51 protein-coding genes, 2 tRNA genes and 3 pseudogenes (2 of these 56 cut by a window edge) are annotated in these 57,671 nt (G+C 56.5%); 23 read left to right on the top strand and 33 right to left on the bottom strand.

Features of this window, described 5'->3' with window-relative positions; genetic code table 11:
- Positions 1–496: the final stretch of a YihY/virulence factor BrkB family protein gene (locus tag O146_RS12225; RefSeq protein WP_051619352.1), read on the top strand. The gene continues 599 nt to the left of window position 1, outside the view; the window shows 496 of its 1,095 coding nt (coding positions 600–1,095); its start codon lies beyond the left edge, outside the window; its stop codon occupies positions 494–496.
- Positions 497–578: 82 nt separating this feature from the next.
- Here the strand turns inward: O146_RS12225 and metE are convergent, their stop codons facing one another.
- Both metE and O146_RS0108220 read right to left on the bottom strand, forming a co-directional pair.
- Positions 579–2,876, bottom strand: coding sequence for a 5-methyltetrahydropteroyltriglutamate--homocysteine S-methyltransferase (metE, locus tag O146_RS0108230; RefSeq protein WP_027018166.1), 2,298 nt, complete (start codon positions 2,874–2,876; stop codon positions 579–581).
- Between the two features lie 127 nt (positions 2,877–3,003).
- Positions 3,004–3,972: a methylenetetrahydrofolate reductase gene (locus tag O146_RS0108220; RefSeq protein ID WP_027018165.1), complete on the bottom strand. Its 969-nt coding sequence runs from the start codon at positions 3,970–3,972 to the stop codon at positions 3,004–3,006.
- A gap of 332 nt (positions 3,973–4,304) precedes the next feature.
- On the opposite strand from O146_RS0108220, the gene O146_RS0108215 reads away from it, so the two are divergent.
- The 4 genes and pseudogenes from O146_RS0108215 to O146_RS12470 form a co-directional block, all read left to right on the top strand.
- Positions 4,305–5,270, top strand: coding sequence for a hypothetical protein (locus O146_RS0108215; RefSeq protein WP_027018164.1), 966 nt, complete (start codon positions 4,305–4,307; stop codon positions 5,268–5,270).
- Positions 5,271–5,524: 254 nt separating this feature from the next.
- Positions 5,525–5,761 carry a hypothetical protein gene (locus tag O146_RS0108210; protein WP_021352486.1) on the top strand — a complete coding sequence of 79 codons (237 nt, stop codon included), beginning with the start codon at positions 5,525–5,527 and terminating at the stop codon, positions 5,759–5,761.
- Positions 5,762–5,770: 9 nt separating this feature from the next.
- Positions 5,771–6,913 (top strand): glycosyltransferase family 4 protein, encoded by a 1,143-nt coding sequence (locus O146_RS0108205; RefSeq protein WP_027018162.1) that lies wholly within the window; start codon positions 5,771–5,773, stop codon positions 6,911–6,913.
- A gap of 475 nt (positions 6,914–7,388) precedes the next feature.
- Positions 7,389–7,692 (top strand): annotated as a pseudogene (locus tag O146_RS12470) (transposase); the annotation flags it as partial.
- A 22-nt stretch (positions 7,693–7,714) separates the two neighbouring features.
- On the opposite strand, the gene O146_RS12735 reads toward O146_RS12470, so the two are convergent.
- The 7 genes from O146_RS12735 to O146_RS0108170 all read right to left on the bottom strand — a co-directional run bounded on the left by O146_RS12735 (position 7,715) and on the right by O146_RS0108170 (position 14,044).
- Complete coding sequence (locus O146_RS12735; protein WP_021352488.1) at positions 7,715–8,020, bottom strand: hypothetical protein; 306 nt, start codon at positions 8,018–8,020, stop codon at positions 7,715–7,717.
- Complete coding sequence (locus tag O146_RS12655) at positions 8,021–8,788, bottom strand: hypothetical protein (protein WP_155896253.1); 768 nt, start codon at positions 8,786–8,788, stop codon at positions 8,021–8,023. It abuts the gene before it with no gap.
- 52 nt (positions 8,789–8,840) lie between these two features.
- Complete coding sequence (locus O146_RS0108190) at positions 8,841–9,527, bottom strand: DUF305 domain-containing protein (protein WP_027018160.1); 687 nt, start codon at positions 9,525–9,527, stop codon at positions 8,841–8,843.
- Between the two features lie 48 nt (positions 9,528–9,575).
- Positions 9,576–11,705 (bottom strand): copper-translocating P-type ATPase, encoded by a 2,130-nt coding sequence (locus O146_RS0108185; protein ID WP_021352493.1) that lies wholly within the window; start codon positions 11,703–11,705, stop codon positions 9,576–9,578.
- Between the two features lie 51 nt (positions 11,706–11,756).
- Positions 11,757–12,083 carry a heavy-metal-associated domain-containing protein gene (locus tag O146_RS0108180; protein ID WP_027018159.1) on the bottom strand — a complete coding sequence of 109 codons (327 nt, stop codon included), beginning with the start codon at positions 12,081–12,083 and terminating at the stop codon, positions 11,757–11,759.
- A gap of 114 nt (positions 12,084–12,197) precedes the next feature.
- Complete coding sequence (locus O146_RS0108175; protein WP_027018158.1) at positions 12,198–13,325, bottom strand: sensor histidine kinase; 1,128 nt, start codon at positions 13,323–13,325, stop codon at positions 12,198–12,200.
- Complete coding sequence (locus O146_RS0108170; RefSeq protein ID WP_021352496.1) at positions 13,322–14,044, bottom strand: response regulator transcription factor; 723 nt, start codon at positions 14,042–14,044, stop codon at positions 13,322–13,324. The genes O146_RS0108175 and O146_RS0108170 overlap by 4 nt, the downstream gene beginning before the upstream one ends.
- Before the next feature lie 403 nt (positions 14,045–14,447).
- Between O146_RS0108170 and O146_RS0108165 the strand changes: the two genes are divergently transcribed.
- From O146_RS0108165 to O146_RS0108145, 7 genes and pseudogenes are all read left to right on the top strand, one after another.
- Positions 14,448–15,023 (top strand): CueP family metal-binding protein, encoded by a 576-nt coding sequence (locus O146_RS0108165; protein WP_027018157.1) that lies wholly within the window; start codon positions 14,448–14,450, stop codon positions 15,021–15,023.
- Positions 15,024–15,094: 71 nt separating this feature from the next.
- Positions 15,095–16,576 (top strand): multicopper oxidase family protein, encoded by a 1,482-nt coding sequence (locus tag O146_RS0108160; protein WP_027018156.1) that lies wholly within the window; start codon positions 15,095–15,097, stop codon positions 16,574–16,576.
- A gap of 43 nt (positions 16,577–16,619) precedes the next feature.
- Positions 16,620–16,806 (top strand): annotated as a pseudogene (locus O146_RS13165) (hypothetical protein); the annotation flags it as partial.
- Between the two features lie 101 nt (positions 16,807–16,907).
- Entirely contained in the window at positions 16,908–17,195 is a 288-nt protein-coding gene (locus O146_RS13240; RefSeq protein WP_208853950.1) for a DDE-type integrase/transposase/recombinase, read from the top strand.
- 76 nt (positions 17,196–17,271) lie between these two features.
- On the top strand, positions 17,272–17,457 hold the full coding sequence (locus tag O146_RS13235; protein ID WP_202974802.1) for an integrase core domain-containing protein: 186 nt from the start codon (positions 17,272–17,274) through the stop codon (positions 17,455–17,457).
- A gap of 163 nt (positions 17,458–17,620) precedes the next feature.
- Positions 17,621–17,980 (top strand): Cd(II)/Pb(II)-sensing metalloregulatory transcriptional regulator CmtR, encoded by a 360-nt coding sequence (cmtR, locus tag O146_RS0108150; protein WP_021352515.1) that lies wholly within the window; start codon positions 17,621–17,623, stop codon positions 17,978–17,980.
- Positions 17,981–18,577, top strand: coding sequence for a cadmium resistance transporter (locus O146_RS0108145; protein ID WP_021352516.1), 597 nt, complete (start codon positions 17,981–17,983; stop codon positions 18,575–18,577).
- Positions 18,578–19,167: 590 nt separating this feature from the next.
- Here O146_RS0108145 and O146_RS12850 read toward each other — a convergent pair.
- The 5 genes from O146_RS12850 to gyrA all read right to left on the bottom strand — a co-directional run bounded on the left by O146_RS12850 (position 19,168) and on the right by gyrA (position 22,897).
- Entirely contained in the window at positions 19,168–19,359 is a 192-nt protein-coding gene (locus O146_RS12850) for a hypothetical protein (protein ID WP_232218002.1), read from the bottom strand.
- Positions 19,360–19,702: 343 nt separating this feature from the next.
- A tRNA-Ala gene (locus O146_RS0108135) sits at positions 19,703–19,775 on the bottom strand.
- A gap of 13 nt (positions 19,776–19,788) precedes the next feature.
- Positions 19,789–19,862: transfer RNA gene (locus O146_RS0108130), tRNA-Ile, on the bottom strand.
- A 79-nt stretch (positions 19,863–19,941) separates the two neighbouring features.
- Positions 19,942–20,292 carry a DUF3566 domain-containing protein gene (locus O146_RS0108125; protein WP_021353187.1) on the bottom strand — a complete coding sequence of 117 codons (351 nt, stop codon included), beginning with the start codon at positions 20,290–20,292 and terminating at the stop codon, positions 19,942–19,944.
- Between the two features lie 4 nt (positions 20,293–20,296).
- Positions 20,297–22,897, bottom strand: coding sequence for a DNA gyrase subunit A (gene gyrA / locus O146_RS0108120; protein WP_021353186.1), 2,601 nt, complete (start codon positions 22,895–22,897; stop codon positions 20,297–20,299).
- A 367-nt stretch (positions 22,898–23,264) separates the two neighbouring features.
- On the opposite strand from gyrA, the gene O146_RS11590 reads away from it, so the two are divergent.
- Positions 23,265–24,914, top strand: a complete 1,650-nt coding sequence (locus tag O146_RS11590) for an ATP-binding protein (protein ID WP_051619351.1) — start codon at positions 23,265–23,267, stop codon at positions 24,912–24,914.
- A 19-nt stretch (positions 24,915–24,933) separates the two neighbouring features.
- Here the strand turns inward: O146_RS11590 and pdxS are convergent, their stop codons facing one another.
- The 6 genes from pdxS to dnaA all read right to left on the bottom strand — a co-directional run bounded on the left by pdxS (position 24,934) and on the right by dnaA (position 33,582).
- The gene (gene pdxS / locus O146_RS0108110; RefSeq protein ID WP_023018651.1) at positions 24,934–25,824 is read right to left on the bottom strand and encodes a pyridoxal 5'-phosphate synthase lyase subunit PdxS; all 891 of its coding nucleotides are present in this window, start codon (positions 25,822–25,824) and stop codon (positions 24,934–24,936) included.
- Between the two features lie 90 nt (positions 25,825–25,914).
- Entirely contained in the window at positions 25,915–27,942 is a 2,028-nt protein-coding gene (gyrB, locus tag O146_RS0108105; protein ID WP_021353182.1) for a DNA topoisomerase (ATP-hydrolyzing) subunit B, read from the bottom strand.
- Between the two features lie 133 nt (positions 27,943–28,075).
- The gene (locus O146_RS0108100) at positions 28,076–28,753 is read right to left on the bottom strand and encodes a DciA family protein (protein WP_023018653.1); all 678 of its coding nucleotides are present in this window, start codon (positions 28,751–28,753) and stop codon (positions 28,076–28,078) included.
- Entirely contained in the window at positions 28,750–30,084 is a 1,335-nt protein-coding gene (gene recF / locus O146_RS11585) for a DNA replication/repair protein RecF (RefSeq protein ID WP_023018654.1), read from the bottom strand. Before recF ends, O146_RS0108100 begins: the two co-directional genes overlap by 4 nt.
- Entirely contained in the window at positions 30,084–31,271 is a 1,188-nt protein-coding gene (dnaN, locus tag O146_RS0108090; RefSeq protein WP_021353388.1) for a DNA polymerase III subunit beta, read from the bottom strand. Before dnaN ends, recF begins: the two co-directional genes overlap by 1 nt.
- Positions 31,272–31,977: 706 nt before the next feature.
- Complete coding sequence (gene dnaA / locus O146_RS0108085; protein ID WP_411797559.1) at positions 31,978–33,582, bottom strand: chromosomal replication initiator protein DnaA; 1,605 nt, start codon at positions 33,580–33,582, stop codon at positions 31,978–31,980.
- 995 nt (positions 33,583–34,577) lie between these two features.
- Between dnaA and rpmH the strand changes: the two genes are divergently transcribed.
- The 7 genes from rpmH to O146_RS0108055 are packed head-to-tail and all read left to right on the top strand — an operon-like array spanning position 34,578 to position 39,270.
- A complete protein-coding gene (gene rpmH, locus O146_RS0108080; protein WP_021353386.1) occupies positions 34,578–34,721 on the top strand; it encodes a 50S ribosomal protein L34 in 144 nt (47 codons plus the stop codon).
- 3 nt (positions 34,722–34,724) lie between these two features.
- Positions 34,725–35,147: a ribonuclease P protein component gene (gene rnpA, locus O146_RS11580; RefSeq protein WP_024272831.1), complete on the top strand. Its 423-nt coding sequence runs from the start codon at positions 34,725–34,727 to the stop codon at positions 35,145–35,147.
- The gene (gene yidD, locus O146_RS12460; RefSeq protein WP_081703808.1) at positions 35,144–35,449 is read left to right on the top strand and encodes a membrane protein insertion efficiency factor YidD; all 306 of its coding nucleotides are present in this window, start codon (positions 35,144–35,146) and stop codon (positions 35,447–35,449) included. Before rnpA ends, yidD begins: the two co-directional genes overlap by 4 nt.
- A 19-nt stretch (positions 35,450–35,468) precedes the next feature.
- The gene (gene yidC / locus O146_RS11575; RefSeq protein ID WP_035000679.1) at positions 35,469–36,476 is read left to right on the top strand and encodes a membrane protein insertase YidC; all 1,008 of its coding nucleotides are present in this window, start codon (positions 35,469–35,471) and stop codon (positions 36,474–36,476) included.
- A complete protein-coding gene (gene rsmG, locus O146_RS0108065; RefSeq protein ID WP_027018154.1) occupies positions 36,476–37,078 on the top strand; it encodes a 16S rRNA (guanine(527)-N(7))-methyltransferase RsmG in 603 nt (200 codons plus the stop codon). Before yidC ends, rsmG begins: the two co-directional genes overlap by 1 nt.
- Before the next feature lie 10 nt (positions 37,079–37,088).
- Entirely contained in the window at positions 37,089–38,027 is a 939-nt protein-coding gene (locus O146_RS0108060) for a ParA family protein (RefSeq protein ID WP_023018657.1), read from the top strand.
- Between the two features lie 16 nt (positions 38,028–38,043).
- The gene (locus O146_RS0108055) at positions 38,044–39,270 is read left to right on the top strand and encodes a ParB/RepB/Spo0J family partition protein (RefSeq protein ID WP_027018153.1); all 1,227 of its coding nucleotides are present in this window, start codon (positions 38,044–38,046) and stop codon (positions 39,268–39,270) included.
- 220 nt (positions 39,271–39,490) lie between these two features.
- Here O146_RS0108055 and O146_RS0108050 read toward each other — a convergent pair whose 3' ends face one another.
- The 7 genes from O146_RS0108050 to O146_RS0108020 all read right to left on the bottom strand — a co-directional run bounded on the left by O146_RS0108050 (position 39,491) and on the right by O146_RS0108020 (position 49,922).
- Positions 39,491–40,675 (bottom strand): N-acetylmuramoyl-L-alanine amidase, encoded by a 1,185-nt coding sequence (locus O146_RS0108050; RefSeq protein WP_023018659.1) that lies wholly within the window; start codon positions 40,673–40,675, stop codon positions 39,491–39,493.
- Between the two features lie 149 nt (positions 40,676–40,824).
- Positions 40,825–41,148 (bottom strand): thioredoxin, encoded by a 324-nt coding sequence (gene trxA, locus O146_RS0108045; protein WP_021353377.1) that lies wholly within the window; start codon positions 41,146–41,148, stop codon positions 40,825–40,827.
- A gap of 185 nt (positions 41,149–41,333) precedes the next feature.
- Positions 41,334–42,263, bottom strand: a complete 930-nt coding sequence (gene trxB / locus O146_RS0108040) for a thioredoxin-disulfide reductase (protein ID WP_021353376.1) — start codon at positions 42,261–42,263, stop codon at positions 41,334–41,336.
- A gap of 127 nt (positions 42,264–42,390) precedes the next feature.
- Entirely contained in the window at positions 42,391–42,954 is a 564-nt protein-coding gene (locus tag O146_RS0108035; protein WP_021353375.1) for an RNA polymerase sigma factor, read from the bottom strand.
- A gap of 138 nt (positions 42,955–43,092) precedes the next feature.
- On the bottom strand, positions 43,093–46,758 hold the full coding sequence (locus tag O146_RS0108030) for a murein biosynthesis integral membrane protein MurJ (RefSeq protein ID WP_027018152.1): 3,666 nt from the start codon (positions 46,756–46,758) through the stop codon (positions 43,093–43,095).
- Positions 46,759–46,773: 15 nt separating this feature from the next.
- Positions 46,774–49,125: a hypothetical protein gene (locus tag O146_RS11570; RefSeq protein WP_051619350.1), complete on the bottom strand. Its 2,352-nt coding sequence runs from the start codon at positions 49,123–49,125 to the stop codon at positions 46,774–46,776.
- A complete protein-coding gene (locus tag O146_RS0108020) occupies positions 49,122–49,922 on the bottom strand; it encodes an NUDIX hydrolase (protein WP_027018151.1) in 801 nt (266 codons plus the stop codon). The genes O146_RS11570 and O146_RS0108020 overlap by 4 nt, the downstream gene beginning before the upstream one ends.
- Between O146_RS0108020 and O146_RS0108015 the strand changes: the two genes are divergently transcribed.
- Positions 49,831–51,411, top strand: coding sequence for a CCA tRNA nucleotidyltransferase (locus tag O146_RS0108015; protein ID WP_425265834.1), 1,581 nt, complete (start codon positions 49,831–49,833; stop codon positions 51,409–51,411). The two genes, O146_RS0108020 and O146_RS0108015, sit on opposite strands and share 92 nt — an antisense overlap.
- Before the next feature lie 58 nt (positions 51,412–51,469).
- Positions 51,470–51,700 (top strand): annotated as a pseudogene (locus O146_RS0108010) (AzlC family ABC transporter permease); the annotation flags it as partial.
- 53 nt (positions 51,701–51,753) lie between these two features.
- Here the strand turns inward: O146_RS0108010 and O146_RS0108005 are convergent.
- The 3 genes from O146_RS0108005 to O146_RS0107995 form a co-directional block, all read right to left on the bottom strand.
- Positions 51,754–52,089: a hypothetical protein gene (locus O146_RS0108005; RefSeq protein WP_023018664.1), complete on the bottom strand. Its 336-nt coding sequence runs from the start codon at positions 52,087–52,089 to the stop codon at positions 51,754–51,756.
- A gap of 45 nt (positions 52,090–52,134) precedes the next feature.
- Positions 52,135–52,506 (bottom strand): Rieske (2Fe-2S) protein, encoded by a 372-nt coding sequence (locus O146_RS0108000; protein WP_021353365.1) that lies wholly within the window; start codon positions 52,504–52,506, stop codon positions 52,135–52,137.
- A gap of 109 nt (positions 52,507–52,615) precedes the next feature.
- Positions 52,616–53,086, bottom strand: a complete 471-nt coding sequence (locus O146_RS0107995) for an SdpI family protein (RefSeq protein WP_023018665.1) — start codon at positions 53,084–53,086, stop codon at positions 52,616–52,618.
- A 93-nt stretch (positions 53,087–53,179) separates the two neighbouring features.
- On the opposite strand from O146_RS0107995, the gene O146_RS0107990 reads away from it, so the two are divergent.
- On the top strand, positions 53,180–54,460 hold the full coding sequence (locus O146_RS0107990; RefSeq protein ID WP_027018147.1) for a dicarboxylate/amino acid:cation symporter: 1,281 nt from the start codon (positions 53,180–53,182) through the stop codon (positions 54,458–54,460).
- A gap of 131 nt (positions 54,461–54,591) precedes the next feature.
- Here O146_RS0107990 and trpA read toward each other — a convergent pair whose 3' ends face one another.
- The 3 genes in view from trpA to trpCF are tightly spaced (at most 8 nt apart) and all read right to left on the bottom strand, a layout consistent with a single transcriptional unit that may run on beyond the window.
- On the bottom strand, positions 54,592–55,422 hold the full coding sequence (gene trpA, locus O146_RS0107985; protein WP_021353362.1) for a tryptophan synthase subunit alpha: 831 nt from the start codon (positions 55,420–55,422) through the stop codon (positions 54,592–54,594).
- Between the two features lie 2 nt (positions 55,423–55,424).
- Positions 55,425–56,693 (bottom strand): tryptophan synthase subunit beta, encoded by a 1,269-nt coding sequence (gene trpB, locus O146_RS11565; protein ID WP_021353361.1) that lies wholly within the window; start codon positions 56,691–56,693, stop codon positions 55,425–55,427.
- 8 nt (positions 56,694–56,701) lie between these two features.
- Positions 56,702–57,671: the 3' portion of a bifunctional indole-3-glycerol-phosphate synthase TrpC/phosphoribosylanthranilate isomerase TrpF gene (gene trpCF / locus O146_RS11560; RefSeq protein ID WP_035000678.1), read on the bottom strand. The gene runs 548 nt beyond the window's last position; the window shows 970 of its 1,518 coding nt (coding positions 549–1,518); its start codon lies beyond the right edge, outside the window — the gene reads right to left on this strand; it ends in the stop codon at positions 56,702–56,704.

Genomic DNA, 57,671 nt, shown 5'->3' with positions numbered 1-57,671 from the left:
CACCACCGCCATTCTGCCCATTTGGGCGTGGGTGCGCTGGCCAGTCATCGTGATCATGGCCGCGGGCCTTATTTCCGTGCTGTATTACTATGCACCGAACGTGCGCCCGTACCGGTCCAAGTGGCGGATCTTCACGCTTGGGGCATTCGTCGCCCTGGTGTTGATCTTCCTCACCGGCGGTGGGCTCTACGTGTATTTCGTGCACCTATCGTCGTTGAATTCCTATGGTGCACTGGGCTCAATCGTGACGTTTTTCTTCGGCTGCTGGATCGCCAATACCAGCCTGGTCTTCGGTGTCGTCATTGATGCAGAGGTCGAACGCACCCGCCAAATCCGTGAAGGCATCTTGGATAATGATCCCACCGATAACACTCGGTTAGCGGAACAAGCACCACACCTCGAGCACCGGTCGACAAAACAGCAAGAAAAAATGGAGCGCGTCCTCAGCTCGCTGGAACATGATGCCCAGCAGCTCAAGGACGCGCCCCAAAATTAAGCGGCTTAGCGCCTAGCGCCTCAGGCCAGCTGTCAGCGCCGCCCAATTATGCTTGGCGACGCCGACGCTAGCCATCTCACTGTTAGTTCAGCGATTCCACCACGTTGTTACGGGCGGTTACCATGTTGCGCAGCGACTCCTCGGTCTCTTCGTAACCGCGGGTCTTCAAACCACAGTCCGGGTTGATCCACAGGCGCTTCTCGTCGACGTTCTTCAGCGCCGCACGGATCAACTCTTCCATCTCCTCCACCGATGGGATGCGTGGCGAGTGAATGTCGTAGATGCCTGGTCCGATTTCGCTGGTGAAGGAATCGTTGAGATCTTCGAGCAACTCCATGCGGGAACGAGCGGCCTCGATGGAGGTCACGTCAGCATCCAGTGCGGCAACCGCGTCGATGATCTGGCCAAACTCGGAGTAGCACAAGTGGGTGTGGATCTGCGTCTTTGGCTTCGCCTCCAGGGAGACCAAACGGAAAGCACGTACGGCCCAATCCAGGTAGGAAGCGCGGTCGGATTCGCGCAGTGGCAGCAGCTCGCGCAGGGCTGGTTCGTCGATCTGGATGATGTCGATGCCAGCTTCTTCCAGGTCAGCGACCTCGTCGGCAAGCGCGACACCGATCTGGTCGGCGGAGACGGACTGGTGGACGTCGTCACGAATGAACGACCAGGCCAGGATGGTCACCGGGCCAGTCAGCATGCCCTTGACGTGCTTGTCGGACAACGACTGCGCGTACTTCGCCCACTCGGTGGTCATGGCCTCTGGGCGGGAGACATCGCCGACGACGATTGGTGGACGGGTGCAACGGGAACCGTAGGACTGTACCCAGCCGTTTTCGGTGACGACGAAGCCGTCGAGAAGCTCCGCGAAGTACTGCACCATGTCGTTACGCTCTGGCTCGCCGTGTACCAGCACGTCGATGCCCAGGTCTTCCTGCAGCTTGATCACGGAAGCGATCTCGCCGCGCAGCTCTTCGACGTACTGCTCGTCGGTGAGCTTGCCGGCGCGGTGATCAGCGCGGGCACCACGGATCTGCTTGGTCTGTGGGAAGGAACCAATGGTGGTGGTAGGCAGCTTCGGCAGGCCCAGTTCCTCTTGGATTTCGGTACGCTCGGCGAACTTCGGCTCACGAGCAACCTGGCCTTCTGGCAGCTTGGCGACGCGCTGGGCGACGGCCTCGTTGTGCGTACGCTCGGATTCTTTACGGGTGCGCAGGGCGCGCTCAGAGCGGGCGAAGGTCTGCTCTACCTCGTCGCGCTTGCCGTCCAGGGCAGCAGCGATGGCAACGACCTCGGAGATCTTCTCGTCTGCGAAGGAGAACCAACCGGCGACGTCGACAGGCAAGTTCTTTTCTGCCTCAACGGTGTGTGGCACGTGCTGCAGCGACACGGAAGTGGTGACGTGCTTGGTGCCAAGTTCTTCGGCGGTTGCTACCAGCGCGTTTAGGTCGCCAGCCCATACGTTGCGGCCATCGACCACACCGGCCACCAGGGTGGTCTGTGATGACTTGGCGACGGCTTCTTTAACGCGGTCCAGGTAGTTCGAATCCAGCGCCTGGGTTGGGCGAGAAACATCCACCTGGAAAGCCTCCGGGGCGGCAGCCAGCAACTTATCCAGGCCAGCCTGCAGCGAACCATATGGGGTGGTCAGGTACACCTGCGGGCGGTTGTCGTTACCCAGCAGTTCCGTCCAGATGGCACCGGCGCGATCGGCGAGTTCGGCATCGGAAAGGCCAGTGTGATCGGCAACCAGGGCTGGTTCTGCAACCTGTACCCATTCCACGCCGGCTTCCTTCAGTGCCGCGAACACCTTTGCGTAGGATTTCGCGAGGTCATCCAGGCGATCCAACGGGTTGGTGGTGCCGTCGGCGGCCTTGGATAGAGCCAACACGGTGACTGGTCCCACCAGGTATGGGCGGATGGTGTGTCCGGCTTCGCGGGCTTCGTCGACCAGCTTCAGCAGGCGCTGCGGGCGAGCGGTGAAGGCCTGCTCAGCGCTGATTTCTGGGACGATGTAGTGGTAGTTGGTATCGAACCACTTGGTCATTTCCAACGGGGCGGTATCAGCGTTACCGCGAGCCAGGGTGAATTCCTCGTCCAGGCTCACTTCTTCGGCGTCGCCGCCCAGAGCACCCACGGTCAGTGCAGTTTCCAGCACCTGGTCGTAATACGCGACGTCGGCTGGGATGGCGTAGTCGTCGGCAAGACCCAGATCCTTCAGGCGGGCATAAGTGTCTACGCGCAGCGAGTGTGCAGCGGATTCGAAGGTTGGGCGGTCGATGCGGCCGGCCCAGTAAGACTCAAGAGCGCGCTTGAGCTCGCGGTTAGCGCCAACGCGAGGATAGCCCTCGATGGTTTTTGTTGGGAATGGTGTCTGCGACATGGGAGTGTCGGGTCCTTCCTGGAGACAAGAAAAACAGTGTGATTTCTGTTTATGCGGTTTTGTTGCTTATGAATTCTGGTTATGAAGTTATGGGTTCTGTAGAAGTGTGGCGGGCCTAGCCAGAGAATCAGCCGGGCGCGGTTGGCGGGCGAATCCCGACCGCGTCCAGGAGCTCTTGGGTGACCTCCACGTTGTTGTGGGTGTAGATGTGCAGGCTGCCGACATCGTTGTCCACCATCGCTTGCACGAGTTCGGCGGTAATCGCGATGCCCTCGGCGCGCTCGTCCCGGGCGTTTTCTAGCCGACGCACCAGGTGCTCCGGTACCGGCAGGCTGGAAAATTCCGCCATCCGGCGCAGGCGGCGCACGCTGGTAATCGGCATGATGCCCGGAATCTGCGGGATGCGAATGCCCGCCAGCTCTGCACGACGACGGAACTGCAAGAAATCTTCGGCCTCGAAAAACAGCTGGCTGATGGCCAGGTCTGCGCCACTGCGTTGTTTGGATAGCAGCACGTCGAAGTTTTCGTCGTCGGTGCGTGCCTGGTAGTGGCCGTTCGGGTAGCTAGCCACGGCGACGGCTAAGCGTCCGGCGGCGAAGCGGGCGGCCTGCTGGCCTTCGACTTCGCGGATTAGGCGCACGAGTTCGTCGGCATACTGCAGGTGATCCTCTGGTAGTTTGACCTCGCCTTCTGGCAGGTCGCCGCGTAGAGCTAATAAACCACGCACACCGGAATCGATGAGACGGTTGATCCACGCGACCATCTCTTGCTTCGTGCCTGCAGTACACGCGAGGTGCGCCAGGGTGCGCATGTTGGTTTCGCGGTCGATGCGGGAGATGAACTTCGCGGTGCCGTCCAACCAGCCGGAACGGCACGAGCTGGTAACTGAGATGTAGTCCGGCCGATAGGATTCCAGCGTTTCCAACAAGTGAGAGATTTTCTTCTCGTCGGCATCGTGGCGAGGTGGAATAACTTCGAATGACAGTGCGGTGCGTTCGGATCTGGTACGCGGTTCCGTGTTTTCTGCGTTATCCGGGTTATCCGGGTTATCGCTGGAATCATCCAACGGCGCAGAGGCAGATACTCGTGGGGCCATTGCTGGTCACCTCCTTCCGGCTGATTGCGTCTTGATTGTGAACCAAGCTGTCTAGTGTTGGCATCAATCTAATGCTTATGCAGCTAACAAGGAAGATTCCGTAAAGGTAACACCTTTGCTCGGGCCGTTCATGCTGGAAAAACAGTCCAAGAAGCAACTGAATATAATTCGTCGCCGAGCAGAAAAAATGAACCAAGCTGTCTATGGTATTACCATTGGCCTGTGCTGAGAAGAAGATTTTTCCGTCGTTATCTCCCACATCACCTTCCACAGCAACTATCCTGGAACTATCTAGCTAGTGACAACCATGTAATTAACGAGGTGAACGAACCATGGGTTCTGCAAACGTCAACCTGCGCATCGCGCGCAACCTCAGCTCAACCGGCTGGGAAAAATTCAAGGATTACCGCGACAAGAAGTCCCAAGAAGCATTCGACTTCCTGGAAAGCGCGGCAAAAACCGTGGATAAGAGTGCAGAAAAACACTTCCCGGAAGCACGCAAAGAAGCTGGCAAGCTGACCAAAGCTGCCCACGCCCGCTTGGATAAAAGCCTGGAAAGCCTCCAAGGCACCGGCCGTGAACTTGCCGAAGGCAACGTATCCGAAACCGTAGAAAATGTCCGCGAGGCCGCCAGCGAAAACTTCTCCAAGGCCACGAAAAAGGCCCAGAAGCAAGCCAAGAAATTGCGCAAGAAAGCTAATAAAAAGCTGGACCGGAAAAACCGGAAGCGCCTATCCCGCGTAGAGAAAAAAGCCAACGCTGCTGCGCAGAAGGTCAAAGACAAAGCAGCCAAGAAACTAGATAAAAAGACCAAGTCTCAATCCCGCGGCTTTGGTTTCTACGCCTTGTGGGCCGCTGTTCTCGCCGCGGTCGTTGGTGTTATCGCCTATGTGCTGAACAAGCGCAACTCCGGCGCGCAAGAACAGCCACCAAAGGCTAGCGATTACAGTTCGAATACCACCAGCACGCTGGTGTACTCCTCGACCAGCGAAGATGACCTGGAAGCACCAAATGCAGATGCTTCCGAGGAAAACAAGAAGGCAGAAAAGAAAGCCGGCGAGTTGGCCGAGGATCCAGCCGACCGTGACGAGGAACTGCTGGCAGACATCGACGAACAGCTGGCCAAGAATCTCTCCCAGGGTGCTGCAGAAAACCTGGCTGCTTCCGAAGCCACCCGCGCTGTGGCTCACGACGATGCCGACGCTGCCGAAAAAGCAGCGCAGATCGACGAACAGCTGAAAGACAAGTTGGATTCCGAGTCTGGACCTGAATCCGGCTCTGAATCCGGCAACAAATAATCGTCGGCAAGCTGGGTGCCCCAAGCCCGGCGTCGGCAAGATATTCTGGCCAGTTCAGCGCAGCGATTCACCGGCGGGGCGTCGGCAAGCGGCGTCGTAAAGAGACATATGCCATAAAGTCGTTACGTGAGCTAAGCCATCTGCTTCGATAGGGTTTGTGGTGCAAGGGAATTATCAACACCATAGGCCCTATTTCTATGGCCACATTTTGTTTGGCCACGGCCCATCGTCGGCCGGTTATAGGACAGAGCGGTGTGAAAGACGAGGAGGAAATTGCTTTGGGCGTGCAAGAACTGTCAGTGAAACTCGACAACGGCGCAACCTACTATTTCCCCGCCGGAATTGCCCCAGGTGAGCAAGGCAACCGCATCGAGATGCTGCGCGAGGCCATCGAAAACGATTCCGTGTTTCAGAGCGTCGATATTAACGGCAACGAGCGCACCATTTATGGCAGCGAAGTGAAAAACTATCACTTGAGCGACGCGCTATAACCACCGACTATGCCGAAAACACTGCTGGTCACCAACGATTTCCCTCCGGTAATCGGGGGGATTGAATCATATCTACGGGATTTTGTTTCCCTGCTGGACCCCAACGAGATCATCGTTTTTGCGCCCACACGGGATAAAGCTGCCTGCGAGAGCTACGATGCGCAGCTAGATTATCCCGTGATTCGCTGGCCACACCGCCTGTTACTGCCGACGCCGCGTTCGGCAAAGAAACTCCGCGAAATCATCCGCACCCACGACATCGACACCGTGTGGTTTGGTGCGGCCGCTCCCCTGGCCTTGTTGGCAAAGACCGCGAAGCAGGCTGGCGCCAAGAAGGTCATTTCCACCACGCACGGCCATGAGGTCGGCTGGTCCATGATCCCGGGAGCACGCCAGGCGCTGCGCGTGATCGGCAACAACTCTGACGTGCTGACGTATATCTCGTCCTACACGCGCCGTCGGCTGGAAAAACCCTTCGGTAACCGCCCGCGGTGGGTGCATCTGCCTTCCGGGGTCAACGCGGATAATTTCGGGGTGGCGAGCCCACAGCGGCAAGTGGAGGCGAAGCAAGCCTTTGGCATTGCCGCGTCCGCGCCGACGATCGTGTGCATTTCGCGTTTCGTCCCACGCAAGGGCCAGGACAAGCTATTGCGGGCGTTTCCGGTGTTGCGTCGGCAGTTCCCGGATGTGCAGCTGATTTTGGTGGGCCGTGGGCGTTCGTATCGGCGCCTGGAAAGGCTGCGAAAGAAATACGCTCCCGATGCTCTGTTGCTGAACAACACGGATTATCAGCAGAACCAGGTGCGTGTCGACGATGCGTTGGCTGCCGCGGATGTGTTCGCCATGCCTGCCCGCACGCGCGCGGGAGGACTGTCCGTGGAGGGGCTCGGCATCGTCTATTTGGAAGCGCAGGCGTGTGGCATCCCGGTGGTCGCGGGCAGCTCCGGCGGGGCGCCGGAAACCATCACCGACGAGACCGGCGTGGTAGTCAACGGGCACCGGGTGAGCAGCATTGTGCGTGGCCTACAAGGCTTACTTGCCGACGCCCAGTTGCGCTCTGAGATGGGTGCTGCGGGCAGGGCGCACGTCGTCAAGAATTGGAACTGGGATTTGCTGGGTGCGCGGCTGAAACAGGAACTGCGAGAAGTGTAAAGCGGCGTTTCCCACTGAACGGCTGAGCAGCCACTTAGCGGCCACTTAGCGGCCAAGTGCACCAATGGCGATGACGTTCACCCCATTGAGGCGCCGATAAGACATCCCAACGCCGGTGATCGTGCCTACGGTAATCAGGTTTCTGGTGATCAGGTTTCTGGTGATCAGGTTTCTGGTGATCAGGTTTCTGGTGCGTTTTTACAAATAGGCTCGCTGAAAACGACCTTTTTTAGTCCCTATTTGCAAAAGTGCACCATCTGTCAATACGGGGCACCGAAAAACGGCGAAAAGAGGCTTCCCCGGGGTAAGGAAGACGGTTAAGGAGGCGTAGCGAGGGTCAACGGACCAACAAAGCTGGGGTAATAGACAAAAAGTGTGTCCCCATTTTCAGCATACGAGCCGGTTAAACCATCTAAATCGAGGGTGTCAGGAATTTTGTGTGTGAGGCTCTGATCTAGAAGGAGTTTCACCGATAATGACTACTGTGTCACCGAAGAAAAGCCATGCCCCGGCAAGGGTCACCGAAATCAGCGAGAAGCTGATGGAAAAACCTTGAGCTCGCCCGCTTGATCGGCGAGCTATCAACGTCCACAGATGACGCCAGCGAACTGGTCAAAGGTCTGTTGCAGGCTTCGATTAACGCTGGTCTGCAGGCAGAGATGGATGAGCATTTGGGCTATGGTCATTCCGACCGTAAGGCGAAAGTCCAGGTCGAGACCGCTCACGGAAGCAATCACCGCAACGGGGCGTATACCAAGACCGTCAATTCTGGGTATGGCACAACCGCCAACTCGATGAAGATCATGAGTCTTCTTCATCCTGAAACAACAAGAACGTTAGCTTCATGAATACCACATGACTAATCGCTAATGGCGTAGCTACCCTGGTGGCGATCCACATCTCAGCTACACGGAAATCAGCACCGACCATCACGATACTGAAATAAGCCAAAAAAGCAATCACAAAAACACAGAAATATTTTCTTGTTCGAAAAGTTATATTATATTTACTGTAGTAATTTACATAAATAACCACCAGAGCAGAGGGAACCCCAAACAAGATCCCCATAACAGTGGCAAATAAAAGCAATCCAGGCAGGGTCACCATCTAATTGTTCTCTTCGAGCTCATTTGCGGCTTCACTAGGAATTTCTGATAATAGTTTTTCAATAACACTATCAGGAATCTCCTCCATCGTGGTTGGATCCTCCAGATTAACGAAAGGAATTTCTTCAGGGTTCCATTCGTTCAGCACTTCATCAGGATCAACATAAATAGTATCAGGAGAAGGCTCATAGGTCGCTTCATCAGCCCTCTCAGGTGAACGATTTTGAGCCGACCCCACTGCTTTATCCGCAGTTATATAATCAGTCTCAGCATCATTAAGCTTTCCTTGCAGATTTTTAGTAAAAATTGACCAAGAAATCCGAGCAACGCTTAAAGAATTAAGAGGTCCGAGTTGCGAAGCTTTTGACATTGGCCCCCATGCCTTAACCCCAAGAAAGATCCGATTTGAACCAGCAGCTCCCCAACTGGGAGCATGATAGAATTTAAAGGAAATAATTCTATCCGCACCTTCAACATGACCTGGTAGAGATTTTAATACGAATCCATCTTTAGAAACCGAAATTACTTCTACTGGCTGACCTCCAGCAGGTGTTTCTAGTTCGCATCGATCACCCACTGATATTTCTTGCCCGCAACCAGTAAAAGTAAAATAAGCACTCAGGTTTTGAGTAACCTCAGCAGCAACAGATTGCGCTGTCCAGCGCTTACCCGGAGGGAAAATATTAAAAGCTAAGCTATACCCTCCCCACCCAGAAGTATCACCTTCAGGTAGGCTAGCTTTTTTCGGTGCAACGCACTGTATATTCAAATTCTGGAATTTCAGATTCCTGTCCTCGGGATCAGAAAAAGACGGGGACCTGTCATAGGTCAGTGAGCATCTGCTGCATCTGGGCGATCTCGGCCTCCTGGTCGTTGATAATTTGTTCGGCCAGGGTGATCGCATGGGGATTCTGGCCGTCAGCAACCTCGTCACGGGCCATGTCGACCGCACCTTCGTGGTGGGCGGTCATCTGCTCCAGGTAGAGGCTGGCAGCCTCAGTGCCCTGGGCTTCCTCAAGGGCTGTCATGTCCTCCTGGCTCATCATCCCGCTCATGCCACCCATCTCTCCGTGATCCATTCCACTCATCTCGTCCATGGTCCCCATGCCCCCAGAGTCGGTGACCGGCTGCTGGCCCCAAGCCTCGAGCATGGCGTTCATCCGGTCAATCTCCGGTCCCTGGGCGTCAATAACCCCCTGGGCAAACTCCACGACCTGGGCGGGGATACCCTCCTTAGCCAGGAGCATCTCACTCATCTCCACGGCCTGCTGATGATGGGGGATCATCATCTGGGCAAACATGATATCCGCGTCGTTGTGATCGGCGGAGATCTCCCCGTCCGTCTCAGTCGTCGCCGTGGTGGTCTCGGTCATCTCAGCGGTAGTCGTCGCAGTTCTGGTGGCCGAGGTGGTGGCGTCGGTGTTGCCTGACTCGGTGGCCTCACCGCAGGCGGCCAGCGCCAGGGTGGAGGCCACGGCGAGAGCGGAAAGAACAAGGGTGCGCTTCATGGTGGAGCCTTTCAAAGTCATATGGGGGCAGTGGAGAGAAGTGGTGGATCAGTGGATGGCGGTGGATGCTGGAGTAGGCGTGGTGTGTTCCTCCTTCGACTCGGTCGGAGCCAGGTGAGCCGGCTCCAGATCAATGCGGCGCAACAGCTGGGCGTTCAGGGCCACCACGATGGTCGAGGCAGACATCAAGATCGCGCCCACGGCCGGGGACAGCACGAACCCGATCGAGGCGAGCACTCCGGCGGCCAACGGCACGGCGAGGATGTTGTAGCCAGAGGCCCAGATCAGGTTCTGGATCATCTTGCGGTAGCTGGCCTGGGACAGCTCAATCATCGACAGCACTGCCCGCGGGTCATCACTGGCTAGGACCACCCCGGCAGATTCCATGGCCACATCCGTGCCGGCACCGATGGCGATACCGACGTCCGCGCGGGTCAGAGCGGGGGCGTCATTGACACCGTCACCGACCATGGCCACGCTCAAACCCCGGTCCTGCAGCTGCGTGACCTTGGTGTCTTTGTCCTGGGGCAGGACCTCGGCGAAGACCTCATCAATGCCTAAGTCCTGACCGACGGCGTGGGCCACCTGCTGGGCGTCGCCGGTGATCATCGCTACCTTCACCCCGCGGTCCTGCAGGGCTTTCACGGCGGCACGGGATTCGGGGCGGATCTTGTCCTCGACGGCCACCGCACCGATGATCTGACCGTCGCGGAGAATATGAAGCACACCGGCCCCACGCCCGGTCCAGGCGCTGGTGGTGTCGGTGAGCTCGGCCGGGGTGGTGAGGTTGAACTCGCGCAGCATGTTCGGCCCGCCCACGAGGATCTCAGCGCCATCGACAGTGGCCCGGACCCCCCGGCCAGAGGCGGCGCTAAAACCAGTTGCACGGATTTGCCGACGGGAAGCCTCGGGATGGGCGGCCGCGGCCGCCACGATGGCGCGGGCCACGGGGTGCTCGCTGTCGGCCTCCGCGGCGGCGGCCAGGGCCAGCAGCTCGCCCTCGGTGACGCCGACAGCTGCCGCGACACCGGTGACCGCGTGCGCACCCTCGGTCAGGGTGCCGGTTTTGTCGAAGAGCACCACGTCGATGGTGCGCATCCGCTCGAGCGCCATCCGGTCCTTGATGAGCACCCCGGATTTCGCGGCCCGCTCGCTGGAGATCGCAATGACCAGCGGAATCGCCAGGCCCAGGGCGTGCGGACAGGCGATGACCAGCACCGTGACCGTGCGCACCACGGCATCGTCCGGGCTGCCGATGATGGCCCACACCACCGCGGTGATCAGAGCGGAGATCAGCGCGAACCAGAACAACAACGCCGCTGCCCGATCCGCCAGGGCCTGGGCCCGGGAGGAGGACTCCTGGGCGTCGGCAACCATGCGTTGGATCCCGGCCAGGGCGGTGTCCCCACCAGTAGCCTCCACCCGGATGCGGACGGTGTTGTCGGTGGCCACGGTACCGGCGACCACCTTGTCACCGGTGTCGCGGAAGACGGGACGGGATTCGCCGGTGATCATCGCCTCATCGAATTCGGCGGCTCCGTCGAGGATGGTTCCGTCGGCCGGCACCCGGGCACCGGCCCTCACCAGCACGACGTCGTCGACGACCAGCTCGGAGATGGCCACGGTGCGGGTGGTCCCGTCGATGACTTTCTCGGCCTCATCCGGCAGCAGGGCAGCCAGCGCGTCGAGCGCGGAGGACGCGGCCCCGAGAGCGCGCATCTCCAGCCAGTGGCCCAGCAGCATGATGGTCACCAGCAGGGCCAGCTCCCACCAGAAGTCCAGGTCAAAACCGCCCAGCCCCAGAGTGGTGACCCAGGAGGCGACAAACGCCACGGTGATGGCCATGGCGATCAGGAGCATCATCCCGGGTTGGCGGGATTTCAGTTCTTTCCATCCGCCCTTGAGGAAAGGCGTTCCGCCGTAGACGAAGATGATCGTGCCCAGCACCGGGGGGATCCAGGTGGATCCGGGGAATGCCGGGAGGTGGTAGCCGAGCAGGTGGGCGACCATGGGGCTGAAAATAACGACGGGAATGGACAGAATCAGCGACCACCAGAAGCGGTCCCGAAACATTGCGGTGCTGTGTCCGGCGTGTTCGCCGTGACCATGAACGTGGTGGTCTGTTTCCGGAGCGGGGTGATCACCATGGTGATCGCCGGAATGGTGGGGAGTGCTCATGACGTTCCTTTCGCTCAACCCGGTCGGGGTCGAGATGATGGGTAAAACTGATCAGGATAAAACGGTGTAGCCGGCCTCCTCGATGGCCCGGCGAACCATCTCCGGAGGTACGACACCGGTGACCGTGACGGTGAAAACACCATCAGCAGCGAGATCAATCTGGACGTCGTCGACCTGAGGGAGGACCTGAAAGGCCTGGGTCACGCTTTTCGCGCAGTGCCCGCAGGTCAGGCCGGTGACCTGGTAGCTAGGGGAGGACCCTCTTGCTGACGAGTCGCTGGCGGCAGGGATGGAGGCGGTGTCGGCACGTGAGGCAGGTCCGCAACAGCTGCAGCCGTGGGAGGCCATCGGCAAGAGGCTGGGCGGGGAGGTGATCATGGGAAAGCTCCTCCGGGTCGGTGGGATGCGGCGATGCTATTCCCTAGCGTATACCCCCCTGGGGTATATTTTCAATGGGTGGAGGGCACGGCCCTCACGCGGGGCAGGGTGTGGTCACCGAGCAGCCTCCTCACTGTCGGGAGGGGACAGCGGGAGGCGGAGGGCAAACACCGCTCCACGACCGGGTCCGGGGGAGGTGGCGGTGAGAGTGCCGCCGTGGGCCTCGATCAATGCCTTGGAGATGGTCAGACCGATACCGGCCCCGCCGTTGTCCCGGCTGCGGGCGGCATCCCCCCGGTAGAAGCGTTCGAAGATGTGTCCGAGCTGGTCAGGTGGGATGCCCTCGCCGTCATCGGCGATGTGGATGAGCGCGGTGGACGCCCCCTGCCGGTGGACGCTGATCCGGACCTGCCCGCCGGCCGGGGTGTGCCGTAGCGCGTTCGACAGGAGATTGCTCATCACCTGGCCGAAGCGTTGCCGGTCCACGAGCACCCGGGCGGTGTCTGTAATGGTCCCGACCTGTAAATCGACGCCTTTGTCAGCATAAGCTTCCCCCGCGGCAGCAGCGGCGGTATGGAGCAGATCCCCGAGCCCTTCCTCCACCAGGTCCAAATCGATCCGGTGTTCCTGGGCCCGGGAGACATCGTCGATGTCTTCCATCAACCGGGTCAGGCGGGTGAGTTGGTCAGCCATGATCGTGTGGGTGGCATTATTCCAGTCCACGACCCCGTCCTGGAGGCCATCGAGGTAGACCGTGAGCACCGATAAGGGGGTGCCCATTTCGTGGGCCAGATCAGAGAGCATCTGGCGGCGGACCTGTTCGGTGCGTTCCAGCCGGTCGGCCATGGTGTTGAAGGCATGCGCCAGGGTGGTGACCTCGGGGCCTGCTTTTCCGGCGGGCACGCGGATACGGGAGTTGCCGGCCGTCAGGCTGGTAGCGGCGCGGGTGAGATCCTGCAGGGGGGTGCGCAGACGACGCGATAACCACAGGCTGGCCAGCAGGGCGCTGGTCAAGGCGGTGGGCAGGGCGACGGCCAGGGTGATCAGGTTGGCGCCCCGGTAGGCCTGCTCAGCATGGAACAGCTCCAGCGAGGGGTCCTCCCGGCCGGTCATCAACATATGATCATGGAACAGGGTCGGGCCCACCATCGTGGCCACGGCCGCGGCCACCAGCAGGCTAATCACCACGACCAACACCTGGGCGGCCAGGAAGCGGAAGGTCAGGCCGGGTCCGTGATTCATGGCTGCTCCACCCGGTAACCCACGCCACGCACGGTGTCGATAAACCCCCGGCCCTGGGTGTCGGTGCCGAGCTTGCGACGCAAGTTGCCGATGTGGACATCGACGATGCGTTCATCACCGACCCAGGTGGTGTCCCAGACCTCGGTGACCAGGTCGTGGCGGGTCAGCACCTGGCCGGGGCGCAGGGCCAGGGCAACCAGCAGCTCGAACTCCGTGCGGGTGAGCTCCACGGTCGTCTCCCCCACCCGCACCTGATGGGCGACGGGGTCAAGGATGAGGTCACCAACGATCAAGGGGGTGGTCACCTGCGGTGGGGTGGTGCTGGTGCGCGGGCGGCGCAGCACCGCATGCACCCGGGTCACCAGTTCCCGGATGCTAAAAGGTTTGGTGATGTAGTCATCCGCCCCCAGGGTCAAACCGCTGATCTTGTCGTCCTCGCTACCACGCGCGGTGAGCATGAGGATGTAGCAGTCCGAGAAGGCGCGGATCCGTCGGCACACCTCCAGGCCGTCGAGTTCGGGCAGCCCCAGATCCAGCACCACAACATCGGGGGAAAAGCGACGGGCCTCGTCCACGGCCTGGGTGCCGGTGTGCGCCTGGCGGGTATCGAAGCCGGCCCGGATGAGGTAGGAGGCCACCATCTGAGCCAGGGGTTGTTCATCATCGACGACCAGCACCCGCCCCGGGGGCGTGGCGGTGGTCGGTGTGCGGTCAGCCATAGACCCCAGTATCGCTCCGGCCAGGGGGGAATACCACCCTCGCTCAGTGCCCGGCGGGGAATCTTCATCAAATCTTCAAACATCACCCTTCGACCGCCGTCACCCCTGTGCCCCACCCCGGGCCGGCGGCATTGCCTCCCCTGGTCGGTTCAGCAGGCACCACCAGGGATTTCACTGCCTGCACCGCATACCCGGGGCGGGTAGAAGAACATCGCCCACGGCTGTGGGGTGGTGTCCCGGTGGTGACCCAGCCCACCGAATTCACCCCATTTTCGCCCTGTTGTAAGGCTGTGAGCAGGGTTTTTGATTGCTAGTCCGTCAGGCACCCGTGCTAGATAAAGGTATGGCACCGACCTTGAGGCGGTGTCTTCTCACGGTATTACCACGATCCAAGGAGATTGACGTGAAACGAGCAGCGATCGCAGCCGCCGCCCTTGCCCTCGCCCTCACGGGGTGTTCGGCCGCCGACCCGGAATCCACCGCCGACGGGACGGTGTCCCAGGATACATTCCTGACTACCCATGGCCTGGCCGCCATGGACGCGGTGGAGATCATTGATCACCTCGACCGGCAGAAGGTCACTGAGCGTCCCACGGATCTGATCGCCTCAGTGCGTGCCGATGAACTGCTGCTCTCGAGCGATGACCAGGAAGTCGTGGTCGATCTTCCCGACAATCAGACGTATGTCTCGATCGCACCCTATCTCACCTCCACCCACGACTGCTTCTACCACAGCCTCACGACCTGCCTGGGGGAACTCGACAATGAGGATATCCAGGTCACGATCACCGATGAGGCGACCGGTGAGGTGCTGGTGGACGAGGCGACAACCACCTTCGACAACGGGTTTATTGGCTTCTGGCTTCCCGATGATGTCACCGGCCTGATTGAGGTCAGCTACCAGGGGCGTACCGGCACCACGGAGTTTTCCACCACCGACGACGGTGCAACCTGCGTCACAGACCTGCGCCTAACGTGATGGCTCAGCAGGGTCCTCACCTGCGCCTGTCTCCCGTGTCACTGAAATCTTGCACCAAGGAAGGTTAAATCATGACGAACGCGTTTTCCCGACGACAGTTTCTGCTCGGCGGGCTTGTCCTCGCCGGCACCGGGGCCGTGGCCGCCTGCACCAGCGACCCTGGACCCGCTGCCTCGGCACCAGGTCCCTCCCTTCGCCCCACTCCCACCCCCACTGCGCTCGGTGAGCCGACGGTGCGCCGGACACTGACCGCCCGGCCCCTCTCTCTGGATATCGGCGGCATCGAAGCCAAGACGTGGGGATACGTCTCTGACACCGGGGATGCGGCCATTGAGGCCACCGCCGGCGACGTACTCCAGGTCGATATCACCAATGAACTGCCTGAGAGCACCTCCATCCACTGGCATGGCATCGCACTCCACAACGCAGCCGACGGTGTGCCCGGTATGACCCAGGACCCCATTGAACCTGGCGAGTCTTTCTCCTATGCTTTTGAAGTCCCCCACGGTGGCACCTACTTCTACCATTCCCACACCGGCCTGCAGCTTGATCGCGGCCTCCACGCCCCACTGATCATCCGTGACCCGCAAGACGCTGAGGATCAGGACGTCGAGTGGACCATCGTGCTCGACGACTGGGTCGATGGCATTCAGGGCACTCCCGACGATGAGCTCGACAAGCTCACCCGAATGGGTTCGGGCGACCATAACGGGAGGATGGGAATGGGAGGTCACGGCCAGATGATGCACGGCACCCCGGACCGGGTACTGGGCGGGGATGTCGGCGATGTGATGTATCCGCACTACCTCATCAACGGACGTATCCCCCGTGCTCACCGGACCTTCGAGGCTCGCCCGGGCGACAAGGCCCGCCTGCGGTTTATCAACTCCGGCGGTGACACCATCTTCAAGGTGGCCCTCGGTGGTCACCGCATGACCGTCACCCACACCGACGGCTTCCCTGTCCAGCCCTGGGAGACCGAATCAATCTACTTGTCGATGGGCGAGCGTGTCGACGTCGAGGTCATCCTCGGCGACGGCATCTTCCCGCTCACGGCTTTGGCGGTGGGTAAGGACGACCGCGCCTTCGCCGTCATCCGCACCGCCGGCGGCCAGGCCCCCCACCCCGATGTCGACTTCCCCGAATTGTCGTCCACCGGACTGCTTCTGTCCTCCCTGAAGCCAGCAGACCGTGCACTCCTGCCCGAGGGCACACCAGACCGAGAAGTCAGTATCGACCTGGGCGGGCAGATGATGCCGTATGAATGGAGCATTCTCACCGACGGCCAATCCTCCTCCGCGACCGTGCAGGAGGGCCAGCGCCTGCGGATGGTCATGCGCAACAGGACCATGATGCCCCATCCCATGCACATCCACGGCCACACGTGGGCGCTACCCGGCAGCGGCGGGCTACGCAAGGACACCGTTCTTCTCCGCCACGGTGAAACCATGATCGCCGACCTGATCGCTGACAACCCCGGTGAGTGGGCATTTCACTGCCATAACGCCTATCACATGGAAACTGGGATGGTCAGCTCGCTTCGCTACGAGTAACCCCCACAGCAGGGTTGAGTGCCGAGGTGGGCGGGGGTGTGAAGTGTCCCAGGTTTTGTTCCGTTTGAGTAGATGGGAAAATCTGGAAGATGCCGAGAAAATTTGGCAAGGATGCCCAGGATCGTGTGGTCCGTCTCGTGGAAGACCGCATCTTGGCAGAAAACATGTCGATGCAGGAAGCGTGTAAGATCGCGGCACCAAAACTAGGTGTCTCATGGCATACTGCCCGTTTAATGCGCTTGGCCGGTGTTTCAGGCAAAGGCAAAGGCCGATCACCAATCACAACGCGCACACCTCAACGTGCCGGATCTGCGCCCAGACTTGGTCGAGCGTGAATTCAAAACCCAGGGCCGAAAATAAGCTGTGGGTGGCTGACATTACGTATGTGCGCACGAAGAAAGGCTTTGTGTATGCCGCATTTGTCACCGACGTTTACTCCAGGCGGATCGTTGGGTGGGCGCTACCGGACTCGATGCGCACCAAGGCTTTGCCGCTGCAAGCACTCAATCAAGCGATTGTGAGTGCGAGGGAAACAACAGGTCTCATTCACCATTCGGATCACGGCTCACAGTACGTCAGCGTTGTCTACAACGAGAAACTTGCTGAATTCCGGATTTAATCTTCCACTGGAACGGATGGCGATTCCTATGACAATGCTTTGGCTGAAAACGTAAACGGCCCCTCACAAGAACGAGCTGATCCATACTCGCAGGTGGGATGATGTTATCGAGGTAGAAATCGCGACATTCGAGTGGGTGTCATGGTGGAACGAGACAAAATTGCATCAAAGTTTGGGATACCGCACCCCGGTCGAGGTTGAAGACGCGTTGTGGGAACAAGATGAGTCCCGGGAAACAATAGAAAATAGGGTAAATGCCTAGGAACAAAACCTAGGACACTTCACAGGCACAGATTCAACAACCGCACAAATACGAAAAGGGAAGACACTAAAGCCACGCGGAAACAGGCTCAGAAACACATCACCGTCGGGCCGACGTTCGACCCTCGTGGCAACAGTTCAGCATCTGCTGTATAGTCCAGTGCATGCTGACTATTGCTTCGCGCTTGGACGTGATGAACCGATTGGGTCGGGCGATGGCCGATCCCACCCGATCCCGTATTCTCCTGACCCTGCTGGGCGGCCCGGCCTATCCGGCCGCTCTCGCCCGGGAGCTGGAACTGACGCGGTCAAATGTGTCGAACCACCTCACTTGCCTACGGGACTGCGGAATTGTGGTCGCCGAACCGCAGGGGAGGAAGACCCGCTACGAGATCGTCGACGCCCATCTTGTCCAGGCGTTGAACTCACTGCTAGATACCACTCTGGCTGCCGACGAGAATGCCCCGTGTATTGACTCGGCATGTGACGTGCCCGGGTGCACCACCGGAGAGGGGAACAGGTAAGTGGTAACTGGTCTCCTGGGGGCGGTTGGTCTGTTTATCGCCACCAATATCGACGACATCATCGTGCTCTCGCTGTTCTTCGCCCGTGGGGCCGGCCAAGCAGGGACCACACTTCGGATCCTGGCCGGGCAGTATCTTGGTTTCGCGGGCATCCTCGCAGCCACGATTCTGGTCACCCTAGGGGCGGATGCCTTCCTGCCCACCGAGGCGATCCCCTACTTCGGGCTGATCCCCCTGGCCCTGGGGCTGCGGGCGGCCTGGCAAGCCTGGCAGGGAAACGATGATGACGACGATGACGCGAAAGTCAGCGGAAAGAACGTAAGCGCCTTGATCGTCGCCGGGGTGACCTTTGCCAACGGTGGCGACAATATCGGCGTCTATGTCCCGGTTTTTCTCAACGTGGATACCGCCACCGTTATCATCTACTGCGTCGTCTTTCTGATCCTGGTGGCGGGCCTGGTCCTGTTGGCGAAGTTCGTGGCCACCCGTCCACCGATCGCGGAGGTTCTCGAACGCTGGGAGCATGTGCTGTTCCCGATCGTTTTGATTGGCCTGGGTATCTTCATCCTCGTCAGCGGCGGTGCCTTCGGCCTTTAATAAGCTCATCCCCCATGCCCCCCCCAGGGCCTCTCTAGGTTTCCTCACCGGCGTCAACTGAACCGCCCATGAAGTTGTGAAAAACCGTTGCCTCAGGGGCTCGACCACGCTAGGGCGACAGAAATTCCAGTGGGATGCTGAGATGGGCGAACGGATTGCGGACATCCTGGGGGATACGTCATTAAGTCGAGCACGCATTGAGGCGGTCGCCGGGTCGTATCGTGCCTTGTCGATCATGGCGTCGAGGCTGTCATATGCTTTTACATTAATTCGGTGGCCGAAGGCTTCTGCTTCACCGGGGCCATCTGTGCCAACGCCTTCTGACTCTGACAGTAATTTTAAACCTGCCCTATTGGGGTGTACCTCGTCGAGGATCGCACGGGTTGTCGGAACGGAAGGCCTGCACGCGGTTCCTGACGCCAAGGCCAGGTGTAACGAAGTCTCGTACTACTAGGCCCGGATCGAGAACACAACGTCGATAAGGGCTGTACTGATCTCTTGAGGGCAGCCGCCGCGGTAGGCGGTGAAGTTTGCTTCAGGGATGTGGCGGGTTGCGGCAATGACAGCGTCAAACTGAGCCGAGGTCGTTGTCATGCCGGCGTTATCCCCGTATCAGTGGTATTTGGTACACCACAGGGTTTGGCCAGCGCGAGGCCTGCCAGGTGTTTCTGCAAGCGCTTGGCCATGGGCGGGAAGGTCGCGAACGTCAGTCCTCCCGAGATGACTGCACCGACTACAGGAATGGTTTTTGCTGCTCCCTTAGCGAAGCTCTGTTTCGTCATGCGGAAGCCGAGGTTGGCGGCAACCTTTTTAGGGTTAAACGCCAAAAAGTGTGTGCCAAACCCCGTATATCTACACCTCTAGCAGCACAAACCCCGAAATAATAAGCCCAGCAGGCATATTCCACACCAAAAACCAGAAAATACCCACACCAACCAGCTACCTGGTCAGCCAGCCCTCTACGACCAGGGTATCGATGTTGAATACACGCACTCAATCGGTATCCGGAAAGGCCAGATCTAGGGAATTGGCGACACGCCGATCAGACACACTTTTTGCTACTTAACCCGCCTTGAACGCAAAACATCCCCCGATCCGATGGACCGGGGGATGCAGGCTATGCTGTGGAGCATAGGAGAATCGAACTCCTGACCTTCTGCTTGCAAAGCAGATGCTCTACCAATTGAGCTAATGCCCCATGTTTCCGCCTGTGGGTCTAGCAGGAATCGAACCTGCGACCTCATCGTTATCAGCGATGCGCTCTAACCGACTGAGCTATAGACCCTGTGTGCGGAACGATTATGTACTTTAATACGTATCTTAGATACACACAAATCGCCAGGTCAAGCGGCATTTTTTGTAGCTTATTCGTCGACTTCCACGATCTGTTGTAGATCCACTTGGATACCACCAAACAACGCCGCTACAGCGTTGTAGATGAGCGCAAACAGCGGAGCCAGGATCGTCGCCAAGATAGCCGCCACAGCACCCACCAGAGCCGACAGAGACAGCACCAAGCCGTAGTCGATGAGCATGCCAGCCCCCAGACCGTCCATGAAGCCGTTGATGTACTCCCAGACGCCAAACGTGGCCATCACGAAGTACACCACCGTCACAGCGATCAGCCAGGCCACCAGGCCCACCAGAGACACCGCCAGGCCCACCCGAAAGGCAGATAGCGGCGAGATTCGAGTAATCGCGATGTTTCTTCCCATAGTGCTACTCCTCTTCGACCTTTGCGTCGCCGTCAGCTTCAGCCTCAGTCTTAGCCTCAGCCTTCGACTGGCCTTCCTGAACTTGCGCTTCCTGCACTTCGTCGATGGTCTTTTCGCCCTTAGCCACAGCTTGGGCTTCTTCCACGCCTTCGCTCTCGACGTTCTTGTCGATAGCCAACAGCTCGACGTCGTCGGCAAGATTCACCAGCCGCACACCCATCGTGGCACGCGAGGACGGACGGATCTGCCCGGCCTCAGTACGCACGACGCCACCGGCAGAGGTGATAGCGAAGATTTCATCGTCCTCGTTCACCGCAATCGCGCCAATCAGCTTGCCGCGCTTCGGGGTGTACTTGAACGTCATTACGCCCATGCCACCACGGCCCTGGGTGCTGTATTCCTCAATCGCGGTGCGCTTGCCGTAACCGCCGCTGGTAGCCACCAACAGGTACTCGCCATCGTGCACCACGGACATCGCCAGCAGCTGGTCATCACCCTTAAAGCGCATGCCCTTCACGCCGGCGGTCGCGCGACCCATCGGCCGCAACTGATCATCGTCGGCAGTAAAGCGGATGGACTGGCCTTGCTCGGAGGTCAGCAACAGATCATCCTCGTCGCCCGCCAGGCAAGCACCAATCAGCGCATCCCCCTCATTGAGATTGATCGCGATCAGGCCAGCTGAACGCGCCGACTCATAATCCGTCAGATGTGACTTCTTCACTCGGCCCTGCTTGGTAGCTAGCACCAGGTACGGCGCATCGGTGTAGGACTGCAGCTGAATAACCTGAGCAATGCGCTCTTCCGGCTGGAACTCCAACAGGTTCGCCACGTGCTGGCCCCGCGCGGTACGGCCGGCCTCCGGCAGCTCGTAGGCCTTGAGGCGGTAAACGCGACCAAAGTTGGTGAAGAACAAAATCCAGTCGTGCGTCGAACACACAAAGAAGTTCTTGACGACGTCATCCTGCTTCAACTCCGCACCACGCACACCCTTGCCGCCGCGCTTTTGCGACTTGTAGGTGTCGACCTTCGTGCGCTTGGCATAACCAGTGGCGGTGATGGTCACGACCACGTTTTCACGGACGATCAGATCCTCATCAGAAACCTCACCGTGCGCGGCCACGATCTCGGTGCGACGCTCGTCGCCATGCTTGTCGACGATTTCCTTCAGCTCAGTCGCCACGATCTCGCGCTGGCGCTCCTCGCGATCCAGGATGTCTTTTAGGTCATCGATAACAGTCTGGATTTCTTCCAATTCGTCGATGATCTTCTGGCGTTCCAAGGCAGCCAGGCGGCGCAGCTGCATCGCCAGAATGGCCTCGGCCTGCTCGTCGTCGACGCCCAGCAGATCCTTCAAGCCCTCACGAGAGGCTTCTACCGAACGGCTGCGGCGGATCAACGCAATGACCTCATCGAGCATGTTCAGGGCCTTGACCAGGCCACGCAAAATGTGCGCACGTTTTTCGGCTTCCGCCAGGCGGTATTGCGTACGCCGAACAATAACCTCAATCTGGTGGGTGACGTAATAACGCAGCATCTGATCCAGACGCAGCGTACGCGGCACACCATCGACGATGGACAGCATGTTAGCGCCGAAAGAAGTCTGCAACTGCGAGTGCTTGTACAAGTTGTTCAGCACCACGCGGGCGACGGCATCACGCTTTAGAGTGACCACGATGCGCATGCCGACGCGGTCAGAAGACTCATCGTCAATATTCGAAATGCCAGCCAGCTTACCGTTTGCAACCTGCTCGGCGATATTAGCCACCATGGTGTCCGGGTTGACCTGATACGGCAACTCGGTAATCACGATGGTCTGCCGGCTGCCGTTTTCCTCGATGCTGGACACGCCACGCATACGGATGGAACCACGGCCGGTGGTATAAGCATCCTTGATGCCATTAGTGCCGACAATCATGCCACCGGTCGGGAAATCCGGCCCAGACACCCGCTCCATGCAGGCTTCCAGGGTTTCTTCCTCGCCCGCATCCGGGTTCTCCAGCAACCAGTAAATGGCCTCCGCCAGCTCATTCAGGTTGTGTGGCGGAATATTAGTAGCCATACCGACGGCAATACCACCGGAACCATTCATCAACAGGTTCGGCACCCGCGACGGCAGCACCGTCGGCTCCGTCGTCTTGCCGTCATAGTTCGGCTGATAATCGACGGTGTTTTCCCGAATATCCCGGGTCATCTCCATAGCCAAAGGCATCAGCTTCGACTCGGTATAACGCATCGCCGCCGGGCCATCATTACCCGGCGAACCGAAGTTACCCTGGCCGTCGACAAGCGGATAACGCATCGACCACGGCTGGGCCATACGCACCAGCGTGTCATAAATAGCGCTGTCACCGTGCGGGTGATAATCACCCATCGTGTCCGAGACCGGCTTCGAGGATTTCACATAACTGCGCTCCGGCCGGTAACCGTTGTCATACATCGCGTACAACACACGCCGGTGCACAGGCTTCAGCCCGTCACGCACATCTGGCAACGCACGGCCCACGATCACGGACATGGCGTAGTCGATATAACTCGACTCCATCTCCGCGGAGATATCTATCGGCTCAATGCGATCTAACAAACCGCCTTGGTTATCGTCACTCATAACCTCCCAGTCTAGCGCCTAACGCGCCCAGAACGACGGTGCGCAACCCCTCAGCGGCAGGTGCGAAGTACAGACTGCACAGTCAAAGGGCATGGAAGGTGCAGCTGGAGAAAATGCCTCAAAGTCGTTCAGCATTTTTGGCATCGTTGTTCACTACTATTTCCGGGCCATAGGGAAAGTTCTAGTCAGACTTGCAATCAGACTGGAATTTTTCACAGTCTAATAGTCTCAGTGCCAGAGTTAGTATTAGTTTGAGTGCAACTCTGCGATAAAATTTTCACAGTCTGCGGTAAAAATTTGAGAGTGATAGTTGGAAAAGTGTTAGTCTAAGAATCAAAATCTTCACAATTACCCAAGAAAAAACGCCATGAACACTAATTTTCCCACACCCGAAGAATTACAAGTCTGGTTAGATACTTTTCGCACTTACGGCGGCGACACTACAAATGTAAAAGTCAAAGCTGCTCAAAGCGGGCTTCCCGAAAACCTAGCCGAAACCACGGCCGCCTTTGCCAACATGCCGGAAGGCGGGCTGATCATCTTAGGTGTTGCCGAAAACCAGAATTTTTCCGTAGTCGGTGTGGACAAACCAGCGGAGTTAGAACAAGCGCTCGTCAGCCAAGCACACAACTCGATTACCCCGCCACCGTTTATCAAAACCACTGTTGTAACCCTGCATGGCAAAAACCTCGTTTTAGCGCGCGTGCATAGCCTCAATATTCTAGATCGCCCAGCTATGTATCAAGGCAAAGCCTATTTACGGCAAGCAGATGGTGAATACGAAATTCCGGCTTCCGAATTACGCATGATCGAGGTTGCGAAGCTGCATGCCGAGCAAGAAGAACTCTATGACCGTCGGCCTGTTCCAGATACCACCATTGAAGATCTTGACAACGACCTACACCAACAATTACTCCGCACAGCCCGGGCAAGCATCACGCAGTTGCGCAAAACGCCTGAACCCACGCTCCTTCGTAACCTCGTGGTCACTAACGGTGACGTTTTATCAATCGCTGGTTTTTACGCACTCGGACATTTCCCACAAGGCCCTTTACCATCGTTAGCGGTTACCGTCGCGGTTCGGTTGCCCGAAACCGAACGCCCACGACGCACCCGCAACCTAGCCACGTTCTATGGCCCGGTTCCAGCACTGCTGAACCAAACCATGGACTGGGTCGAAGCCAATATTCCGCAAACACAGACCTATCAGGAATCCGGGCACATGCGGAGTGTTCCCGTCATCCCGCTGGCAGCAATCCGGGAAGCTGTCGCCAACGCACTGATTCACCGTGACCTCGGTCCAAATACAGTCGAAGCTGGCAAAGCCATTGACGTGCGTATTACCCCGGATCGCTTAATTATCACTAGCCCAGGTGGGTTGAAGAACCTGACAGTCGCGCAACTATACAGTGCGGATTTTCGGCGCATCGAAGTCAATCAGCACCTGTACCGCCTAGCAAAATTACTCACCGACACAGATGGAAATCGGATTATCGAAGGTGAAGGTGGTGGCGTTAACGCCATGTTTGAACTCTGCGAATCGGCGGGCTTGCCACAGCCAAAGATCATCAACACCGGAGTCAAAGTTACTGTCATTTTCTTCTTCCCCAAGCAGAGTCACACTTCAGGCGATGCTCCAATGGAGGCTCCAGCCCCCAAAACTGCTCCAAATAACGGCGCAGAGCTAGAAGACAACGCCTCGTTAGCTTCGTTAGGCAACGGTATTCAAGTATCTGATGACCAATACCTGCGGAGCCTCGGAAAAAACGTCCCTCGCATCCTGAGTGCCGCACGCAATCTCGCAGTACCCCCAGCACCAGTAACACCACAAACAGCGTCAGCACCAATGCCGAACCACACTGCCGAATTCAGTTTTCACCAATTAGTAGCAGAATCTGGGCTGAGTAATTCCCAAGTTCGCTATGGGCTAAGCCCGCTGCTCGAACACAAAATTATTGTGCGCAAGGGCGGGCAAGGGAAAAAAGCCACCACGTACCAACTCGGCAAGCGTGGCTAGCCTCCCCCCCTAGCCGGGTTTACCAGCCGCGCTCTGCCAAACGGTGAGATACTGGCAACTCATCGACGTTGATGCCAACCATGGCCTCACCCAAACCACGCGAAACCTCAGCGATAACCTTGGCGTCGTCGTAGTTCTTGACCGCACGCACAATAGCCTTCGCACGAGCCTCCGGGTTACCGGACTTGAAAATGCCTGATCCGACGAACACGCCATCGGCACCAAGCTGCATCATCATCGCAGCATCAGCTGGGGTAGAAACGCCACCGGCAACCAACAAACCAACCGGCAAACTACCAGTCTCTGCAACCTCAAGCACCAACTCATACGGTGCCTGCAGCTCCTTGGCAGCAACGAACAACTCGTCTTTCGACATGGAAGACAAACGGTTGATCTCCGCGCGGATGCTCCGGATGTGGGTCACGGCGTTAGACACATCACCAGTGCCGGCTTCCCCCTTAGAACGCACCATGGCAGCGCCCTCGTTGATACGACGCAACGCCTCACCCAAGTTGGTAGCACCGCAGACGAATGGCACATCGAAAGCGAATTTGTCGATGTGGTGAGCGTAGTCAGCTGGGGTCAATACCTCAGACTCATCGACGTAATCAATACCCAGAGACTGCAGCACCTGCGCCTCAACGAAGTGGCCGATGCGAGCCTTGGCCATAACTGGGATGTCGACGGCTTCGATGATTTCGGTGATCATATCCGGATCCGACATGCGGGCAACACCACCCTGGGCGCGGATATCAGCAGGCACCCGCTCCAAAGCCATCACGGCTGAAGCACCAGCAGCCTCGGCGATGCGAGCTTGTTCCGGGGTAACGACGTCCATGATGACGCCACCAAAAAACTGCTCAGACAAACCGCGCTTCACGCGGGCTGCGGAACCATTGGCATTACTCAAAACGAGTTTTCCTTTCGGTCAGGCTAAGAATATGACTTATAACGCACAAAATATTGGGCGCGTCCAATCCTAGCCCCCAACAGCACAGGATTAGACGTCGAGGAAGCGGACATCCTTAGCACGGCGGGTAATGAAGCTACGACGTGCAGAAACATCATCGCCCATAAGAATAGAAAACAGCTCGTCGGCCTTTTGTGCATCCTCCAGGTCCACGCGGCGCAGGATACGAGTGGTTGGGTCCAGCGTAGTTTCCCACAGCTCTTTCGCGTTCATCTCGCCCAGACCCTTGTACCGCTGGATACCGTCGTCCATGTTGATCTTGCGGTTCTGCGCAAAGCCTTCTTTCAGCTGGGCATCGCGTTCACGGTCGCTAAAGGCGTAGCCAGGCTCACCCTTCGACCACTTCAGCTTGTACAACGGCGGGTTCGCCAAATACACATGCCCATTTTCGACGAGCTCCGGCATGAAACGGAACAGCAGCGTCAGCAGCAGCGTGGCGATGTGCTGGCCATCGACGTCGGCGTCGGCCATCAACACGATCTTGTCGTAGCGCAGCTTCTTGATATCGAATTCTTCGTGGATACCGGTACCCAACGCGGTGATAATCGCCTGCACCTCGTTGTTTTTCAGCACCTTATCCATGCGAGACTTCTCGACGTTCAAAATCTTGCCGCGCAACGGCAAAATCGCCTGGTACAGCGACTCGCGCCCAGCTTTCGCGGAGCCACCCGCGGAGTCACCCTCCACGATGAACAGCTCGGAAACCTTCGGATCCTTGGAACGGCAATCTGCCAACTTACCTGGCAAACCACCCAGGTCAGTAGCGGATTTACGGCGCACCAACTCACGAGCGCGACGAGCCGCCACGCGTGCCTGCGCAGAAGCCACCGCCTTGTTCATAATCGCTTTAGCCTCTGCCGGGTTCGCATCAAACCAATCCGCCAGGTGCTCATTGACAGAACGCTGCACGAAAGAGCGAATTTCCGTGTTACCCAGCTTGGTCTTCGTCTGGCCTTCGAACTGGGGGTCGCCGACCTTCGCGGAAATAATGGCCGACAAGCCCTCGCGGCAGTCATCGCCAGTAAGCTTGCCGTCTTTTTCCTTCATCAACTTATGCGTTTTCGCATAGTTGTTCATCTGCGTGGTTAACGCAGCGCGGAAGCCTTCTTCGTGCGTACCACCCTCGTGCGTATTAATCGTGTTGGCAAAAGTATGCACGGACTGGTTATAACCACTGTTCCACTGCAGCGCGATTTCTACCTCGTGGTCCTCGCCCTTGGCTTCAAAACTAATGATCGTCGGGTGGATCGAGGTTTTCGTGCGGTTCAGATAATCAACGTAATCGACCAGGCCATTCGGGTAGCAGAATTCAATCTTCTTGACGGCTTCTTTATCGCTGAGCGCAGCTTTGTCTTCCGGGTCCGGATCATCGAAAGAGCTGGCAGTCTCGCCTTCTTCCGCGAGAGCCTCCAACTTGAGATCCTCGGCAGTCACGCGCTCGTCGACAAGCGTGATGGACAAACCCTTGTTCAAGAAAGCCATTTCCTGCAGGCGGCGCTTGATGGTATCAAAATCAAATTTAACGGTCTCGAAAATCTCCGGATCCGGCCAAAAACGCACCGTCGTACCAGTGCCGCGGGCATTTCCGCCTTCGACGAGTTCTTCCGGCACCGCGCGCTCAAAATTCTGGTACCAGTGCTTGCCATCGCGCTTAATCGCGGCTTCCACGCGCGTCGACAAAGCATTGACGACGGAAATACCCACGCCGTGCAGACCACCCGAAACCGCATAAGAATCCGAGTCGAACTTACCGCCGGCATGCAGCTGCGTCATCACAACCTGCACCGTTGGTGCCCCCGAGGCGTGCATCGAGACCGGGATACCACGGCCGTCGTCAGTAACCTGCACGCCGCCGTCGGCAAGCAAACGCACCTCCACCTTGGAGGCATAGCCAGCCATGGCCTCATCGACCGAGTTATCAACAACCTCCCAAATTAGGTGGTGCAAGCCACGCACGCCGGTAGAACCGATATACATACCGGGGCGCTTACGGACGGCTTCCAAGCCCTCCAGGATGGTAATTGATGAAGCGTCATAATTCGGTTGCGCGTTAGCCACGTGAAACTAGCACTCCTTAAAGAGGAAATCTTCGACATTCCAATCTTACACCCCAGACACCCCGCCCGGGTGGAGCTAAGCCGCAGGCACACCGCACGGTCGCATGTCAGAACCGCAGCTGCTTATCAGTGGTTTATCCGTACGTATCGCGCGGACCGCGACCTTTCACATGTAGCTTGCCCTTACGCCAATTCGGTGCCTGCGGGCCAAAGATCTTCAACTCAGTGATCACGTCCGGTCCAGCTTTCTCGCGGATCGAGCGCAGAATCTCCCGCTGCATATACCGCAAATTCGTCGCCCACGCGGTGGAGTCACAACTGATAAATAGCGCCGTATCTTTCACCATCTCTACCTTGGTGTGCTGCGCGATCTTCTCACCCACCAGCTGCGCCCAGTGCCCAGTCACCCACCCAGAGGCCAGGTTTTTCTCCCAACCGCGGGAGGTAATTTCTTTGTTCAGTACCGCACCCGCCGACGGCAAATTCAATTGCCTGCGCGGACGCCTGCCATCAGGCCCGGATTGCCGGTATTTCTGCCAATTCAGCGCACCGAGGGCGCCAGGAGTGTTCTGGGCATTACGTTCCTGGTGCGCCCGTGCTTGCCGACGGCGGCGCAGATAACTTTGTGCACCCGTCTGCGAAGTGCCCAGTGGTGGTGCGAATCCACGTTGTGCAGCAGCTTCCCGGACGGCGGCAAAGGTGGCGTCGACAAGATCACGAGGCTGGCTTGGTATCTGTGGCTGGTTAGGGGGCAGTTTTTGTGACTGATTCTGTGACTGGTTGCCTGCTGAATTATCGGCAGAAGCACTCATCGTGATCCACCGTCGCCAGGCTGGGGTGTGTCTTCGGCACCAGCACGTCGCTCGTTCTGGCTGGTGTCGATAAAGGACACACGTGAATACTCACCGCTGGCGCTCATAGAATCGTGGACGCCGATGCGAACTACAGAATTCGGTTCTAGTTCCTCGGGAATATCTTCTTCCACCGCAGCGGTAATCAGCACCTGTTCCACAGAGCTCGCAAGCTTGACCAGGTGCCGCCGACGCTTCACATCCAGTTCCGCAAACACATCATCCAGAATCAGAATCGGATCCGTGCCCGATTGCCGCAAAATCTCGAATTCTGCCCAGCGCAACGCAATGGCATAAGACCAGGTCTCACCATGCGAAGCAAAACCTTTCGCCGGATTAGCACCAAGTAGTGCTTCCATGTCATCACGGTGCGGGCCGACGAGGCTAACGCCGCGCTCAATCTCTTTGTTCCGTGCATTGCCTAATGCTCCCAGCATGGCAGCCTCGATGAGTTCGACTTGCACGTGACCGTGCTCATCCCGGTAATACTCGTCGGTGATGCGCCGAGACGGCATCGCTGTCGAATTCCCAGAACCAGCAGCCACCCCAGAATTACCGTTTTCTACCACGGTATCCAGGGTGGAATTATAAGAGACATCTGCTGGGCGAGATTCTGGAGCGATAGCCGCATAGGCCTTACGAACCTGAATTTTTAGCTCATCAACCAACTCGATACGCGCAGCAATTAGCTGTGCACCCAATCCAGCTAAACGATTGTCCCAGGCATCCAAGGTTGCTAAGGCAGATGCGGAATCATCGTCTCGATACCCACGCTTCAATGCCGCACTAGCTGACTTCAGCAGTGCATTTCGCTGACGCAAGACTTTGTCGTAATCAGCCTTCACGCCGGCAATTCGTGGGGTTCTACTAGCCAGCATCCTATCGAGATAGCGGCGGCGCTCCCCTGGCTCGCCACGTAATAGAGCCAAATCTTCCGGAGAAAACAGCACGGTCTTTGCTACCCCAAGCAGTTCCCGGGGTGTTTTCAACCGAGTTCGGTTTATCTGTGCACTATTGCTACCACTAGATTTGACCAATAGGTGCGCAGTGAGCTCGCGACCTTGATTAATAATGCTGGCGGATATCCGTGCATTATCTTGGCCAATGCGGATCAGCGGCGCATCGGTTGCTACCCGGTGTGAGCCGAGGTGCGCAAGATAGCCAATGGCTTCGACAATATTGGTTTTACCGTAGCCATTGCGGCCGACGAACACGCTGATTCCCGGCGCAAACCGCAGGGAGAATTCCGGCCAAGAGCGGAAATCACGGAGCTGCAGGTTTTGGAGATACATTACCCAGGCAAACGAACCGGCATCAGAAGGTAAGTGAAATCAGACTGTGGGCTCGGGAATTGGCCGTCTTCGTTGGCTTCCGGCATGTGCTCCGGCTGCGGCAGCAAGATGGCAGGACGAGATGATTCAGTAAATCCGAAGAAGACCTTCTCGGTGCGTACAACGGACAAACCATCTTTCAGGTATCCCGGATTGAACGCAATGATTAACTCATCACGACCGGAGAATTCGCACGGTACTGCTTCTTCTGCATGGCCAGATTCTGCACCACCCGCAGACAAAATAACCTGGTCCTCAGAAAATTCCATGCGTACCTGAGCGTTTCGTTCGGTTAACAACGAGACGCGACGAATCGCTTCTTGTAGTGGGGCAATGTCGACGCTAGCAACGCAGCTATGGGTTTTTGGCAATAGTGGCTCAATATTCGGAAATTCTGCATCTAGCATGCGAGTGGTGGTTTCGCGATTGTGCGAGTGCAAGCCAAATAGGCCTTCAGCACCGACATTATCGCCAGCTCCCACTGCGATTTGTACGGGCTGATCCAAACTAGTGTCTAGGCTTCGCGCATTTTCTTGCAAAGTTTTTGCTGGTACCAGCAATTTAGCCGAGACGCCTTCGCTAACCGGATCCCAATTCAGTTGGCGAATAGCCAAACGGAAACGGTCTGTAGCAGCAAGTTTAATATCTGAGCCGTTAATGGCGAAGTGCACGCCAGTGAGCATCGGCAAAGTGTCATCACGGCCGGCTGCAGAAGCAACTTGCGTAACGGCATCGGTAAATAGCGATGGGTTCAGGCTGCCGGTAACTTGTGGTAGTTCCGGCAGTTGTGGGTAATCATCCAGCGGAATCAGAGGTAGCTCGAAACGGGAAGAACCGCAACGCACCAACGCAGTGGAATCATTGACTTTCAGTTCGACTGGCTTGTTGGCCAAGCTAGCGACGATATCTGCTAGCAATTTACCCGCAACTGCAATAGTGCCTTCGGTCTCTACTTCTGCGGGGAGCTTAATCTTGGTGGAAACTTCGTAGTCAAAGCCAGAGAGCTCCAGGCCGGATTCATCAGCAGTAATCAGCATCGCGCGCAAGACAGGCTGAGTCGCTTTGGAAGGCAGATTCTTAGCTACCCAAGCGACGGCGTCTGCCAAGTCTTCCTTGGCAACACGGAACGATACTGCGGAGGAATCCATGTTGGTATCAAGCTCTCTTTAGAAGTTGTAATTCGCGAATTCGGGTTACGGGAATTCTGGTTGCAGAAATATCTGAAGTTACCCGAAATCCTAACACTTTTCCAGTAGCAGAAGACGGCTTTTTAGGGGAATTCTCGTCATTTAGGGTTAGCTAATTTAGCTATCTGAATTACATTATTCGTATTCAAGAGCACATCCAGGATGCTGAGGTTACATCGTTGTAATTACCTCCTACAGGCGAGCTGGTCTTTGTTTATTTTTTGGTGTAAAACAAAAATTCTTCCGTTCCTTCACACCCTCTTTCTCTTAATAGATTTCCAAGTTAAAAAGATAGTAGTAGCAATAAGCCTTGTTATATCTGTGAATAATGGGTCATCGGCAAAGCTCAAAGCCATTTTTTAGATTGTGTTTATGCGTGTGTAGTTCTTGTGGATAAAACGGTGCAATTGTGGATAACTCCCGTGTAATTCTGCTTCTCCACAAGATGGACCGATTTTTCCACAATTCTTCCACCGGTAGATTCACACAGCTCAGAATTCTTTCACAGCCAGTATTTATGGTCTGGGTTACAAAAAATATAAATTACAAACGTGTAATTACACAGGTGTGGAGAACCTTGTGGATAAAGAAAACCAGGCCCTGGACAATCCAAGGACCTGGTGGGGTATTGAGCTGGGATGGCTGCAGTGTCAGCCGAACACGAAGCTTAAGAAACGCGACCTCGCGTCTTAATAATTTGCGTCAGCTGTTGAATTTCATCGTAGGTATTCCGATTTTCTGTCATTTCTTTCCGGATCTTCCGATCCGCATACATCACAGTGGTGTGATCTTTACCGCCGAAGGCTTCGCCAATCTTGGGCAAAGAGTTATCGGTTAATTCGCGGCACAAATACATCGCGAGCTGACGGGCATGTGCAATCGCCCGAGTTTTGCCGGCACCAGTCAGTGCCTTGAACTCGATATTGAAATACTCTGCAGTCACTTCCATGATCGTGGACATAGTAATTTCCAGGTTCGCTGTATCTGGAAGGATGTCGTGCAGCGCGATTTCTGCAAGCTTCATATCGATCGGCTCGTTGATTAGTGAAGAATATGCAGAAACGCGAATCAGTGCGCCTTCTAATTCGCGAATAGAAGACTCGAATTGAGAAGCAATAAATTCCAGTACCTCCCTGTCGACGCGGGTGCCGTCGGCGGAAGCTTTCTTCATCAAAATCGCGATGCGTGTTTCCAGATCAGGTGGCTGCACATCAGTAATTAATCCGCCTTCGAAGCGGGTACGCAAGCGATCTTCCAGGGTGGTTAGCTGCTTCGGCGGGCGGTCGGAGGACAAAATGATTTGCTTATCAGCTTGGTGCAGCGCATTGAAAGTATGGAAAAACTCTTCTTGCGTAGACTCTTTGCCTTCTAAGAATTGGATATCGTCAACCATCAAGATATCTAAGTTGCGATAGCGGCGTTTGAAAGATTCCTGCCGGTCATCGCGCAAAGAATTGATGTAGTCGTTGGTGAATTCCTCCGAAGACACATACTTTACTCTCAGTTTTGGTTGTAGCACTTGGGCGTAATTACCTGCTGCATGCAAGAGGTGTGTTTTGCCCAAACCGGATCCGCCCCAAATGAACAGCGGGTTATAGGCACGTGCTGGATTTTCCGCCACCGCGACGGCGGCACCGTTGGCGAAGCGATTCGACGAACCGATAACGAAATTTTCGAATGTGTATTTGGGGTTGAGCGATTGTTCCTGGTTGGGATCATGTGCAGGAGCTTCGCGGTGTAGACGGCGGGCAGAATCGGGCTGCCCGGTGTCTGTGGCGCCAGCTTTCTGTGCCTGTTGTTGCTGGTATGCCTGTGCTAGTTCATCGAGACTGGCTGCTGCCCGGGGCGGATTGGCTTCTCGAGGGGCAGCGCTAGGCTGGTGGTCGCTAAAGCCGATTTCGATTTGCGAATCGTGATGATTACGCGGTGTTCGTCGCGGAGCACTCGGCCGTGAAGTGGAAGAAGATTGCTTTCCCGATTGGCTGGCTGCGGGGCTGGATGCCCCAGGTTCATTGCGTTCTGGGGATACTGGTGACTCTTCTCGCGGGCTGTAGCGAGAGGTGTATCGCGGTTCGTAATCCCGGCTGGCCTGAGCTGGAGAATGCGAGGACTGCCATTCGTCGTCTTGTGGCGCGGCGATGGACACAGCCAATGAACAAGATTTACCTAGGTAATGATTCAGGATACGCACGATGTGTGGGCCTAAATCATTTTCAATCGTCGCCTTGACATTTTCGTTCGGAACGGTCAGTAGCGCGTAGCTATTGACCATGGTGATTGGTCGGGCGCGCTGCAGATGGGCACGCTGTTGGTGAGTGAAAGACGGTACGTCAGAATCCGGTTGGTCAGAGATATAGAGAAGGTCATCGACCATCTTCTGCCAATTTTCTGCGAGCGTGGACGCATCGTCTGCCACAGTGCCTCGATTCTGTCTAGTTCGGTCGTCGTTTCGTGTTTGCTGCTGTTTTAGCCTTGGGTTCTCGGAGAGTCTTTCGGCGATTTTTGTTATCTAGTTAGTTATTTCTGGTCAGCAAATTCCAGAGCAAACCTCAGTGCAAATTCTGGGGCAAATTCCAGAGCAAGCTCCAAATGAAATTCCCCAGGAGGATTCCACAGGGTGGCTGCTGCCAGAAATATAGCTTGACCAGTATTCCACAGAGTTATCCACAACTGTGAATAGACTCGCGGGAAATGTTATTCACATTATTGTGGATAACTTGTTGTTGGTAATTATGGCCTTCTACCTGCATTTTTATCCTAACTATAAACTTCCTGTTGAGAGTTATCCACAGTTGAGGTTGTGGATTCTTGTGAGTAGAAGCTCCTCTTCATTACTACCCGCTGGTGTGGAAAACTGTCTAGCAAGCGGTTTTTCTTCGATAGCCTGCTTGAATCACATAGTTGTTATTTACGGATCCTGTATTCGATGCTTTGTGGAGAACGTGCAGCACTGCTCCGGGTTGTATTTCACAGGGGTTGATTCATTCCTGGGGATAACATTCTTGTGATTCCGGGGGTACCCGCATGGCTGGCGGTTGGCGAGAGCAAAATCGCCAGGCTGTTACGGCGTGTTGATTTGTTTTTCCTGCTCGCTGTGACGTAGTCTGGCTAAGTCTTTTCACAGTCTCGGACTGTGTACTGAAGAACCGAATGGCACTCGTGCGTTGCAGCGCTTTCCCAAGCTCGCTGGCGCGGAGTGTTGGTTCTCGAACTGCATCTGACGCGCCACTATGGCAGCGTCGCACCGCTTAGTGAAGGAGATCTACCGTGGCAAAGGGTAAACGCACATTCCAACCAAACAACCGTCGTCGCGCACGCGTTCACGGATTCCGTACCCGCATGCGTACGCGCGCTGGCCGTGCCATCGTGGCAGCCCGTCGCAAAAAGGGTCGTTCGAAGCTGACTGCTTAAGTTATGCTTCCCCGCCAACATAAACTGACTTCGCCGCAACAATTTCGGCGGGTCACGAAAAAGGGACGGCGGGCAGGATCACGCAGCGTGATAGCGCACTGCTATCAGCAACAGGGATCAGAAACACTTGCTGTTTCTGGTCCCCGTTTTGGTCTTATCGTCTCTAAAAGCATTGGCAATGCCGTCGTCCGGCACCGCACCGCCCGCCAGTTGCGTCATATCTGCCGCGAGCTATGTGTAGAACTTGACCCTGCGGTCGACGTCGTCGTGCGTGCTCTACCTGCGCTTGTCGACGCTGAGCCGCAACAGCTGCGCAAAGACGTGCGTAGTGCAGTGTTCCGTGCGCTGAAAAAGCTCGAGAAAACTTCTGCGCATATCGCGCCAAATGCTTCTACTGCAAAGAATGCGGAAGCGGCTACACAGTGACGTATTACAACACGGATGGGGAAGCTATCCCCGCAGCGCGTGGTCCTTCCCGGTTGCTGGTGGCAATGGTGAGGTTTTACCAGAAAAACTTGTCTTCCCAGAAACCGATGTCGACTTGCCGTTTCGAGCCCACATGCAGTGCCTATAGCCTGGAGGTTTTCGCGCGTCACGGGGCTTTTAAAGGCCTGGTCTGTGCTATCGTGAGAATTTCTAAATGTGGCCCTTGGCACCCGGGTGGCTACGATCCGGCAAGTCCGTTTGCACACTTGCCGGAAGCTCCTCGTCAGAACGAATCAGAATAAGTCAGAATAAGGATTATTTGTGCTTAATTTCATCTATTATCCGATTTCGTGGATCTTAGGTTTTTGGCGTGATGTCTTAAGCCTGGTGATGGATCCGCACTCCGGATATACCTGGGTTTTGTCCATCATCTTGCTGACCATGACCATTAAAGCTTTGTTGGTCAAGCCCATGATCACGCAGTTGCGCTCCTCCCGGAAAATGCAAGAGCTGCAACCAAAGATGAAAGAAATCCGGGATAAGTACAAAAATGATAAAACGAAGCAGAGCCAAGAGCTGCAGAAGTTTTATAAAGAATCCGGGATGAACCCACTGGCGGGATGTCTGCCGATGCTCGCGCAGATCCCAGTCTTCATTGGTCTGTTCCACGTGCTGCGTATGTTCAACCGGACGGAGGAGCGTTTTGGTTCCCCTGGTTTGACGGTAGAAGAAAACCGCAATATTCCGAACTATTCATTCTCCGTCGAAGATGTCCAGTCCTTCTTGGACGCTGACGTATTTGGCGTGCCTCTTTCTGCGTTTATCTCCATGTCGGAAGACGCTATGCAGACTTTTGGGGCAGACTTCACCCGTCTTAACATCATTGCTGTTGCGGTGCCGTTGGTGCTGACCATTGCGACGCTGACTCACTTGAATGCTCGTTTTACCGTCGGCCGCCAGGAAGCTCGCCGCGCAGCGGGCAAGACCCCGCAGCCCACTGGGGATAACGCCGAAATGATGCAGATGCAGATGGGCATGATGAACAAGATGATGCTGTGGGTCATGCCAGCAATCACCTTGGCCACCGGCTTCATTTGGACTATCGGTCTGCTGTTCTACATGCTGACCAACACCGTGTGGACCTTCATCCAAACCCGTATCATCTACGGCAAAATGGACCGCGAAGAAGAAGCAGAAGAAGAGGCAAAGCGCGAAGCTAAGCGCTCTTCCGCACCAGCTCCGGCGGCACGCAAGCTAAATAAGCAGACGAAGAAGCAGCGCAAGAACCAAACCCACAACCAGCAACAAAACCAGGGCAAGAAGAAATAATGCTGGCTCGTATTTTCGGCGACCGGCAGGATCTAGCGCTGGCCTATCACGAATCCTTGGCGACGGATGCCACCACCCGTGGGTTTATTGGTCCGCGGGAGGCCCCACGACTGTGGGATAGGCACATTTACAACTGTGCGGTTATCGGCGAGGCAATTCCAGAAGGCTCACGCACTATTGACATTGGTTCCGGAGCTGGCCTGCCTGGTATCCCTTTGGCTATTGCCCGCCCAGACCTACACGTAACGTTGTTGGAACCTTTGCTGAAACGTTCCAATTATCTGAGCGAAGTCAGTGAGAAACTCGGACTCGACAACGTCACCGTCATCCGCGAGCGCGCCGAAAACCTTGACAAAGACACGAAATTTGACGTGGTGACCTCCCGCGCGGTGGCTCCGCTGGCTAAGCTGGCACGGTGGTCGCTGCCCCTGTGTCGTCCTGGCGGAATAATGCTGGCGATGAAAGGTTCGTCGGCAAGCGAAGAAATCGAGCGTGATCAAGCCGCGATTAAACGCGCTAAAGGCGAACGCGCCGAAATTATTACTGTGGGGTCTGAGCTGGACGAACCCACCACCCTGATACGTGTTCACCGCGTAAAGTAAGCTCATTGGCATGACACAGCAGCCCCGCTTGATCACGATCGCCAATCAAAAAGGCGGCGTTGGGAAAACCACCAGCGCCGTGAACCTAGCCGCTGCCCTCGCCCACCAAGGCCATACGGTGTTGGTCATAGACCTCGACCCGCAGGGCAACGCTTCTACGGCGCTGGGCGTCGAGCACCGCACAGGCACGAAATCTAGCTACGAGGTCTTACTCGGCAACGCCACGGCGAAACAAGCCGTGCAACAGTCTCCAAACCGTGACAATCTCTGGTGCATCCCTGCCACGATTGATCTGGCTGGTGCAGAGATTGAGTTGGTGAGTTTGGTGCGCCGCGAATACCGGCTTTCCGACGCTTTGAAGAACGGTTTTTTAGACGAATACGGGTTCGATTACGTCTTCATTGATTGTCCTCCATCACTGGGCCTGTTGACGATCAACGCGATGACGGCGGTGCAGGAAGTGATTATCCCGATCCAGTGTGAGTATTACGCTCTGGAGGGAGTGGGTCAGCTGCTGAACAACATCACTATGATCCGCGAGCATCTGAATGCAGATCTACACATTTCCGGTGTGTTGCTGACGATGTACGACGGGCGCACCAAGTTGGCCGAGCAAGTCGTCGACGAAGTGCGCGGGCAGTTTGGTGCCGTCGTCCTGGGTAACGTCATTCCGCGCTCTGTACGCGTCTCAGAAGCCCCCGGATACGGGCAGACGGTGATTGACTACTCCCCGAGCTCCCACGGCGCCTATGCCTACGGAGCGGCGGCGAAAGAGTTGGATGAGCGTGGTGACTACGTGCCCCACAGCTCGACGGGGCCGATTGGTGTGAGCCCGGAGATTTTTGCGCAGCTCTCCCAACAGAACGCCGACGAAGCCACTGAAACAGCCGAAGAGACTGCAGATCAGGCTGCCGACGATACGGTGCACGACACAGCGGACGAAGCATAAGGAGTAACGAGTTTTCATGGCGGAGAAAAAACCACACCAAAAACAAGGCGGCTTGGGCCGTGGCTTGGCTGCCCTGATTCCTTCTGCGAACGACGAGGATCAGTCCGCGCGTCCTAGGCTAGGAAATTCCGCGGCTGATGTGATTCTGGGATCGGCGCTCGGCAACCGTGGGGCCCACGGTGCTGGTGACGCTGGCCCGGCTGGCCAGAAGAATATTGCTAAGGGAAAATCCCCTAACTCTGGCACTGGTTCTGGTACAGGATTGGCCGGGGCCCCGAAGTTCGGCACCACCGGCGGTGGTCGTGACACAGGCAAAGACGATGCCGCAGAGGCCGGAAAATCCACCAATAAACCCAGTGTTCCAGGCGCGCCAACGATCGCATCTTCGTCGTCCAACTCGACCCGCTCACGTGCAGGAAGTCTTGGCCCGCAATTCGGTGCTACCTACCGTGAGGTGCCCGTCGGCCAGATCTCGCCAAACCCGAAGCAGCCGCGTACCGTCTTCGATGCTGATGACTTAGCAGAGCTAGTGCACTCCATTAAAGAATTCGGGCTTCTGCAGCCCATTGTCGTGCGCCCGGCGGAAGACGGCTTCGAACTCATCATGGGTGAGCGACGTTGGCGGGCAGCTTCTCGGGCTGGCTTATCGACGATCCCTGCTATCGTGCGGCAAACCACAGATGATGCCTTGCTGCGCGACGCATTGCTGGAAAATATCCACCGGGTGCAGCTGAATCCACTGGAAGAAGCCCATGCCTATCAGCAGTTGCTGGAAGAATTCGGTGTGACACAGGAACAGCTAGCTGACCGGCTGGGGCGTTCTCGCCCGGTAATCACCAATACTCTGCGTTTGCTACGCCTGCCAGTAGATGTGCAGCGGCGAGTAGATGCTGGTGTGCTTTCTTCTGGGCATGCTCGTGCGTTATTGGGGTTGCAGGAAAAAGAACAAATGTCGCAATTGGCAGAACGCGTGGTAGCCGAAGGCCTATCCGTGCGAGGCACAGAAGAAGCCGTTGTACTGCTGAATAAAGGGCAAAAACCAGCAGCGAAGAAGAAAAATTCGCCAGCACCACAACCAGAGTATTTGACGAATACAGCCGAACGTCTGGCCGATAAATGGGACACGAAAGTTACTGTGTCCATGGGAAAACGTAAGGGAAAAATGGTTATCGAATTCGGTGACCAAGATGATTTCCAACGCATCATGGAGCTCATTGAAGGTTCTGCCGGAACCGCGGACTAAATGTGGGCAGAAACCTCTGCGAAACCCAAGGAAAACCCGGGCGCTGTGCCTCGTTACTTCGACTAGTGCACAGCGCCCGGGTTATTTGTTTCCTGTTGACCGTCTCTGCTGATTACTTTGGTGCTGATTGCTGACTGTTTGCGTTACTGTTTGCGTTCATAGACTGAAAGCCCAGTGTGATTAGCGTGATGCTGCATGCACGAGACCGGAGAAACACTGGCTAAGACTGTTCGGCTTCCAACAGCTCTGCGAAGTTGTAGGTGCCGGTCTTCATATCGTCCTGATCCAGCAAATACAACCGCTTCACACCAACGACGATGGCTTCCGCGATGGCATCGCGGTGCTTTGGCTGCGTCAAAATTTGGACATCCTGTGGGTTCGTCAAATACCCCAGAACGACATCGATGGTTGGCATCTGTGGCAGGCGCAGTACTTCCCAGGTACGTGCGTGATTGCGGCAATCCTGTAGTTCTGTGCGGGCAACGATTTCGCGTTGTACAAAGCCAGAAAGTTTTTCCCCGATCATTGAGGAAGAACCGTAATTCGAGCCGAAATAGAATGTTGCTGCGCCATTCGCCTTATCATTCCGATAATGATCGCAGTGCAAGCTAATCACGAGGTCCGCACCAAAAGCATTGGCGATATCAGCACGCTCCCGCTCGCTGGGATCATCCATGCGGGGGCGGGAAATAATAGTTTCCACACCAGCGGCAATCATGCGTCCTTCGATACGAGAAGACAGATCCCAGAGGATTTCTTCTTCCGTGATCTCACCAAAACGTCCGCGGACAGTCGCTCCCTTGTTGGCGCCGCCTAGCGCGGGATTAATGACGACACGTTTATCTGCCAGTTTTGGCCCGGCACGGCGAACCCACTCGCGTTCCCGGATGGCTTGTGCCGATCCGCCTGTGGAGATGCGGCGACCGAGTAAAGAAAGAGAGTGGATTGTGTTCGGTCCACAGATTCCGTCATCTTGTAAACCGGAGTTGAGCTGGTAATTGCTCAATGCTTCGTGCGTGTTTTGTCCAAAATGACCGTCGAGGTTGTGGCTGTAAAAGCCTAATTCCTGTAGCTGGCGCTGCAGTTGGGCGACGTCGTCACCAAATAGTTCTTGGTTGGGTTGGAAAGACAGCACCCGGGCACCCAGCGTGTACGAGGCATGACGAAGTTCCCGTAGGGTGATCTCATCGATCGTGCCCGACGGGATGATGCCGCGGGATTGCTGGAAAGCCTTCAACGCGTCCGCCAATTCAGCGCTGAAGTATTTGTCTTCTTCGCTGAATTTCTGAGTCTTCCAGTCCGCCACGTCACCGTCGAAGTGGGATAGCATGCCCAGGCGGGCCAAAGTGGCACGAGCTTCTGCTACGCGAGCTGAAGAATCGCCCACCTTCAATACTTTCGTCACAACGCTCCCTCATGCAGCGTGATAGCCATGGTCGTGGTGTTCATATTTGGAATTTGTTCGGTCCTGCAGCCACTCCCGCCAGAAAATGTTGCCCGCGTGAATGCGGGACGGCGAGAATGACCGCTTTCGGGTCTCCCTCTAGGTTGAACCTAGAGAACGGCCTCGACCTTGCTGATGATTTGCTTTTTCGGCAAATTGCCGGTGAACTCGTCCACCTTGGAACCACCCGAGTAGATCATCACCGAAGGGATAGACATGACCTGAAACATGGCAGCCAGGGTGCGTTCAGTGTCAACGTCTACTTTGGCGACCTTGATCTTGCCGTCGTATTCCGCGGCGATCTCATCCAGCACTGGGCCTAATTTCTTGCAAGGACCGCACCACTGTGCCCAGAAATCGACGATGACTGGGACATCTGATTCGACGACCTCAGACTTGAACGTCTGGGACGTGATGTCAATTGTGTTGCTCATGTGACTTGTCACCTCGTGGTTTTCTAGAAAGAATTACTAAGAATTCTAGTGTAGTCACAACGAATTAGCGCCATGGCGCGCGAAAACGCGTCTGCCATGACCACAAGTAAACGTTGCGCAAAATTCTATTTTGCAGCGGGGGAATTCCCAGCTGACTCCCAGTGAACTGCCGCTGCCAACAGCCCTCAACGGGCGACAGCAGCCAAGTACTCGCCGGCGTCGATGGCTGCACGACAGCCGGAACCAGCAGCAGTGATGGCTTGCTGGTAGTGGTCATCCACCAAGTCACCGCACGCGAATACACCATCCAGGTTGGTGTGGGTGTGTGGGTGGTTGACCTTGACATAACCAGTTTCTTCCAAATCGACCTGGCCTTGCACTAAGTCTGTACGCGGGTCTGAACCGATTGCGACGAATAGTGCAGTCACGTCCAGCTCGCTGGTTTCGCCGGTCTGGGTGTCTTGCAGAGTCAGGCCAGATACCTTACCTGCAGATTCTTGAATGGCAGCAACGGTCTTATTCAGCTCCCAGGAGATTTTCTCGTTGTTCTTTGCCCGGTCCAGCATAATTGGCGAGGCAGAAAAACCTTCGCGACGGTGCACGATGGTGACCGATCGGGCGAATTTGGTGAGGAAGGTAGCTTCTTCCATTGCGGAATCTCCGCCACCGACAACAGCAATATCGTGGTCCTTAAAGAAAAAGCCGTCGCATGTAGCGCATGTAGACACGCCACGGCCTGTCAGCGCCTTTTCTCCTTCTACTCCCAGGTGACGTGGTGCCGAACCCGTCGCCAAGATTACGGTGCGGGCGGCAAATTCCTCATCGCCGACGTAGATCTTTTTGATTTCACCGTCGAGCTCAACGCGATCGACTAATTCCATACGCAAGTCAGCACCGAAACGTTGGGCCTGTGCGCGCATTTCTTCCATTAGCTCGGGGCCCATGATGCCCTTTTGGAAGCCGGGGTAGTTCTCTACCTCGGTGGTGTTCATCAATTCGCCGCCGTATTCATAGCCCTCAAAAACGATTGGGTTGAGTTCAGCGCGGGCAGCATAAAGCGCGGCACTGTAGCCGGCTGGGCCAGAACCAATTATGGCGACATCGTGAACGATCATTATTTTCCTCCGTTGCTGGATCTGTCTGCCAGATATTCTACGCGCTAATGAAACAGAATCTTGGCGACGCAAGCATGGTCGCAATGGCACGGAGGTGTGGTTCTGCCCACGATGATTGCCCTAACAACTAGCCGGTTTGAGCGCGTTCGACGGCGTCGCGAATGGCCTGGCGTGCCCGCCAACGTCGTGATTTTACGGTTCCCGGTGCCACGCCTTGCTGTTTAGCGACTTCAAAAATGCTGTAGCCTGCGATATCTGTCAGGGTCAGAGCTTCGCGTTGTTCCTCGGCGAGTTCTGCAAGAGCATCTTGCAGGTAAATTCGCGCATCCACACTTCCAGCGGGATCATAACCCAAAGCTGGGTTGTGGTCGTGTGGCACCACCTCTGCGTCAATCGTGGGGGTTTCCCGGCGATGCTTGTGGTTGAGGTAGTCATAACCGGCATTCATGACTAACCGGTGCAGCCAGGTGCTCAACGCAGATTCTGCCCGGTAGGTGTCTAGCTTCGTGCTGGCTTTAAGCATCGCATCTTGCATGATGTCGTCAATATCGTGATCGTTGCCTGCATAGCGGCGCGCTACTCCACGCAATCGACGCCGGTGCTTGGTGAAAATCGCGTTAAAAGCACTGGCATCGCCACTGCAGAAATCGTCGACTAACTGTTGATCAGAAATTTCAGTGTGTTCTGTCATGGTCCCCCCGATTATGTTTCCCCAAAAATTTCCCCTGTGGCCCCCATTACACCGTAGGTACGACGAAAGCGCCGTCCGGAATTGCACATTTCAATGTGCAACAAAACCGGACGGCGCTTGGAATACGTGTTATGAACGCTACTGCAACTGCAGATTATCGATAGTGTTCAAGCCAGTGAGCATGACATCACGTAAGCGCAATTCATCTTCCACGCCACTGAATTGGATCAATACGCCACCAGAAAATTCATTGCGGCCATTCAAGGTGACATTATTGCGGCCCTCCGACAGTGTGCCGGTAGCAATCCGCGGTAACGATTCCCGGTCAATGGTAGCGGGATCTATGGGTGTCATGGCAGTGACACCGTCGTCGCCAGTAATGTCATTGATCGCAAATACGGAGAATTTTCCACCGGCGGTCTCAGAGCGAATGACTAGGTCTTGCAAGATCACCGGGTCTCGGGTGGCAACCAACAACGCTGGGTCAGATTGATTGGTTTCCCAGACCGTTTCTGGAATTCCGTCGATGGCCTCGGGGGCTTCTGGACCATCGGGGAACAAACGCGCGTGGGCCAGAATTTGGATCACCGGCAAATCAATAACCGGTGCTGGTGGAGCGCTGGTGGTGTGAATGGCATCCGAGGAGACCGGGCTGGAATCGTCGTTTTGGTTGAACAACGAGAAGACGTAGGCAGACAAAGCAGCTACAGCGATGATCAACAAGAACGTGAATGTGGCAATGACGATGACCCCACCGTTGGAATAACCACGGGCTCCGAAACCGGCGCGCTCTTCCACATCTGGCGTGGCTTCATCTTCGACCGGCAGCGCCTCGACCTCACCAGGTTCTTCTTCTTGCTCGCCGCGGATAAATCGCTGCAATCGGTCGGAAATCTCGCGTGGGGTGGGCTCCACCGGTTCGGTTGCTTGGGCAGCAGCGTGCGCCGCTGCAGTCCCACTCGGTGCTGAAGTACCACTTAGCTTTGAATCATCCGCTGCGGATGCTTGCGAGCTTGCGGATTCTGCCACATTGGCTGATTTCTCCGTGCCGTGGCCAGCCCTGTCGCTATCGTGTTCTCTGGCTGGTGTCGCCGATTGCCTAACTGCTTGTGCATTCTGGTTGTCAGCCTGACCAGCCTGGTGGGCCTGATCAGTTTGGTTGGCCTGATCAGCCTGCTCAACTGCGTCTGTTTGTTCAGCCTGTTTAGCCAGTTCCGCCGTTTCAGTTTGTTGCGGTACACGCGGTTCTGTAATCGTCGACAACTCTTCCGGCGTCGGCGAGGTCGATTCCACCAATTGCGAAATCGCGGAATTCAGCGAGGAACGATCGCCCTCAATGGTGTTATCACTCAGCACAGCCGGGAAAGCCAGCATCGCGGTGCCTTTGGTGGAGATACGTACCCGGCTTCGGTTATCCAAACCGACGGTCTGTCCCTTTTCGTGCGCGGTGGCGATCGTATCGGCAAATGGGGCCAAAGCCTCGGCCACGGCAGCAGGATCCAAACCATCCGATTCCGCCACCGTCTTCAGATCGCTGCCGGGGATCCAATCCGCGACCACCAAGCAACCGGAACGATAGGACAGCACACGGATATTTGGTGCAATACTTGGCAAATTCAGCTGTGCCAAACGACGCGTACGACGCGAAACCTCCGCAGCCGCGCGGGCAGACTGCGCAGGGGTCATCGCTGCCATGGGGGCATTACCTGTCGTGGTGACAAACGTCAGCGCAACCTCTTTACCCGTGGCGTTTTCTTTCGCCTGCCAGAACTGCGCTCCGGCGACACTGCCGTGATCGCGTAGCAGCCGGAAACGTCCGTCGGACACTGGAGCGCCAGGGGTCAGGCGGGCGCCACGGACGACGCCAGCAGACATCGGTGGTGGCACCGGACTGGAGTTGAAGGTATCTTGCGCCAAAAAGCGTGCGGAAATATCTTGCAGGTCGATCTCGCCATCGGCGACGTCGTCGGAATCATTGACTTTGATGAGCTTGGACAGACCCGGCAGACGACGAGCAACCCGGCCCAGTGACTGGATTTCCTGGATCCTGGAGAAGGACAAAACGATGCCGGTGACGGTCAAAAATACCAAGCCCGCGATGATCGTGGATACCAGTGTTCCCGCCGAACGCAAAGCTGATTGCAGCGTTTCTGGTGCGAGGTCCACAATTGCCAGCCCCCAGGAATCCGGCAACATTCGTAACAAGAACAGAACCGCATACGCGCCCAGCAAACCGGCGAAAGCAGCGCCCAGCGACCAGCCAGAAGCGGACAGCACCTCCCGAGCACGCAGCGAGCCTAACTTCCGGCGCAGCAAGAAAATACCGATGATGGCACCGGTGATGAAGCCGAAGCCATTCGCTGCGCCCAGCAGAATAACCACCGTCTCGGGGCGGGCAGCAATGACCGGAGCCAACAAGGAAAGCGCAATTTTCGTTGCCGTAATGCCGGCGATAATAAATGTTGGTGTCCAGGCTTCCTCACGCGCGTAAAACACTCGCAGGTGCAACAGCACTAATGCGTATGGAATCAGCGTGAACGCAGAAAAACTCAGTGTCCAACCGAGCAAAACCGCGCTCTCTTCACCGAACAGGCCGTACTGGAACAGGCCTTGCGCGATAGGAGTGCCAAAAGCGGTAAAAAACACGACGATGGGGATCAGCGCGATGAACGTCAGTTTGGTGGCCACCGTCAGGTCGCGAACCACGGCTTTGTCGTCGCCGTCGGCAGCATTGCGGGAAAGCCGTGGCATGATCGCAGTCAGCAGCGTGACGCCAATGACGCCATACGGCACCTGAATTAACAGCCACGCCTGCTGGTAAATGATCGGCGCTTGGGCGTCGGCAAGCGCACCGATGCGCGTGGTAATGACGTACCCCAACTGTGAAATCGCCACATAAACGATAATCGCGGCAGCCATGCCACCGAACTGCTTTAAGCGTGCATCCACGCCCCACAGCGGCTTTAGATTGACCTTCGCCCGGCGCAAATACGGCACCAGAAGCAGACACTGGACGATGACACCAGCGGTGGTACCCAAGCCGAGCAATACGACGTGGATATCCGTGATCGGTGATGGTGCAGCCGGGTTCAGCGAGCCCGGAACCGTCCAGTACAACAGCAACACGCCGATGGAGATAACGTTATTCGCCACTGGTGCCCAGGCACCGGGTGCGAAAATCCCCTTGGTGTTTAGCACTGCTTGGAACAGGGCAAAAAGCCCATAAAACATGATCTGTGGCAGCAGCAAAAACGCGAACGACGTCGCCTGAACTTCATTGACCTGGCCGGATTCCGGCAGCATCAACCTGGTGATCCACGGCGCTGTCAGCAAAGATATCAGCGTGATCGTGCCCAGTAGGCTAATCGCTAAGGTAAATAATCGGCGGACAAAGGCCTCTCCCCTATCGGGATCTTCCTTTTCGGCACGCACCAACACTGGAACCACCAGTGAGGTCAACACCGCGCCTAGGACGATCTCGGTGATCAGGTTGGGCAGCGTATTCGCCGTGTTGAAGGCCGAAGCTACCGCAGCACCCAAGGTGGCGGTGATCAATACATTGCGCAGAAAGCCCGTGATACGAGAAATCAGCGTGGCGATCGCCATCGAACCTGTAGCGCGGACGACATCAGCATCGCTGGCCTTTTCGTCATTGCGTCCGCGGCGCAGATCGGATTTATCTTCGGTGTCCGGCACAGCGAGGGGCTGCGGACGTTTCTTCGGTACCGGAGCCGGTGGTGTCGGCTCGACGATGCGTCCGCGAGTAGATCGAACCGAAGTAGTTTCAGTATCTGTCAACGACACACCAATCTATTCATGCTAATTCTTTCTGCGACGCCGCACCCGCAACGTCACTGTCGTAGCCAATACCAGGGCCAGCCCGGCGACGACGCTGTATATGATCACAGAATCGCTCCGAGTGTTTACCGTGATTTCCACTGGTTGCGAAATTCCAGAGCCGTTGGGTGTGGCAAGCCACAGCCGGATATCAGTTCTTCCGCGATCCGCTGGGATATCAGCTGTCATTGTTACGGTAATCGAGCCACGAGCGGGAATGCTAACCTGCTCCGGCGTGTTGAGACGCGTTCCTTTTGGAGAGTTGTACGACAGCTGCGTAGTCACCGGTAGTGGAAGCTGATTCTTGGCGACGACAAGCAGTGGAGAGGAATCTGAGACGCGCGTATAGACATTGCCTGGGGGTGCGAGTGAGACGGACTCGCGAAGCTCTTTCAATACTGCGCGATTGGCGTTGATGCGCTCGGAGGTGGCGGCGACTGCCCTGTCATAACCTGAAAGTGTGTTGCGCTGGTGGTGCGACAAGGCGATAAGCATGTCGCGACGGAGTGCCAGAGTGTACTCATAACGAGTCATCGAGATTGCGGGATCATTGTTCATGATCGACATGAGCTCGTTAATATAGCGCACCTGTTGCCGCACCTGGGTGAGCTCCAGGTCGGTGAACACCGTGGGGTCTGGATACGGGCTTCCGGATGCGGGGGTTGTGGAAGCATCGGTGTGCGCGGCTAGTTCGTGGGCGTCTGCGGGATCGATAGCGTTCTTGTCGACGGCTGCGCCCAGTGGTTGCGGGGTGATGCCCGGTTCTGACAGTAGTTCAGCTGCGGTCTCGAGCAAGGTATCGGCGACGGTGGCGTCGACAAGCGCAGGTAGCAACGCGATGGTGTTGCCGTTGGTAGCAGTATCGGTTGACTCCGTACCTTGGTTGCGAACGGTGGCGCGGAGCGTGCTGGCAGCGGTGATCGTGCGCGCATGTTCCGAGGCTTTCGTTTCCCCGGTGCGGTGTGCCAAGGGCGTGAAGGGGGACGTGACTGGCTGCTGGCCGGTATCGCTTAAGATTGCCGCCAGTGCACTGTCGAAGGTGGATGCTCGCAGGTGGATCTCTGGGTCCGCGAGAGCCTCGGCAGCGGTGGCTACCGCATTATCTGCCAGTATTAAGTGAGCACCTTCCGGAAGGTTTCCTAATGCATAGGATGTTTCCCGTGAAACATAGCCGTTTCCGGGAAGCGTTAGCGGCTTGGCGTCCAGGCCAAGGATCCGCTGCAGCAACTCCGGGCCGCGATCGGTGGCTTCATGCAACATCCAGCCGTCATGGGTGCCTTGTACAGCGTTGAGGTCCGTGTTTGCCCACGGCATCGCCAGGACGCAATCGATCTCACGCAACATATCCAGCCAGACCCGTGCATTGTCAGCCCCTGTGCCTTCGATGCCGAGATCTGGTTCTTTGTTGGTTCCCCAAGAATCCCGCAGACGCACTGGCTCGTTATTAATTTCTGGGCGTTGCTCGTTGACGTAGTAGCCCTCGGTCATCCGCGATGCGAAATTCACCACTGCGGGGTCTAAAGCCATGCATGATGCACCACGAAGTTCGTGTTCGCGATACGTTTTGACTAGCTCATACAGCCGTCCGCCTGCGGAAATTTGGTGGGTGAAATCTTCCGAGCGCACGATTAACGGATCATCACCCGTGGCTCCCGGCACCGGATCAATCATTGTCGAAACCGGCACGATGAGAGACAACCCGTGTTCGCTGTTAGCAATAGCAGGGGTGCCGGTGCCGGTAGCGTCGTCAAGGTCCACGGTATTAGGATCCCCCACGCTTAAAATTAGGCGTTCGCTAGCCAAATGTACCGGGTCGCCATCCTGAATCCCCGTGAGCGTGAACAACAACGGGTAAGCTCCTGGCTTTTCAATGCTCAGGCTCGGCGAGGCCGCCAACGCAGTATCAATATCCAGAAACGCCGCCGTGGAACTATTCGGCTGCACCGAGTCCACCTTCGTCGCGTTAGCCCAATACGGAAAATCACTTCCCGCCAGTGCGGCTTGCGCCGCAGCCGCCGAATCCACTGCAGCAGCACGACGTACGGTGACCTGAACGTCCGTCAACTCAGACGTCGAGCGGTTATCCACACGGAATTTCGCGCGCAGCTTCTCCCCCAGCTTCACAGACTCAGTTGCGGAATCTCCGGAAGCAGCTTCTTTCAAAGAAGTCAGTGACAGCGAGACATCATTGTCAGCTAGCTCATCGTGCGGCAATCCCCATAGGTCAGAATTATCAGGTGATACCGGCACCGGTTCGGGTGCCGCCAGAGCAGCAGGAGCAGTGACAAGAGCGGATAAAGCCACCAACGCAGACGAAGCAGCCAACCGATTCATCGCGGGGTGATCCTTCCCGCCTCTTTTTCTGCACGTGCCAACTCCGGCAATAAATCATGGGCCTTTCGCGCTAATTTGCGCTCGTCGGCATATGCCAGGCGCTCGATAAGCTCGGAGGCTGGGATCCAGGCAACCTCAGTCACCTCAGGATCTTCATCGTTGAGCCAGCCGTCAACAAAGCGCAACAAATGGTGGTGCACAGTTTTATGTATGCGTACTCCATCGGAGACGAACCAATAATCAATCACACCTAGGTGCGCAAAAACCGCACCATGGATGCCCGTTTCTTCCCACACCTCCCGCTCGGCGGTGACGTTATGATCTTCATCCGGCTCCACGTGCCCTTTCGGCATTGACCACAGCAGCCGACCCCGGCGATCCAAACGGCCGATCAGTGCAACGTAGATGCTGGCAAGGTCCACCTTCCCGTTTTCTGCCACAGCTTCGGCGAGACCGGAAAGCACCAAACCGCCCGCGGAGGTTTCCGTGCGGGTTTCCATAACGGAACGTTGGGAGTGGTGTCCCTTGCGTTGGTGTGCGCTTTTATTCGAGCGTGCAGGCTGTTTGGAGGGATGCTGCTTTGCTGGCTGCTGCTTGCTCTGCTGGTTTTGGTGGTTTTGCTGGCTCTTGTGTGCAGCTTTTGGACGTTTCTTCCCGGAATTATTTTCCGTATTCTTCGCGCCAGAGTTCTTTGCAGCATTATTGGTGCCGCCGGCGGGATGTGGACCTCCCTTCTGCGCGGCCGGGCGACGTCGGCGTCGGCGTCGGCTTTTGTGGCTCTTTTCCTCGTTAGTCATTACAGATGATCGTAGTAGACTAACGGGGGTGAATTCTTCAGACACCCAGCAGATTGCTCTGTTAGCACGCGCAACCGAGGCCGTCCGCGAACTTTCTCCGCTTTTGTCGGGGTTGGTGCAGCGTTTTGACGAGGCCGGTTATCAGCTGTTTTTGGTTGGCGGTTCCGTCCGCGACGCCATGCTGTCGCGGCTGGGCCATGATTTGGACTTTACTACCGATGCCCGCCCCGACGTGGTGCAGCCGATTTTGAATGACTGGGCCGAGACCGTGTGGGATACTGGCATTGCTTTTGGCACGGTTTCTGCCGTGAAAAAGGGGGAGCAGATCGAGCTGACGACGTTCCGTTCCGACGCTTATGATGGCGATTCCCGAAACCCCGTTGTTGAGTTCGGCGACACCTTGGAAGGCGATTTGATCCGCCGAGATTTCAAGGTCAATGCCATGGCGGTGGAGTTGACGCTTGCCGACGACGACCCGAGCCGGATCACCGGACGGTTCCACGACCCGGTTGGTGGTTTCGCCGACATGGTGGCCGGTGTGCTGGATACCCCAGATGCTCCGGAAATTTCCTTCCGCGATGATCCCCTACGCATGTTGCGTGCCGCGCGCTTTGTCTCCCAATTGGAGCTGCGCATTGCGGATCGGGTGCGGGCTGCAATGAAAGAAATGTCTGGTGAGATTAACCGGATTACCGCCGAGCGCGTGCAGGTGGAATTGGACAAGCTGATGGCGGGAGCGAACCCCGTCGCAGGCATCGAGGTGCTTGTCGAAACCGGGCTGGCAGGACATATTCTGCCGGAAATTCCCGCTTTAGCGATGGAGCCGGATGAACACCTGCAGCATAAAGATGTCTACAAGCATTCCTTGACCGTGTTGCAACAGGCGATTGATCTTGAAGACGACGAGCAGTCGCCCGATTTGGTGTTGCGCTGGGCGGCGTTGCTGCATGACATCGGCAAGCCTGCTACACGGGCGAAAAAGCCCGGTGGAGGCGTGAGTTTCCATCACCACGAGGTGGTGGGTGCAAAGATGACGCGAAAGCGTTTGCGGAAACTGAAGTATCCCAAGGCCGTGATCGAGGACATCGCGAATCTGGTGTTTTTGCACATGCGTTTTCATGGTTTTAGCGAAGGTGAATGGACTGATTCTGCGGTGCGTCGTTATGTGACGGACGCGGGTAAACTTCTCCCCCGATTACACAAATTGGTACTCGCGGATTGCACTACGCGGAACCAAAAGAAGGCCCGCCGGTTGCGTCGTGCCTATGACAATTTGCTGGAGCGTATCGACGAGATCCAGGAAAAGGAAGACTTGGCTCGCGTACGCCCGGATTTGGATGGCAATGAGATTATGGAAATCTTAGGGCTGGAGCCGGGGCCAGAGGTGGGCAAGGCATGGGCATATCTGAAGGAATTACGCCTGGAGTACGGCCCCCTCGGCAAAGAGGAAGCCATAGCGAAGTTGCGGGAAAAGTGGGGCGTGGCCTAAATGCCCCCACTCACCTAGCAGCGATGGGAATCCCGCGTCACACACCCGGCGGGAATCCGTGCGCGCTGGGTTGCAGGAGGCCGCCCCGGTTTTTCTTGGTTTGGTTCCGCTCGGCTTGGCTTTCGGCGTGTTTATCACGCAGTTGGGGTTCGCCTGGTGGTGGGCCACGATTTTCTCGGTCGTCATTTATGCCGGGTCCATGAAGTTTCTCGCCCCTGGGCTGATCGGGGCGGGCGTCGGCCCGATTTCCGCGGCGTTCACCGGCATTGTCGATCATCGGTGGTACGGCAGCCTACGTCGGCTTTATTAACGTAGTGTTTTAGCCCCCCGTTCGTGAGTTTGTTAGGCCAGTTCTGGGAAACGTTGTTGCACTTCTACCCACCAGGCCGCAAAGGCATCGTGGGATAAATGTTGTGTGGTGATATCCGGGTAGTTACCGTAGGTGTTGGGATGCGGGACGGTGGTTTTGGGTACATCGATCTGTCCGGCGCGGTGCATCTTTTCTGCGCTGGTTCCTGGCTTGTCGACGCGCGCTGCCCCAGCGATAACTTCATCTGGTGTCAACGCGATCATGCGGTGTACCAGGCAACCGGATCCGCTTTCTTCCAATTCCGCGAGGTGAATCGCTGTTCCCGCACCGGGGATGGTCATCGTCAGTCGCGTATATAGATGTTTCACGTGAAACACTTCCCTATCTTCGTGTACTTCCCTATTTTCGTGTATTTAACTGTGGACGTTGAGCGCGTTGCCGGCGTCATCAATGGAAACCGGCTCCAACGGGTCACGGGCTGGGCCAGAGACCACGGAACCGTCGGCGATTTTGAATACGGAGTTATGCGCTGTGCAGCGAACCTCGTCGCCTTCGACTTTAGTGATTAGGTTCCGCTGGTGCGGGCACTGCTGGGAATATGCGACGTATTTACCTTCTTCAGGCTGGGCGATGATGTATCCGTCGGCAATGATTGCTGATCCGACTGGAATTTCCGCCTTGGCTACTTCCATTGGTGGTTCTTTACCACATGCGGCTAAGAAGGCGCCCGCGACGGTGGTAGCGGTTCCGAGAAGGAAAAGTCGACGGGAACAATTCTGTGCCATGGTGGTCACTCCTTGCGTTCGGGATGTGGGTTAACGCATTTATTGTCACAGTGTCTTTAATTTGTAGCAGGGGTTTTCTCTGCTGGATAACGTCACTGTGATTTTTAGGCTATTGATTATCAGCTTGCCGAGCGGCGCGGCGTAGTGCGTTCATATCAACACTGGGTGCTTTTGGTTTTCCGTCAGCGTCGGCACCGCCAGACGAACAACACCCACCGGTAGCATCCGCATTCTTTTTTGCGTTGACGTGCTGGTCGTAGAGGACAGCGGTCCGGGCACCCAGGTTGGCGCCGTAGGAAATGGCAATGATGCCGACGACCGTCGTCACTGCGGGAATTACCCACATCAGTCCACTTGCTTGTAGCGAAACTAAAGCGCCGAACGTCAGGCTTGCCCCAGCAACCAACCAGACCGGGCCCGCTACGGCGTGCGAGGTCATCCATGCTTCCGGCGATTTACGTGCTTCATGTACCCGTAAGCCGAAAACGCTGTTGCCAGGTAGCTTTTTTAAGGTGGCCAGTCCGCCCACGGTAATAACGATGGCGGCCAAAACGAACAGCAGGATGGGAACGACGATCATGTCCCCAGTCTAGCCCTGCCTGCGAGAATGACGAAAACACTTCGCTATGCTTAAGGGGTCCTGAATACCACCATCCATAGTTAAGAGTTTTCTATGAGCGTTCGTAAAGTCAGCTCCTCGCTGCTGTTTCGCGTCGTGGTGGCGATCATTCTTGGCGTCGTTACGGGATTATTCTTCCCGGAATGGCTAGCCAGAGTCTTCGTCACGTTCAACGGCCTGTTTAGCCAGTTCCTCGGTTTCTTCGTTCCGGTACTGATTTTTGCTCTCATTACCCCGGCTATCGCCGGACTGGGTAAAGGCGCTGGAAAGTGGCTAGGTATCACTACTGGGATTGCTTATCTATCCACCATTGGTGCCGGATTGTTGGCGTATGCAGTGGCGGTTTTTGGTTATCCAACATTATTGGGTGACCAGTCGCTTGATCTCGATGTCAGCGATGTAGAAGAAGGTGCATTGACGCCATACTTCGAAGTAGAGATGGCTCCTCCGTTTGAGATCATGACCGCTCTGCTTTTAGCTTTCGCGTTAGGTCTCGCGATGACGGCAGTCTCCTCCCCTGCCCTATACAAGGGTGTCCGGGAATTCGAGAAATTGATCATGAAGGTTATCACTTCCTTCGTGATCCCCCTGTTGCCACTGTTCATTTATGGAATCTTCTTGAACTTGATGATGAATGACAACTTGGGTGATGTCATCAGTTCGTTCGCCCGGGTGCTCGTGTTGTCTGTTGTCATGACGTGGGTAGTCGTTCTTCTGCAGTACCTGCTTGCCGGTGCACTGTCTGCGAAGAACCCATTTACCGCGCTGAAGAACATGCTCCCGGCCTACTTCACGGCATTGGGTACTTCTTCTTCTGCGGCATCCATCCCGGTTACCTATAAGTCCGTACTCAGAAACGGCGTGGCCCCGAATATCGCTGGGTTTGTGGTTCCTCTTGGTGCCACCATGCACTTGTCTGGGTCGATGACCAAACTGATTTTGTACACCTTCGGCATTGTTTACCTGTCCGGCATGGATGTCAGCTTCGGCCTCGCACTAGGTTTCATGCTGTTGTTGGGCATTATGATGGTGGCTGCCCCTGGTGTTCCTGGTGGTGCGGTGTATGCGGCATTGGGATTGTTGGGCAGCATGCTGGGCTTCGACGAGGATATGCTCGCACTAATGATTGCGGCGTATATCGTGGTCGATTCTTTCGGCACCGCGGCGAATATCACTGGCGATGGTGCGATCGCCTTGTTGATCAACAAGTGGACCAAGAACGGCACCGCGGCAGAAGGCGTTGGCTTGCCGGACGACTACGATGTTCCTGTCACGGGTGAAGCACTGGGCCAGGATTCGCCTGGCAGCGGAAGAACTGAAACAGGTAAAAACTGATTCAGACAAAATCTGATTCAGGCAACCGCTGACAGAAATACACAGACACTGACAATCGACAGTGACAATGATTTAAGCGCCAGGGCTGGGTTAGTCCTGGCGCTTAATGCGTTGCAGCTACCTTGTTGTAGCTACCGCGTTGCAGCTTTCATGTGTGCGACGTAGTCGGATACCTCGTCGGCAAGCTCTGCGAGAGTGTACTCGTTACCCCGCTCCGTGGAATTAACCCGGCCAGCAATAATGCGGGTAATCGCAGAACCGGTGATCGCACCGTCAGCGCCAGCGGCCAATGCTGCGCGCACGTGTTCAGGCTCGGAAATGCCAAAACCTAAGAGCACCGGTGCACCGTCGAAACGCTTAATCGCATCGACAACAGTATCCAATCCCCCGGTCTCGGCTTCTTTATCCGCGCCAGTGACACCGTGGCGTGATAACGCGTAAATATAACCCGTCGAGTTTTCACTAACCGCCCGCAGCGTTTCCTCGCTGGCACGTGCCGGAGCAATAAATATCTGCGAAATTCCTGCCTGTTGCGCGGCCGCGACGAACGGAGCACCTTCGCGGGTGGGAACATCCGGGATCAAGATGGAATCCGCCCCCGCCTCGGCGCAGGCTTGATAGAACTGTGCGGTTCCCTTGCTTACCGCCAAATTGCAATAGACCAACAAGCCGATGGGGGTATCCGGGAATTCCTCGCGGATCTGGCGCAGCTGTTGCAACGACTTATCCAGACTGGCACCTGCGCGCAAAGCCCGTTGGTGGGATTTCTCGATTTCTGGTCCGTCGGCGACCGGGTCACTAAAGGGAATGCCGATTTCCAATGCGTCTGCCCCAGCATTCACTGCTGCCCGAATGAGTTCTAGCGATGCTTCGTAGCTAGGATCGCCGAGCATAAAAAACGGCACAAACGCGCCCTCGCCCTTTGTGCGTAAATCAGCGAACAGTGTTTCGTAACGTCCCATGATTATGCTTGGCCCTTCTCGTCATTTTCTTCGGCGGCTTTGTTCTGTGCGGCGTTGTCATCGGCATAGCGTTGCCAGGCGCCAGTCTCATCTGCCAAATCACCTAAGACGTGGCGCACATGATCGATGTCTTTATCGCCTCGGCCGGATAGTGAGACCACGATGGAGATATCTTCGTCTTTACGCTTCAGGGCATACGCCAGGGCATGTGAGGATTCCAGTGCCGGAATGATGCCCTCTTTCTGTGCCAGCAGTTGGAATGCTTCCAGTGCTTCGGCGTCGGTAATGCCAACATAGGTCGCACGACCGCTGGCGTGCAGGTGTGCGTGTTGTGGTCCGACACCGGGATAATCCAGCCCGGCTGAAATCGAATAGGACTCATCGACCTGGCCCTCGGCATTGCGCATCAGATATGAGCGCGTGCCATGCAGAATTCCGACAGTCCCCTGCGTGATAGTGGCACCGTGTCGTCCGGAGTCCACTCCTTTGCCGCCAGGCTCGGCACCGACAAGTTCGACACCCGGCTCATCGATGAAGTCTGCGAACATACCAATCGCATTCGATCCACCGCCGACGCAAGCCACGACGACGTCGGGAAGGCCACCGGTGCGTTCAATCATTTGTGCTTTCGCCTCGGAGGAAATCACGCGGTGGAATTCTCGCACGATGGTTGGGAATGGGTGCGGACCTGCCGCGGTGCCGAGCAAATAGTGCGAATCCTCAAAGGTGGCGGTCCAATCGCGCAAAGCCTCGTTCACGGCATCCTTCAGTGTGCCGGAACCGGTTTCCACGGAGACCACCTTGGCCCCCATGAGTTCCATGCGGAACACGTTGGGTGCTTGCCGACGCACATCCTCGGCGCCCATATACACCACGCACTCCAGATCAAGCAGCGCGCAAGCTAAAGCCGTCGCGGTACCGTGTTGGCCTGCGCCGGTTTCGGCAATCACACGCTTTTTGCCCATTCGCTTGGCCAACAGCGCTTGACCCAACACCTGGTTGGTTTTGTGTGCTCCGCCGTGCACGAGGTCTTCGCGTTTCAGGAAGATGCGGGCCTTGCCGCCCAGGCGGGTAGCTTCGGTTAATGGTGTCGGGCGGCCCAGGTAATCTTTGAGCAGACGTGCTAATTCATCCTTGAAGGATTGGTCTTCCATTGCGTCGACGAAAGCACGCTCTAATTGATCCAGTGCAGGGATCAAGGATTCGGGGACGAATTGCCCGCCGAATTCGCCAAAATATGCCGGCAAAATTGTCGCACGTTCATTGCTCATGGTGTGTCCTAGTCTCGGGATTCTGGGTAGTCGTGGGGTTGTGTGTAGCCGTGGGGTTCTGTGTAGTTGCGGATGGTGGCAAAGGCAGTTCGGATTAGTGAGGCGTCTTTTCGTGGTGCTGCGGCCGGTCCTGCTTTTGAGGTCTCAGTTGCGGTAGAAGGGGCTACTTCTACCCCGGAGTTCAGGTCGATGCCGAAGCATCCAAGTTCCAGTGCGGCTTGGAGGTTTTTGGGGTTGATCCCGCCTGCTAACAATGAGTGGGGCTTAATCTCATCGGGAATTGATTGCCAGTCGAAGGTGCTGCCGGTTCCTCCTTGGCCCGCATCGAGGACGAGTTTGTCGGCAGCGCCGGGGGCAACGAGCTCGTTGAGTCTCTCCGGTTCCACCTCCGGGGTGGTCATGGAGATCGCACGCCAGAGTTCTAGGCCGGTATCCGCTGGGTCCGCTCCCGCGGCGCGAAGTTCGGCACGTACGCCTGCGAGTAATTTTTCTTCCCCGGCAATAGACCCCTGGTATGGGCTGTGGACTTGGAGGGCGTGGATGCCGGGTTGTACCAGCTCGGCCCAGCCCGTCGTCCGGCGTGAAACTGCGACGTAGCGCAGTCCGGGTTCATCGGCGATGATCTTTTTCGATGTTTCACGTGAAACATCGCGGGGAGATGTTTTCTCGAATATCAAACCGCCGTAGACCGCACCCGCGGCGCGAGCGGCTTGCGCGGTGCCCGACGTCGTCAAGCCACAAACTTTGTTATGTCCATAGACTAAGGCGCGGGCTGCCCAATCTGTATCCGGCTGCGAGGACAATTGTGAACCGACCAAAAATCCGGAAGCGTGTGCGCCCAAAGCCCGCACTGCCCTATTATCCCGAATTCCGGATTCAGAGAGGGCTACTGTTCCTTCTGGGAGCAATGCCGTTAATTTCGCAGTGCGTGAAAGATCTATGGAAAGATCATGCAGGTTCCGGTTGTTGATGCCCACG

The organism is Corynebacterium pseudodiphtheriticum DSM 44287 (assembly GCF_000688415.1).
GTDB lineage: Bacteria > Actinomycetota > Actinomycetes > Mycobacteriales > Mycobacteriaceae > Corynebacterium > Corynebacterium pseudodiphtheriticum.
Note: the sequence above shows the minus strand (reverse complement) of the source record. Positions and strands in the feature narration are given on the sequence as shown.

Excerpts from the sequence above, each read along its gene's own strand:
- rsmG (WP_027018154.1), top strand. The coding sequence starts at position 36,476 with ATGCTGGCTCGTATTTTCGGCGACCGGCAGGATCTAGCGCTGGCCTAT.
- O146_RS0108020 (WP_027018151.1), bottom strand. The coding sequence starts at position 49,922 with ATGACTAACGAGGAAAAGAGCCACAAAAGCCGACGCCGACGCCGACGT.
- O146_RS0108175 (WP_027018158.1), bottom strand. The coding sequence starts at position 13,325 with ATGAATCACGGACCCGGCCTGACCTTCCGCTTCCTGGCCGCCCAGGTG.
- trxB (WP_021353376.1), bottom strand. The coding sequence starts at position 42,263 with ATGATCGTTCACGATGTCGCCATAATTGGTTCTGGCCCAGCCGGCTAC.
- O146_RS12850 (WP_232218002.1), bottom strand. The coding sequence starts at position 19,359 with ATGACGAAACAGAGCTTCGCTAAGGGAGCAGCAAAAACCATTCCTGTA.
- gyrA (WP_021353186.1), bottom strand. The coding sequence starts at position 22,897 with ATGAGTGACGATAACCAAGGCGGTTTGTTAGATCGCATTGAGCCGATA.
- O146_RS0108100 (WP_023018653.1), bottom strand. The coding sequence starts at position 28,753 with ATGAGTGCTTCTGCCGATAATTCAGCAGGCAACCAGTCACAGAATCAG.
- O146_RS0108060 (WP_023018657.1), top strand. The coding sequence starts at position 37,089 with ATGACACAGCAGCCCCGCTTGATCACGATCGCCAATCAAAAAGGCGGC.
- O146_RS11570 (WP_051619350.1), bottom strand. The coding sequence starts at position 49,125 with ATGAATCGGTTGGCTGCTTCGTCTGCGTTGGTGGCTTTATCCGCTCTT.
- O146_RS0107995 (WP_023018665.1), bottom strand. The coding sequence starts at position 53,086 with ATGATCGTCGTTCCCATCCTGCTGTTCGTTTTGGCCGCCATCGTTATT.
- cmtR (WP_021352515.1), top strand. The coding sequence starts at position 17,621 with ATGCTGACTATTGCTTCGCGCTTGGACGTGATGAACCGATTGGGTCGG.
- O146_RS0108035 (WP_021353375.1), bottom strand. The coding sequence starts at position 42,954 with ATGACAGAACACACTGAAATTTCTGATCAACAGTTAGTCGACGATTTC.
- trpA (WP_021353362.1), bottom strand. The coding sequence starts at position 55,422 with ATGGGACGTTACGAAACACTGTTCGCTGATTTACGCACAAAGGGCGAG.
- O146_RS0108180 (WP_027018159.1), bottom strand. The coding sequence starts at position 12,083 with ATGATCACCTCCCCGCCCAGCCTCTTGCCGATGGCCTCCCACGGCTGC.
- O146_RS0108190 (WP_027018160.1), bottom strand. The coding sequence starts at position 9,527 with ATGAAGCGCACCCTTGTTCTTTCCGCTCTCGCCGTGGCCTCCACCCTG.
- O146_RS0108055 (WP_027018153.1), top strand. The coding sequence starts at position 38,044 with ATGGCGGAGAAAAAACCACACCAAAAACAAGGCGGCTTGGGCCGTGGC.
- O146_RS0108185 (WP_021352493.1), bottom strand. The coding sequence starts at position 11,705 with ATGAGCACTCCCCACCATTCCGGCGATCACCATGGTGATCACCCCGCT.
- O146_RS0108220 (WP_027018165.1), bottom strand. The coding sequence starts at position 3,972 with ATGGCCCCACGAGTATCTGCCTCTGCGCCGTTGGATGATTCCAGCGAT.
- O146_RS0108000 (WP_021353365.1), bottom strand. The coding sequence starts at position 52,506 with ATGGCACAGAATTGTTCCCGTCGACTTTTCCTTCTCGGAACCGCTACC.
- dnaA (WP_411797559.1), bottom strand. The coding sequence starts at position 33,582 with ATGGTCAATAGCTACGCGCTACTGACCGTTCCGAACGAAAATGTCAAG.
- recF (WP_023018654.1), bottom strand. The coding sequence starts at position 30,084 with ATGTATCTCCAAAACCTGCAGCTCCGTGATTTCCGCTCTTGGCCGGAA.
- O146_RS0108125 (WP_021353187.1), bottom strand. The coding sequence starts at position 20,292 with ATGGGAAGAAACATCGCGATTACTCGAATCTCGCCGCTATCTGCCTTT.
- O146_RS0108160 (WP_027018156.1), top strand. The coding sequence starts at position 15,095 with ATGACGAACGCGTTTTCCCGACGACAGTTTCTGCTCGGCGGGCTTGTC.
- dnaN (WP_021353388.1), bottom strand. The coding sequence starts at position 31,271 with ATGGATTCCTCCGCAGTATCGTTCCGTGTTGCCAAGGAAGACTTGGCA.
- O146_RS0108205 (WP_027018162.1), top strand. The coding sequence starts at position 5,771 with ATGCCGAAAACACTGCTGGTCACCAACGATTTCCCTCCGGTAATCGGG.
- O146_RS12735 (WP_021352488.1), bottom strand. The coding sequence starts at position 8,020 with ATGGTGACCCTGCCTGGATTGCTTTTATTTGCCACTGTTATGGGGATC.
- O146_RS0108170 (WP_021352496.1), bottom strand. The coding sequence starts at position 14,044 with ATGGCTGACCGCACACCGACCACCGCCACGCCCCCGGGGCGGGTGCTG.
- trxA (WP_021353377.1), bottom strand. The coding sequence starts at position 41,148 with ATGAGCAACACAATTGACATCACGTCCCAGACGTTCAAGTCTGAGGTC.
- metE (WP_027018166.1), bottom strand. The coding sequence starts at position 2,876 with ATGTCGCAGACACCATTCCCAACAAAAACCATCGAGGGCTATCCTCGC.
- O146_RS0108215 (WP_027018164.1), top strand. The coding sequence starts at position 4,305 with ATGGGTTCTGCAAACGTCAACCTGCGCATCGCGCGCAACCTCAGCTCA.
- O146_RS11590 (WP_051619351.1), top strand. The coding sequence starts at position 23,265 with ATGAACACTAATTTTCCCACACCCGAAGAATTACAAGTCTGGTTAGAT.
- O146_RS0107990 (WP_027018147.1), top strand. The coding sequence starts at position 53,180 with ATGAGCGTTCGTAAAGTCAGCTCCTCGCTGCTGTTTCGCGTCGTGGTG.
- rnpA (WP_024272831.1), top strand. The coding sequence starts at position 34,725 with ATGCTTCCCCGCCAACATAAACTGACTTCGCCGCAACAATTTCGGCGG.
- trpB (WP_021353361.1), bottom strand. The coding sequence starts at position 56,693 with ATGAGCAATGAACGTGCGACAATTTTGCCGGCATATTTTGGCGAATTC.